The sequence below is a fragment of the Salinisphaera sp. G21_0 genome (assembly GCF_017744115.1).
Classification (GTDB): domain Bacteria; phylum Pseudomonadota; class Gammaproteobacteria; order Pseudomonadales; family Endozoicomonadaceae; genus Endozoicomonas.
The window spans coordinates 57,672-115,342 of the sequence record NZ_JAGHQW010000006.1 but is presented as its reverse complement, the minus strand read 5'-3'; the positions used below and the strand labels follow the sequence as shown (position 1 = coordinate 115,342).

Sequence of the window (57,671 nt, the reverse complement as noted above, 5' to 3'; positions counted from 1 at the left end):
ATTTCACGGGCCAGACGGATGATGGTGTCTGCCGGGACACCGGTTATTTTTGCCGCCCATTGCGGGGTCTTTTCAACACCATCATCGCCTTTGCCCAGAATATAGGATTTCCAGGAAGCGCCTTTCGGTGCGCTGGCAGGCAGTGAGTTTTCATCGTAGCCGATGGTGTACTTGCCCAGGAATTCATTATCCACCAGGTTTTCGGTAATCATCACCCACGCCATACCGGCTACCAGTGCGGCATCGGTACCCGGTCGCAGAGGAACCCACTCATCATTGGCACCCAGGACCGTATCGGTCATGCGCGGATCAAAGGTGATCATACGTGCGTTACTGCGTTGTCGGGCTTCGGACAGCTGATAAACAATACCGGCACCACTCATACGGGTTTCAGCCGGGTTGTTGCCAAAGTTGACCACCAGCCTGGTATTAACAACATCTGACGTGCAGTTATTATCCACCCAGCTGCCGCCGTACAAATACGGTAAACTCACGGCAATCTGAGCCGTACTGTAATCACCATAGTGGTTAAGATAACCGCCCCAGCAGTTCATCAAACGGGCGATCGGTGTGGCGGCTGGCGGCCAGGATTTGGACACCGTGCCTCCCAGCGTACCAGTACAATAGTTGAGATAGATGGCTTCATTGCCATACTCTTTTTTGATGCGCTTCAGGTTATCAGCGATGGTGTCAAACGCTTCATCCCAGCTGATGCGCTCAAATCGACCTTCACCACGCTTACCCACACGCTTCATCGGATATTTCAGACGGTCAGGGTTGTAGACGCGCTTGCGGAAGGAACGGCCACGGAGACAGGCGCGAACCTGGTGGTCACCATAGGTATCGTCACCGGTGTTATCGGTTTCGGTATGAATGATCACACCGTCTTTTACCTGATGGCGCAGTGCACAGCGGGAGCCGCAGTTGACCGTACATGCAGACCAGACTGACTTGATCTCTTCATCAGCACGTTTGGCCTCTGTCGCAGAAGCTTTCACCGGCAGTGTGTGCGCAGTAACCACTGCCGCACTGCCCGCAGCGGTTCCCCACTTCATAAACGTTCTTCGCTTCACCCTGGAAGCAAGCACTTTATCCACAATTTCTTTCATTGATATCGCCAACCCATGATAAATACCGGTCGTGATCACAGACTGCTCAGACAATTATCAGATTCTGCTTTCCCTGCAGACATAAAGGTGTGAACAAAAAGTGCCGCCAACCAAATGGTGGGCATGATAATTGGACAGTAATTAACCGGCAGATGACCTGAATCAAGACCTTGTGATTTATAGGACAACTACGTATCAGCACAGGAAAACTACATATTTCAGACAGCAATAAAAAAGCCCCATGGCCAAAACCAGGGGCTGTCAGCAAGATGATCGTCTGCGATCAGGCAGTCAAACGTCTTACGTCTTCTACTGAATCCAGAGTCAGCGCTTCACGGGCCAGGCTCTGGCACTGCTTATAGTTCAGACTGCGAACGCGAGCCTTAACCACCGGGATTGCAGGGACACTGATGGACAGTTCCTGAACACCCAGGCCGACCAGAATAGGCACTGCATTCGGGTCACTGGCCAGGCTGCCACAGATCCCCGTCCACTTGCCTTCTTTGTTGGCTGCTTTCACCGTCATATCGATCAGGCGCAATACCGCAGGGTGAAGACCATCGACCCGTGCCGCCAGTTTTGGATGACCACGGTCAACGGCCAGGGTGTACTGGGTCAGGTCATTGGTACCGATAGAGAAGAAGTCCACTTCTTTGGCGAAATGATCGGCCAGCAGTGCAGCGGACGGCACCTCAATCATAATACCCACTTCAACGGTGACACCCGCCGTCTCCTGCTCTTCCAGCACCAGCTTTTTCACGGCACGGAATTCATCCAGGGAGCTGATCATCGGGAACATGATACGGGCATGACCGGCATGAGCCGCCTTCAGGATCGCACGAACCTGCTTGCGCAGCATGGCCGGACGGTTAATACCGATACGCACGCCACGTTCACCCAGGAATGGGTTCTCCTCTTTTGGCAGGGGCAGATAAGCCAGAGGCTTGTCACCACCGACGTCCAGAGTACGGATAATGACCGGACGATCTTTACCCATAGCATCCAGAATACCTTCGTAGGCTTTTATCTGCTCATCCATGGTGGGTTCGGTAGCACGCTCCATATAGAGGAACTCGGAACGCAGCAGACCTACCGCTTCAGCACCCATTTTGACCGCTTTTTCCGCATCGTCCTGGTTGGCGATATTGGCAGCGATCTCAACATGGTGGCCATCCAGAGTCACTGCAGGCTGGTCAGCCACTTGCAGCGCCGCTGCATGCTCAGCCGCCGCACGCTCCTGGCGGGCAACGGTTCTGTCGATCTCTTCCTGAGTAGGATTAACCAGCATGTAACCCTTGTTGGTGTTCAGGATAACATCGGTACCGTTCTCGTACTGACGAACACTGCCCGGTACGTTGACCAGGTAAGGAATACCCAGGGAACCGGCCAGAATCGCCGCATGGGAAGTCGCACCACCATGCAGGGTCACGATACCAATCACGCGCTTGCGATCCAGAGTCACCACTTCGGAAGGGGTAATATCTTCCAGACAGAGAATGGTGTTTTCCGGCAGCTGATCGGTGCCACCTTCAACGCCCATCAGGTAGCGCAGAACCCGAAGACCAACGTCTTCTACATCGATGGCCCGGGCCGCCAGCAGCGGGTTATCCAGCTTGCGCATTTCATCCGCTTCCGCCAGAAAACTTCTGTGCCACGACCACATGGCGCTCTTGCCTGCTTCAATCAGTTCACGGGCACGGTCACTGATTGCCGGGTCTTCCAGTAACTGCTGATGGGCAACAAAAACTTCCGCATGACCACCCACGTGATCCGCTTCCATTTTGGCAACCAGCTGCTGCAGGGACTCCCGGGCTTTCTGGATACCGTAGCCAAGCTGACCCAGCTCATCGCTGACACCAACACCCTCTTCCGGGTAGCTGGGCAGTTCATGAACCAGATGGTGCAGCTTACCAATGGCCATGCCCGGTGCCGCTTTCACGCCGGGTAAACGACCATCGGAGCCTTCTACCGGTCCAAGCAGTGGCGCTTCCTCTTCCATGGCTTCATCTGCAACCGGCAGCACGTCGGCAACGGCTTCACCCAGGCCGCTGCGAAAACCATCGAGGATGGCTTCCATCGCCTCTTTGGCATCAGGGCCGGTGACGGTGATTTGCAGGTTAGAACCCAGCACCGTTTGAAGCCCCATCAGAGCAGTCAGACTGTTGGCCTTGCTTTCTTTGCCATTATCTTTATTCAGAATCATCACGTCAGAATTGAAGCGTTTGATAATCTGAATCAGAGTGGCAGAAGGACGGGCATGAAGACCCAGTGGGTTCTTCAGCACAAAATCTTCTGTCAGGGTAATGCTGTCCTGACGGCTGTATTTGCTCTCGGTGGACATCTCCTTTTCAGGCTCAGCCCCAATGGCAAATACGGTATCCTGCCCCGCTTTTACTTCGGTGCGGGGATTAACAACCACACCGGTTTCACCGGTAGTGATCATAATCGCGGTCTGCAGGCTGGCCGCCCTGGCTCCGACAAACTCAGGATCAAACGACAGCAGCTGCTGACCAACAGTCACTTTGTCGCCTATTTTGACGTTGGTCTCAAAGCCTTCACCACGCAGAACAACAGTATCGATGCCCACATGGATCAACACTTCTACACCGGAATCTGTCTTGATGGCCACGGCATGTCTGGCGTCATGCAGCTGGCTGATGGTACCGGCGCACGGTGCCAGCACCACAGAATCCGTCGGGTTGATCGCAATACCGTCACCGATCAGCCGACCAGCAAATACCGGGTCAGTGGATTCCTCGATGGATAACAGCATTCCGGACAAAGGCGCAACCAGTGACAGTTGGCAAGGTTTGCCCTCTTTTTTGTCATCTTGCTTTTTGTCATCTCGATCACAGAGCGTCATGCAGAAACCTCAACATTGGCAAGATCATCCGTCACCGGGATCTTTTTCATTTCATCAGCAATCATTTCAGCCTGGGGACCGACGACGATTTGCAGGTTCTTGTCACCCACACGAACCACCGCCGCTGCCCCCAGCGCCTTAATACGATCATCACTGACGCTGGCAGTATCTTTCAGCGTCAGACGCAGGCGAGAGACACAGGCATCAATCTGAGTCACGTTTTGATGGCCACCCAGCACTTTCAGGCACTGACGGGCGAACAGAGTAGTATCTTTTACTTCCACTTCTTTTTTCACTGTCTTCTGAGAAATAGCCGCCGCTACTTGCTGAGCCTGACCTGGCAACTGGATAGCACTCAGATCTTCAGTAGCTGCAATTTTTTTCATCTTACCGGCAATGATTTCCGCCTTTGGACCAAGAATAATCTGCAGGTTCTTATCACCGACACGAATCATACCGCTGGCACCCAGTGCCTTGATGACACGCTCATCAGCCACAGAAGGGTCTTTCAGGGTCAGGCGCAGACGGGTAATGCAGGCGTCGATATTGGTGATGTTATCCAGACCACCTATCGCTTTGGTGAACTGGCGAGCCAGATAACCATTGTCGCCCATCCCCTGCTTGTTTATATCTACCGCCGCCACACTCTCAATTGAAGAATCGTCTTCATCTTCACGACCCGGTGTTTTCAGGTTAAACATCTTGATGGCGAAGTAGAAAACGCAGAAGTAGATGACAGCGAATGCCAGACCAATAACCACCAGAGTCCATGGCTTCGTTGCCAGACCCCAGTTTAGCACCATGTCAAACAAACCGGCGGAAAAGCCAAAGCCCGTCAGAACGCCCATGGCATTGGTTACCACAAGGGAAGCACCGGTCAGCACAGCGTGAGCAGCATACAGCCCGGGTGCCAGGAACATAAACATGAATTCCAGAGGCTCGGTAATACCGGTCAGGAATGCCGTCAGGGCAACCGAGAAAAGCACACCACCAACCTGTGCACGACGGCTCTTATCAGCCGTCAGGTACATGGCCAGGGCCGCTGCCGGCAGACCAAACATCATCACCGGGAAGAAACCGGTCATAAACACCCCGGCCGTCGGATCACCGGCAAAGAAGCGATGCAGATCACCGTAGACCACGTCACCGGCAGCGTTGGTAAAGTCACCCAGACCAAACCAGAAATAAGAGTTCATAACATGATGCAGACCGAAAGGAATCAGGCCACGGTTCAGGGTACCGTATACAAACTGGCCAACCGCACCAGAGCCGGCAACACCGTGACCAAAAGCATCAATACCATTTTGAATACCAGGCCAGATATGACCACAGGCCCAGCCGATCACCAGCATAAACAGACCGGTCATGATCGGTACCAGACGCTTGCCGCTGAAGAAGCCAAGATAAGCTGGCAGCGACACCGCATGAAATCGGTTGTAGGAATGACCGGCAACGATACCGCTGATGATACCGCCGAAGAAGGACATATCGATATCTGGATTAATGGTTGCCGTCGTGGCTTTCAAAATAAAAAAGCCAACAGCACCCGCGATCACTGCAGCACCAGCGCCGTCTACCGCCAGGCCTAAGGCGATGCCCATGGCGAACAGCAACGCCAGATTACTGAAAATCGCGTTACCCGCCTGCGCCATAAAGGGAATATCCAGCAAATCAGGCTGGCCCAGACGCAGCAGCAAAGCTGCGACAGGAAGAACGGCAATAGGCAGCATCAGCGCCTTACCGAGTTTCTGCAAGTAACCCAAGATGTTCATGACTGATCAACCATTTAATTCTTTATAGTGAGAGTGTGTCTCGTTCTGTGTGGCGCGGAATTTTACTGATTTATTTTTCAAAGAAAAATAAAAAAGCGAATACATTGACCCAGATCATCACTTAAAGACATTTTCTACCCGTTGAGCACATTGCCAACCGCCTTTATTTTCCATCAAAAAATAAATAAGCTATGATGCATAACATCATCCCCTGAGCAGATTAGAGAAACCTGGAGTTTACGACATGCGCTTTATACCTCTGAAAGACAAGGCAGCCGTTGGTCGTTGGGCTGCTCGATACATTGTCAGCCGGATCAAGGCATTTAATCCGACTCCTGAACGCCCCTTTGTTCTCGGCCTGCCAACCGGCGGCACACCCATCCCGACATATCAGGAACTGGTTCGCCTGCACAGGGAAGGGGAGGTAAGCTTTGCCCATGTTGTTACCTTCAACATGGACGAATACGTTGGCCTGCCTGCCGATCACCCGGAATGCTACCGAATGTTCATGCACCGCCACTTCTTTGATCATGTGGATATCCCGGCAGCGAACATTAACTTTCTGGACGGTAACGCAGAAAATCTGGAAGCCGAGTGCCTGCGCTACGAAACAGCGATTAAAGGTTATGGCGGCATTGAGCTGTTTATGGGTGGTGTCGGACACGATGGGCACATCGCATTTAATGAACCCGGTTCTTCACTATCCTCCCGTACCCGCCTGAAGACGCTGACCACTGAAACCCGTGAAGCCAACGCACGCTTCTTTGATCAGGACATCAGCCAGGTACCAAAACTGGCGCTTACCGTGGGTGTCGGAACGGTTCTGGACTCCCGTGAGCTGATGATTCTGGCCACTGGCTCTGATAAATCCCGTGCGGTTCAGGCCACGGTTGAAGGATCAGTAAACCATATGTGGACAATCTCAGCCCTGCAGCTTCATCCAAAAGCGATGATGATCTGTGATGACCCTGCAACCCTGGATCTGAAAGTTCGCACTCTGCGCTACTTCCAGGATATTGAGTCTGAAAACATCAAGGACTTTTGAAATGTCTGCGGATCTGGCCATCAGCCCGGAAAAGAGTTACGCACTGGTTAATTTCAAACCGTTAACCGGTGACCCAGAGCAGTCGTCGTTTGATACCATCATTATAGAGAATGGCCGAATTTCGGCCATTGGCAAGGCAGAGGATATTGCCGGTGATCATCAGGGTACCGATAGCCTGAAAAAAGTAGACATCGGCGGTCTTACGTTAAGCCCTGGTTTTATCGACCTGCAATTAAACGGCTGTGGTGGTGTTCTTTTTAACAGTGATATCTCCACCAATACGCTGGACATCATGCACGAGACCAACCTCCGCTCAGGTTGTACGGCATTTCTGCCTACGCTGATTACCAGCAGTGATGAGGATATACGACAAGCGGTTAAGGTCACCCGTGAATACATGGCCAGGCATCCGGATCGCGTACCCGGCATTCATCTGGAAGGCCCTTACCTGAACCCTCAGCGCAAAGGCATTCATGATCAGGACTTCATCCGTACGCCCTCTTGCGCAATGATCGACTTTTTCTGTGACAATGCCGACGTCATTGCCATGGTGACACTGGCACCGGAAGTCTGCCCGGAAGGAACCATTGAAAAGCTGAGTAAAGCGGGCATTATCGTGTCCATCGGCCATACCAATGCCACCTGTGAGCAGGCTAAAGCGGCAGAACAAGCGGGTGCCACCTTTGCCACTCATCTCCATAACGCCATGAGCCCCCTGGGCAGCCGCGAGCCTGGTGTGGTAGGTGCCGTTTTTGACAGTCATGCTCTGGGTGCCGGTATCATTGCTGACGGTCTTCACCTGTCCTGGGAAAACCTGCGTATCGCCCATCGTCTGATGCAGGACCGTCTGGTGCTGGTGACCGATGCAACCACTCCCGCTGGCACCGATATGGAAACCTTTGTCTTTGCCGGACAAACTATCTACCACAAAGATGGCAAGTGCTCCAACGCGGATGGAACCCTTGCCGGCTCCGTACTCACTATGATTGCAGCGGTTGCCAATAGCGTACGGGCGGGGATTGAGCCTCAGGCGGTGATTCGCATGGCTACCGTCAATGCAGCAAAAGCCATTCATGTTGAAAGTCAGATGGGCAGCATTGCGGTTGGGCAGTTTGCCAACCTTGCCATTTTCGATGACAACTTTACCCTGCTGGGTACGGTGAGCGGTGGTGAGCTGAAACTACAAAAATGACGACAGTAATTGCCAATCTGGACTTCGTAAAAGAGCGGAACATTTCTGCGGTTTACAAAGCGATTGTTGATCATGGCTCCATCTCGAGAATCCAGATAGCCAGACAATGTCGTCTGGCTGCCGGTAGCGTGACCCGTATCACCCGACAGCTGATGGAAGTCGGCCTGATTGTTGAACAGGAACAGCAGACCTCTGAACGGGGGCGTCGGGCCATATCGCTGGCTCCAAGGCAGGGCCAGATCCAGATTCTTGCAGCAAGGGCAGGCAGAACCAAACTCCACCTGGGGTTGTGTGACCTGTCAGGCAAGCTGCTGGCAGAATACTCAGAGCCTATTCAGCCTTTGAATCAGGTGGAATTTTCCAGGCAGCTGATTGCCACACTGAGAAAATTCCTCAAAACCCATAAGAAGCATATTCGTTGTCTGGCCGGTGTTGGCATAACAACACCCGGCCTGATCAATTCCGCCAAAGGGATTATTACTTTCATGCCCCACCTTTCTGTCAGCAATCTCCCCCTGGCAGAGCAGGTGTCTGACGCATTGGGGCTTCCCTGTTTTATCAACAACTTTATTTCGTCCATGGCGCTGGCTGAGTACCACTTTGGCGTCAGCCGTGGATTTAAAAATAGCCTCTTTGTCAGCGTCCATAACGGGGTGGGGGCTGGCATGATTCTGGACGACAAGCTCTATGAAGGCAGTACCCTGACCGTTGGCGAGATTGGCCATATTCAGATCGACCCGCTTGGAGAACGGTGTTACTGCGGTAACTATGGCTGCCTGGAAACTTTGGTCTGTAATCCGGCCATAGAAAAGCGCTGTCATAAACTGCTGGCGTCTGGTGTTCCCAGTCTGTTAAATATCAGCCAGACAAAAAAGGCGGATATCCTGGCAATCTGTCATGCCGCGAACGAGGGCGATCAGCTGGCAAATGATCTACTGAAAGAAGCCGCCGGTAACCTTGGCAGAGCAATAGCCATGAGTGTCAACTTGCTGCGACCGGACACGGTGGTGCTTGCCGGTGAAATCTGTGCCGCTGCCACGATTATCCACCCGGTGATCAAACATTGTCTGAAAACGCAGACGGTTTCAATCAATGAAAACCTTGAAACCAGCGTCGTTTACTCAACACTTTACGACAGCCCATGGTATGGCGGGTTTACCCTGGTAAGGAGGGCGCTTCTGGAAGAGGGGCTACTGTTGAAACTTATCCAGTAAGAAAGCGGGGAAGGGAGATATTGTTACTGTGAGCCAGGCTCGATTTTGCGATGCTACCAGGAAAAAAGCTGGCTGTTAAAGCCAGCAGTCAGTGCATCGAAGGGACCCGTCGTTGGCCATGAGGGCCCCAGCGAAGCCGTGAGGGCTTAGGGCTTCCATAATTAAACACCTGTCGTTAATTTGGATCATCAGGCTATTCCATTTTCAAATAATCGAACTTATTTAGTAGGTTGTTGTCTGTTGTTGTCGATAAACAATGGAGGATATTAATGCAATGCAACCTATACAAGGCACTTCATCAGCGGCAGTTACATCGCCACAGGAACAAACCAACTCTTCAACATCGAATTCAGGTGCCTCACTTGGCCCTCACAAAGTCTCCATTTCAGGACTCGATAAAGCAATTGTATTAATGGCTTTATTCAATAATTCAAAGCCTCAAGGTAATGGGGCTTATGCTCCCAGAGTTCTGAAAAATATGAGTATAGAAAGAGCCCAACAGCATACTGAAAGAAACTTACGCTTGAGTTTTGGCTATGTTGATGGACGGATAATTAAAACCAATATCAGTGGTGATGTTGCTGATACCAGGCTATACGATCGAGATAATGGGGATAATGCTGGTTTGATAGCAATCGAAATGGCTAAAAGAATCATGAATTCCGTTAAGTAGCAATATTGTGCCTGGTTTTTCAAGACAAACAGATTTAGTAAACAGTAGGGCTTGATCTGTCGATCGCTCAGGAAAAATCATGCAGGGATGATGCAGAATTTTTGTCAGCCAATTTGCCAAGAGAAAAGCACCGGTATGCTGAACTTAAGATTCTGGAGTCTTTAGAGCGCTTTCTTGAGCGATTTGGTAAAAAATCCAATAACCAATAAACCAGTTACAAACCATACTATGAGTTCCAAACGTTCTTCATCCATGCCACCAGGTTAATAGTCATGAATACGATCCAGAGTGAAAGTGTCCCTTCCAGCTCCCATCCACAGCCTGTCGAGGAGGTCCCTTTGCAGGATCTGGCGGCACCGGATACCGGGATCAGCGATGGTGATGACCGCTCAAATCCGTTGAACGAGGCACCAGTACTGGCCGCCTGCCGCAATAATAACCTGATCTGGCTCCGGGAGTTACTGGCCGAAGACTCCGGCCTCGCGCAACGGACAGCCCCGTCCGGCGTGACTGACCAACCGGTTTCTCCACTCCATATCACTGCCCAGGACGGTCATAAGGAGGCCACAGAATGCCTGTTGAATACCGCCTTGCAGGATGTATCGGAGGCAGAAAAGGCAAATGTCACCATCATGCTCATGACACCCCGCCATAAAAAAAATGGCGTGACCCCGTTTTATCTTGCCACTCAGAATGCCCATGAGTGGGTCGTGGCAACTTTCCTGAACTACCTGCTGCCACTGCCTGAGGCAGATATTCCCCGGGCCCTGGTGGCAGTCATGAATGCTGCCCACAACAATGGCCAAACCCCACTGTGTGAAGCAATCATAAGAGGCGATGACCGAATGGTATCCTGCTTCCTGCAGGTCCTGGAATCCTCGCCGGAGACCAAAAGAGCCGATACCATGATTGAGGTGCTGGCCCCTGAAAAGCAGGGCAAGGGCAAGGGCGAGAGGCAGCCGCTCCATCTGGCTGCCCGCATGGGCAATAGCAGGATCATAAAATTACTGCTGGAGTCTGTTTCAGCGGTACCGGAATCAGAGCGGAGCAAGGTTGTCAGGCAGGTAGTGAATGCCACTGACGTCTATGGTGCTACTCCGCTATTGATTGCTGCACATGGTGGGTTTGTCAGGATTGTCCAGGACATAATGGCGGTCATCAGTAAAGTGCCGGATTCAGAAAGAGCCGAGCTTGGCAATGCCCTGGTGAATACCGCCAACAAAGACGGGGTAACCCCGCTCTACGCTGCAGCTTCGGCCCTATACAGGCCTATTGTGTTGATGCTGCTGGAGCACGGTGCTGACCCGGAACAAGCAAAGGTTGGCTGCGTCCTGGGAACATGCCGGAGATCGAATACCCCCCGCCAGGTAGCAGGCCAACGTGGCAACAAGGGTATTGTTGCCTTGATCAATAAAGCGATTCAGTCACGTAAGGCGGCAAGTCTGCAGTCAGGAAAGGAAAAGGAACAGGCTGCTGCTCAATAGGGAAAAATACTTTACGACGATTTTGCTAAAATCCGGGCAGCACAAGACGTGTTCAATTGATTAAAAACCATGCTTTTCATTGGGACTCATGTTAAAAACAAGCCTACAACAATAATAACCAGGCTCGCCCCATGAATCCGATTGTGTACGCCATACCAATCTTCCTGCTGATGATCCTTATTGAAGTGATCGCCACCATCATTCGCAAGAAGGATTACTATCGAGTTAACGATGCCATAAACAGCCTGAGCACGGGGATGCTTAACGTCACCACGGGTGTTATTTTCAAACTTGGTATCTATACCCTTATTTATAATCATGCAGCGCTCTTGTCACTGGATAGCAACGCCCTCTGGGTATGGGTCCTTGGGTTTGTATTGCAGGATTTCTTCTATTACTGGAATCATCGCAAAGGCCATGAAATCAACCTGCTCTGGGCTGCCCACTCGGTGCATCACCAGAGTGAGGAATACAATCTGACAACGGCTCTGCGCCAGACCAGCACCGGCTTTCTGTTCTCATGGGTGTTCTACGTGCCCATGGCCATTGTTGGCATCCCACCTTATGTCTTTTTGACGGTAAGCCTGATGAATCTGCTTTATCAATATTGGGTGCATACCCGCCATATTCCAAAGCTTGGCTGGTTTGAACGGCTGTTTGTTACCCCCTCAAACCATCGGGTTCACCATGCCAAAAACCGGAAGTATCTGGATAAAAATTATGGTGGGGTATTTATTATCTGGGATCGACTGTTTGGCACATTTATCGAAGAAGATGAAAACTATGAGCCCATCCGCTACGGCACGCTAACGCCTCTGAGAAGCTGGAACCCGGTGTGGGCAAACCTGCATCTTTATACCGGGATGTGCAGGGATGCCTTTAATACCAAAAGCTGGAAAGACAAACTCACACTCTGGTTCAGACGCACAGGCTATCGACCTGCGGACATCGCCTCACCGATGAAGATGCCGGATATTCACGGCTACAAGAACTATAACCCTGACGTCAGCATGGGCTTGAAAGTCTATGCACTGATCCACTTTGCCATGCTTGTGCTGGCAACCACGGTATTTTTAGCCATCAGCCACAACACTCCTTACGGCTTCAATGCACTCTGGACATTTGTTCTTGCACTGAACCTGATCGGTATTGGCTGGTTGCTGGAAAAATTCACCGGATTGATCGTTATGGAAGCCATACGCTTTGTATTTACCGGGGCAACCATCGTTGTATCCAATGGGATATGGATTGATCTGATGCCAGACTGGACCTGGCAGTTTGTTTTAGTTAGCGGAGTTATGTCACTGCTGGTGCTGAAAACCAGTGGTATTGCCAGCCCTTCTGCCTATTCTATGATCCCGGACCCGACTGAAGCCCAGCCTTAATCTTTACTACCCACAGAACACTTATGCCTCCCGGCCTGTCCTGGCAGAGGGGCATATTGAACTTACTTGGCCGTAAACAGTCTAATTGAGAAATGGCGTTCTCGTAATAAATCTCCCCCTGACAAAGTCATTTGATATTAGAGGGCAAATTATTGGAATTTATAGGAATTTAAATAGTGATTGACAGCACAATTGAAAATATTATTCATTATGTTAAGGCGGCAATAAAACTGCCAATTAACATTGTGCGTTGGTTTTGTGGAAGGGTGGTGGCCATTGCCCACAATATTTCCAACTTCCTGTCAAAACGATCAGACCAAAATGACAGTTCTGACGTGCAACAAAAGGATATTTCGGATCGTACTGTTTCATCAGCCGACTCTCAGCCTGGTTACCATGAAAGGGAGACAGTAACTACTGCAGTCTTTCCTTTTGGCAACCTGGAAAAAATACTGGAATGTCATAGGGGTGACTTTGAATCTGCCGAAGCATTTGCCCAGGAAAAAACGAGGCTTCTGCAGGAAGCGAAGTGGCTTCACATAAGGTGGAATGAGACTGACATGTTATGCCTGAAAATAACCACTAAAACGAATGCTGAAGGGAAACAGGTTACTTGTAGTTTGACCAAAGAAGTTGATCGAACTAGCAGCAGAAACCCGTCATGACCGTTGATTCTGCCCATACAACCGATAGGCTTCCAGGGCTGATGCCTCATCCACCAGCATTTTCTCAAATTGCCTCAGCTCCCCGGCCAGGGCATAAGACGCTTTGGGTGCCTGCAGCTCAATTTTCAGATCATTTTCATGAATGATGGATAGCTTGAGATCGTGAACAGCCTCAACGTAAGCTTCATCCGCCTGCCTGATAAAATTTCAGACAACCGTAATTGTCCTACCGGTCAACTGCCAGCAAGAGGCTAATTCCGGTTCCAATCTAAAATCCGGGCAGCATCAGTAGTTAACCAAATGAATTCATACGCTTTGTACTCACCGGGGCAACCATCTGGAACTTAACTGGCCGCACACAGTCTAAGTTAACGAACGGTGTTCCCTTAATAAATCTCCCACTGACAAAGTCTTTCGATATTAGAGGGCAAATTATTGGAATTTAAATAATGATTAACAACACAATTGAAAATATTACTTATTATGTTAAAGCGGCAATAAAACTGCCGCTTAACATTGTGCGTTGGTTTTGTGGAAGGGTGGTGGCCATTGCTACCAATATCTCCAATTTCCTGTCGAATCGATCAGAGCAAGGTAACAATTCCGCCGTGCAACAAAAGAGCATTTCGGATCATACTTTTTCATCGGCCGACTCGCAGACTTATGTTTCATCAGCCGACTCGCAGACATACTATGAAAGGGAGAAAAGGGAGACAGAATTTTCAGTTGTTTTTCCCTTTGGCAGGCTGAAAAAAGCACTGGATATTATCCATAGAGATGAATTTGCCTCTGACGAAAAATTTACCCAAGAGAAAACCAGGCTTCTGAAGGAAGCGGAGCGTCATCACTTAGAGAATAAGATTGACGAGTTCGAGCTGATAATAACAACCAAAACGATTGCTGAAGGGAAAAAAGTTTTTAAATGTAAAATGATCCCGAAGAATCCGTCATGACCGTTGATTCTGCCCATACAGCCGATATGCTTCCAGGGCTGATGCCTCATCCACCAGCATTTTCTCAAATTGCCTCAGCTCCCCGGCCAGGGGAGAAGACGCTTTAGGTGCCTGCAGCTCAATTTTCAGATCATTTTCATGAATGATGGATAACTTGAGATCGTGAACGGCCTCAACGTAAGCCTCATCAGCCTGCCTGAAGTCACTGGCAACGTCTGCGGCAACACAGTCCTTGAGACAGTCAACCACCCGTGCCCGCTCTTCAGTAACCTTTGACTGCCCACGGCCTTCCAGCAGGTCCAGCCAGAGCTGCGACTGCTCACAATCCAGCTGTAGCTTGCGCAACGCCTGATCACAGACACCCTCAGCCTTGCCTTCTCCCAGGCGCTGCCAGGCCATTTGATTTTTTTGCTGGACCAGCGCAATCATCGTTCCAATCTTTTTCTGTTTATCAATGGGTTTGAGACGGGAGACCATCTTATAGATAGAAGTTGGCAGAAAGTTTTTTATTCTTGCCAGAAGACTTTTGTTATTGGTTTTGAGACTTTTCCGGGAAGAAGGCTCAGCCAGCATAACACTTCGGTTCTTGAGGATTTTTTTCAGCTCTTGGAAGATTTTCTTATCTTCGCTGATGGCAGCCGACGCTAACCTTGGGCTGTTATTTACAGAATCCTTTGAGGGATCCTCTGTCGGGCCACCATCAGACGGGTCCGGGTCACTCATTAAACATCCTTATGTTTATAATGACCCCTTAATGATAGTCAATGGCGCATCCATGCGTGGTATTTTTCCACCAGCGACAATACCCCCTGGGGTGCATGGGCTTTTTTCCACTCACCCGCAGCATATTTGTTGGCTTCGCTCAGTGTCGGGTAGATATGGATGGTGCCCAGAATTTTATTCAGACCCAGACCGTGTTTCATGGCACTGATATACTCCGTAATCAGCTCACCGGCATGATAACCAACAATGGTGACTCCGAGGATCTTATCCTTGCCCGGCACGGTCAGCACTTTCACAAAGCCCCGTGCCTCTTCATCCGCTATGGCCCGGTCCAGATCATCAATACCGTATTTGGTCACTTCATAGGCAATGCCCTGTTCCTGAGCCTCCTGTTCATTCAAACCCACTCTGGCCACTTCCGGATCGGTAAAGGTACACCAGGGAATTACTGAATAATCCACTTTGAACTTTTTGAAACGGCCAAACAGTGCATTCACCGCACAATACCAGGCCTGATGTGCCGCCGTGTGGGTAAACTGGTAAGGTCCCGCGACATCGCCACAGGCATAGATATTGGGGTAACGGGTCTGCATATAGTCATTAACCTCGATGGTTCCCCGCTCAGTTAACTCGATACCCAGCACTTCAAGGCCAAGATTTGCCGTATTGGCTTTGCGACCCGTGGCAAACAAGGCGATATCAAAGTCAATTTCTACTGTCTGACCGGCAAATTCCGCTGCCAGAAATTGACGCTCGACTCCGGTGTCCGGATCCTGCAACTTATGGAAAGCACGGGCTTCGTGTTTCAGCCTCAGGTCGACGCCATCCTGAATAAACTGATCCATCACCAGTTTTGAAACATCTTCATCTTCACGATGCAACAGCCGGGCTCCGTGGTCCACCTGAATAACCTGAACACCCAGCCTGGTGAAGGCCTGAGTCAGTTCACAGCCAATAGGGCCACCGCCAATCACCAGCATCCGGCCGGGCTTCTTGCGCAAGTCCCAAATGGTGTCCGAAGTGTAGTATTCAATTTGCTCAAGGCCCGGCAGAGGTGGCACATAGGGACGACCACCACTGGCAATGACAATATTTCGGGACGTGATTCTTTTACCATCCACTTCTACTTCCCAGGGGCTGATCAGCTGGGCAGAACCACTGATGCAGTTAACCCCCAGGCCGGAATAACGCTCCACAGAGTCGTGGGGCTCAACCTTGCCAACAACCCCCTGAACCCTCTCCATCACTTTGGAGAAATTGACCTGCCCGGACGCATGTTCAATACCGAACTCATCGGCCCGCTTCAGGTAATGGGCCATTTTGGCGGAGCGAATCAGGGCTTTGCTGGGTACACACCCGGTATTCAGGCAATCGCCCCCCATTTTATGCTTTTCAATCAGTGATACTTTGGCCTTAACCGCCGCAGCAATATAGCTGCTGACCAGTCCGGCAGAACCGGCACCAATCACGGTCAGGTTATTATCAAACTGTGCAGGCTGCTGGTAGCTGCGATATAAACGACGACGTCTCAACCACTCCATCACCATTCTGGCAATCCAGGGAAAAATACCCAAAAGCACGAATGAAGCGATCAATGGTGGCGTTAAAATCCCTTCAAGAGACAGCTCCTCCACCAGGCCAAGCTGGGCACCGGCATTGACGAACACCGCCGTGCCCGGGAGCATTCCCAGCTGACTGACCAGACTGAAGGTCAGGACCCGCATGGAGGTCAGCCCCATCACCAGGTTGATCACAAAGAAAGGCACGGCCGGAATCAGTCGTAGCGTTGCCAGATAAAAGGCTCCATCCTTGTTCACGCCGTTGTTAATGGTCTCCAGATAACCGGAAAACTTTTGCGCTACCCAGTCTCTTAATAAGGTTCTGGAAAACAGAAAAGCCAGGGTGGCTCCCATGGTGCTGGCAAAAGAGACCAGCAACACGCCCTGAAACAGGCCAAAAATGGCCCCCGCCACCACCGTAAGCACTGCCGCTCCGGGCAGGGAAAGGCCGGTAACCGCCACGTAGATGATAAAGAAAGCAGCAGCCGTCAGTACCGGATCATCACGATAAAGGCCCTGAAAGAAATCACGGGTCAGGTATTGCTGGCCGTCCAGAGTGTAAAACGCACCAATTGCTACAACCAGCGCTGTCAGCAAAAGCCATTTCTTGTTATTCATAACATCTTCCAGTAGCTACAAACATCTGTTTGATACAACAATCCCTGCAAAATCATACGTTTTTTCCCGTATAATGCCAGCCATTATTGTCAAATTAGAAACTGCGGCTGTTTGGCCTGTTGACGCTTCGTTGCGAGGCTTCCGCCCCTTACAACCTCAAAAGGATAAAGAAGTATGATTCACCGCCCTTTTCCTGCTGCCCGCCCAAGACGAATGCGCTACAACGACTTCTCCCGCCGCCTGATGCGCGAAAGTCAGCTTTCCGTGGACAACCTTATTTATCCACTGTTTATTGTGGACGGTCATCAGCAGCGCCAGGCCGTTGCGTCCATGCCCGGTGTTGAGCGCCTCAGCATTGATTTACTCCTTGAGGAAGCCGCTGAGCTGGTGGAGCTGGGCATTCCGGCCATTGCCCTGTTTCCAGTGACACCCGCTGACAGGAAGTCCGAACTGGCGGAAGAAGCCTGGAACCCGGAAGGCCTTGCCCAGCGCGCGGTCCGGGCGCTGAAAAACCAGTTCCCGGAGCTGGGTGTGATTACCGATGTAGCGTTGGATCCCTTTACCTCCCACGGTCTTGATGGCCTGACCAATCAAGATGGTTATGTGGTCAATGATGAAACGGTTGAGGCCCTTGTCCGTCAGGCCCTGTCCCACGCAGAAGCCGGCGCAGACATTGTTGCCCCGTCAGACATGATGGATGGCCGGATTGGTGCCATCCGCCAGCGTCTGGAAGAGGAAGGCCATATCAATACCCGCATTCTGGCCTACTCGGCCAAATATGCCTCCAATTACTACGGCCCGTTCCGGGATGCGGTGGACTCAGCCGGTAACCTCGGCAAAAGCAATAAGTTCAGCTTTCAGATGGACTTTGCCAACAGTGATGAGGCAATCCACGAGGTGGCTGCCGACCTGGCAGAAGGTGCCGATATGGTGATGGTAAAACCTGGCATGCCCTACCTGGATATTGTTCGCCGGGTTAAGGATGAATTCAAGGTACCGGTCTTTGCCTACCAGGTCAGTGGTGAATACGCCATGCACAAGGCGGCGGCGGCCAATGGCTGGCTTAATGGCGATGCCGTGATGCTGGAATCCCTGATGTGTTTTCGCCGGGCCGGTGCGGATGCCATTCTGACGTATTTTGCTAAAGACGCTGCAAGAGCGCTCCGTAAAATGAACGCTTGATAAAACAGGTAAACGTTCATGCCGGGAGTAGTCTTTATTATTTCTGTTAGAATAAAATAAATAATGCGACATTCTCCCTGCCCTATTACTTCCGCTCCGAGAGTCGCCTGTTTACCGGGCCATTGGTTGAATCTCTGACAAACGTCACTGACAGGATCCATGACAAAAGCCACTGAAACCGGTCATCATAAGCCAGTGCTATTTTGCTGAGAAAGAGGTCGTATGGATAACCCCCAACAGTCGGATGTTCAGGAAACCCGGGCCCAATCATCTGAGTTTGCCGAGCCAATGGTCAGCAAGCCCCCAAAGGTCAGTGATTATCAGAACCCTGACTATTACATTAATCGTGAACTCAGCCATCTGGCGTTTAATTTCCGGGTGCTGCAGCAGGCGTTAAACGAAGAGTACCCGCTGCTGGAGCGCTTCCGGTTTCTGCTGATTTTCAGCTCCAACCTCGATGAATATTTTGAAATCCGGGTCGCGGGCCTGATGCAGCAGATCGACTTCTCCCGTGAGCAGGTGGGTCTCGATGGCATGGGACCACAGCAGGTCCTGAAAGAGATCAGCCAGAAGGCCAAAGAATACGTTGAGCTGCAATACCAGATATTGAATGAAAGCCTGTTACCTTCTCTGAGAAGAGAGGGTATTCGCTTTCTGCGTCGCAATGAGCTGACGGAAAAGCAGCAGGCATGGATCAAGCGCTTCTTCTACCATGAAGTGATGCCCATTATCAGCCCTATCGGGCTGGACCCTGCCCACCCGTTCCCAAGGCTGGCAAACAAGCTGCTCTGCTTTATTGTCTCCCTGGAAGGCAAAGATGCTTTTGGTCGTGATACCGGTATGGCCATTATCCCGGCACCCCGGTCGTTACCACGTATTGTCAAAATGCCTGAAGATATCTGTGATGGCCGGGAGAATGATTATGTATTTCTCTCTTCGATTATCCATCGCCATGTCAGCGACCTGTTCCCCGGCATGGATATCAAAGGCTGTTATCAGTTCCGGCTGACCCGTAACAGCGACCTGGATCTTGAAGATGAGGTTGAAGACCTGGCCAAGGCACTGCAGGGCGAACTGCTCTCCCGTCGTTATGGTAAAGCGGTACGGCTGGAGGTAGCCGACAACTGCCCACAACCGCTGGTGGATTTTCTACTCAATGAATTTGGTTTGACCAATGAAGACGTTTACCAGGTCAGTGGACCGGTCAACCTGACGCGCATGATGTCCATCTGCGACACCAATGACAAACCGGACCTGGTCTTCCCGCCGTTTACCCCAGGCTACCCGAAAGGTCTGCACAGTAAACGGAAGCACAGTAACAACGTGCTGGATCTGGTGGCCAAACAGGACATCCTGCTCCATCACCCCTTTGAGTCATTCACCCCGGTGGTGGATATGCTCCGTCAGGCCGCCAAAGACCCTGATGTGCTGGCCATTCGACAGACGCTGTACCGCACCGGTGCTCACTCAGAAATGGTGGATGCCCTGGTAGAAGCCGCCAGACAGGGCAAAGAGGTGACGGTTGTGGTGGAGATCCGTGCCCGGTTTGATGAAGAGGAAAACCTGGCCCTGGCCCGTCGCCTGCAGGAAGCAGGAGCCGTCGTCGTATACGGTGTCGTCGGCTATAAAACCCATGCCAAAATGATGTTGATTGTTCGTCGTGAAGGACGGCATATTCAGCGTTATGCTCACCTTGGCACCGGTAACTATCACGCTGGCAATGCCCGTCTCTATACCGATTACAGCCTGCTGACCTGTGACAAGATACTGACCAACGACGTTCATAAAATTTTCCAGCAGCTGACTGGGATGGGACGTGCGGTTCGTGTCCGTAAGCTGTTCCATGCGCCTTTCACGCTGAAGAAGAGCCTGATTGATCTGATCAACCAGGAAACCAGTAACGCCAAAGAAGGAAAACAGGCCCGGATCATCATCAAAATCAACTCACTCACCGAGTCTCATATCATTAAGGCGTTGTTCAAAGCGTCTCAGGCCGGTGTTGAGGTGGATCTGATCGTTCGGGGCATCTGCTGCCTTAGGCCCGGCATTGAAGGGCTGTCGGAAAATATCCGCGTACGCTCCATTGTCGGACGGTTTCTTGAGCACACCCGTATCTACTACTTTGAAAATGGTGATAATGACGCACTGGTCTACTGTTCCAGTGCGGATGCCATGATCCGAAATCTGGACATGCGTATTGAGACCTGTTTCCCCATTGAAGACCCGAAACTTGCCGCTCGCATCAAAAAAGAATTGGACTACTACCTCACCGATAACACCCGCAGCTGGCAGCTGCAAAGTGACGGTGAGTATGAGAAAAACCGGCCGGTTCGGAGTCAGCGTCGACGTAATGCCCAGGAACGGTTGATGGATGCGTTGGCGATTATTGCTAACAAGCCGTCTACTGATTAAGGGGCTGTCATTTGATAACTTTGACATTTTAGTAAGCGCTGCCCGCTTCCCGCCACCCGAGGCCCGAAAAAGACAGGCTGCTTGTGCTTTTGCGGGAAGCGAGCCTGGAATTTTTTTATGTAATTGCCCTCTCTCTGGTCGTAGTTCAGGACTTACCTCTACTTTATAGCCAATCTTCTCTACATATTCTTTTATCACTGACAATTTTTAAGAAGTGTTTGAATTATTTCCTGAGAATTGACTCTATTTCTAAGCCACTGCGCTACACGACCGAGATATATCAATATTTTATGAGACTCCTGAAATGCACAACATAAATTATCGAGCCGATGTCAATCAGAGTCGACCATCAAGGCTAGCTGACCTCGAGCAAAAGTTTGATAGGAATGACTCCTCACAAAATAAAACCAGAGCGTTTTCCAGCCGCGCATGTGTTGTTGCACTAGCTGTCGGTTCAGCAATAGGCACTATGGGAGCACTGTATTATTTGGCTAGCAGCCAAAGCAGTGTTCAACCGTCGTCATTAAGTGAACGATTAATTACTCCAGGATGCCTTAATGCCGACCAATTCACCTCTTTTACTGGTATACATCCCTCCAATGACAATGATATTTATTGCACTTACACTGATAAAACCCTGCCCGAACAGATGGCCGAATTAGTCAATCACGGAATCATTAGCGTAATTGAGCACGCAGGAAACATAATTTACCATGGTGCAAAGAACACCTTTGAATGTATCAATCAAGGGCTTACCTGGCGACAGTATATTGATGAATCTGTCTGCGTTCGTATGGATGCAGGTACTTGCAGCTCTCTTGGTGGATATACTTCTACAGGTGGCAGTATATGTTCGCCGACAATTGACCTTGAAAGTTCTGCTAGTAAATTATGCAGTAGAGATTTTGTGGAGCTGTGTAAATGGCAGAACTCTTAGGGTGGACATTAAGCTTACCCCTCCATTTTCAATGGCTTTTGAATGGAACCACGAAGGACACCAAGAGCACGAAGGAAAAGAAAATCTCTTCTTTGTGCTCTTGGTGTCCTTCGTGGTTCCATCTTTAACTTCCCGAAGAGGGGAGTAGATGCTTAATGTCTACCCTAAGTAGCAGAATCAGGAGGCTTATTATGCTCCGAGAATAGACTGCCCCTTTTTTGCCACAGAGTCACAGAGGAAAAGATTTTTTCTTTCATCCATGCCTCGGTGACTCCGAGGCAAGTTTTTTTCTATCCCGGATGAGTCTGCGGTGGTTTAAGCAAGGCATTCGCTGACGAACTCTCGCCAGTTCATCCAGATCCAGTTCTGCCGTAATCACCGAAGCCCCTTCCGCAGGGGCTTGTGCCAGAATATCTCCCCAGGGTGAAATGATCATACTGTGCCCATAGGTCTGTCGGCCATCAGGATGGGTACCCGCCTGATTGGCTGCCAACACATAACATTGGTTTTCAATAGCCCTGGCTTTCAACAGCACTTCCCAATGGGCTGCACCGGTTACTTTGGTGAAGGCAGAAGGTACGGTTAATATCGTTGCTCCCTGCGCCACCAGAGTACGATATAGCTCTGGAAAGCGAAGGTCATAACAAATTGACAGGCCAATCTTTGCCTCACCAATATCCACCAGCCCCGGCACTGCTCCGGGGATAAAATCATCGGATTCTCTATAGTGCCCTTTACTGTCAGATACCTCTACATCAAACAGGTGCATTTTGTTGTAGCAGGTGACTTCATCCCCTGTCGGGCTATAAACCAGGCATGAGGCATGGTTACGCCCGTCACCAATATCCCGGACAGGCACTGAACCGCCGACAAGCCAGCTACCCAATGTTCTGGCTGTTGATGCCATCCATTCCCTTATTTCATCAGCCTGCAGAGCCGCTTCAGCCTGGGGGCCTCCAAGCATGGCAAAGCATTCGGGTAACACAATAATGTCTATTTGCTGTTGTTGATAAGCCATTAGCTGACTTTCAATATCAGCAAGATTTTTTGCAACAACCCGGTCCGAGCAAACCTGAACCACCGCTGCCTTGAGTCTACTCATTATTATTTGCCTGTGCTTTTTCGCTGGATGGATGATAATTTATTTCTCGCGTGACTTCATAACACCACAAGATCGTCAACAACATGTGCCTTATTGTTTTTTCATGGCAGCCTGATAGCCAGTATCCCCTGATTCTGGCAGCCAATCGAGATGAATTTTATCAACGCCCGACACAGGCAACCGACTTCTGGAACGATTCGCCGAATGTATTTGGAGGCCGGGACCTGGAAGCTGGCGGCAGCTGGTTGGCCATTAACAAAAATGGCCGCTTGGCTGCCGTTACCAACTACAGGGAAGTTCCCAGCCCTGCTGGCTTATACTCCAGGGGGGCGCTGGTGGCCAACTTTGTCACAGGTGCCCAGTCAGCATCTGACTATTTACAGGCGGTTCAGCAACAGAGCGACAAATGGTCAGGGTTCAATCTCCTGACTATGGATTCAACGGGCCTTTATTACTTTAGCAACCGCACAAAAGACCACGGCATTGCTCCTCTTCCCCCCGGGATCTATGGTTTGAGCAACCATCTGCTGGACACACCATGGCCAAAGCTTATAAGAGCACGTAATGGCTTTACCAGAGCAATCAAAGAGTCCATCCCCCCCAATAGCAAACAACTTATTGAGCTGATGCACGATAATTATCAACCACCGGAGGAACAATTACCGAATACCGGGGTCAGTAAAGAAGTAGAAAAACTGATTTCCAGCTGCTTTATTGCCAGCAAAGAGTACGGTACCCGGAATACCAGCGTATTGATGATTGATCGCCACCATCAACTGCAATGGGTGGAACAGGAATACCTGCCGGAAGGAGCTGTCGGTGAACAGCGTCAGTTCAAATTCACACTGGAGCAGAATCAGCTAAGCTAGTACATCAATTGCAAGTTGCCAGATTGAACCAAGGATTTCCTATGCTTAACCGCTTTTGCCAGTTAATACTTCTCTCTTTGTTGGCACTACCGATCAGCACCTTGGCTATCGATAACTGGATAGCCGTTGGTTCAGCGAAAGCCAGGGTCAGTGAAAATACCTTAACCATTTTTCCCCAGATGGAAGAGTCCTACAGCAAGCTTCGTTTCCATATATCCAATGGCGATATCATCTTGCGTCAGGCTCGTATCTATTTGGCTAAAGGCGAGGTATTTCATATCAACCTGCAGAAAACCATCCGAGGTAAAAGAAACGGTGATGAGGTACAGGATTACTCAAGGACAGTGCCACTGAGCAGTTCACAGCAGAGCCCCCTGGCGAAGATCAAAGTATTCTATAAATTCAAACAGCAGCAATTGGCAACCCAGCCGGTCATTGTTGAGCTGCTTGGTGTGCCTGTAACCTGACATGGGAATAAGTGCTGCCCGTAAAAGACAGATTACTTGTACCTTTGCGGGAAGCGACCTTAACAAGCCTCAGTCAAATGCGGAACTTATTGCGAGACAATGTCTTAATGACTCATAAGGTGTTCATTCTGAGGGTCATTCAGCCAGGCTTCCAGGATAATCTGGGCGGCCATGGCATCCACCGGGTTTGATCCGTAATGCCCTTTATGGCCAAGCTTGCTGGCCCATTCTTTGGCCTCAAAAGACGTCAGTCGTTCATCCGCTGGATAAAATGGCAGGTTGAAGCGTCCATGAATCCGGTTACCAAACTTTCTGGCGCGGCGCGACATGTCCGATTCTGAGCCATCCATATTTAATGGAATACCGACGACAATGGCATCGGGTTTCCACTCCATGATCAGGGCCTCAACCTGACTCCAGTCCGGGATTCCATCTTTTGCTTTTAACGATGGCAGGGCGGAGGCGGTTCGGGTAATAACCTGCCCGGACGCAACACCAATGTTACGGGTTCCGTAGTCAAAACCCAGTACGGTACTTAATTTCTTATCGGTCATTGCTTTTTCAAAAGAAACTTATGCATGGCCAACCTGATCAGAAATCAGGTTGATATTGACACCCAGTGTACTGGCAGCTGCACTCAGTCTCAGGTGGTAAGGCGTATCGAAAACAATGGATGGATGGGCCTCACAGGTCAGCCAGACATTCTCGGAAATTTCCTTTTCCAGCTGACCCGCGCCCCAGCCTGCATATCCAAGAGCCACCAGTGCCTGCCTCGGGCCTTTGCCTTTTGCCATTGCCACCAGTACATCGGTTGATGTAGCCAGTTGCAGCCCGGGGCATATCTGCAAGCTGGCATCCCAGCTGGATTCCCCTGAATTCAGCACAAAACCTCTCTCCTGGGATACCGGGCCTCCAGAGTATACCGCGTGCTGACTCACGCCTGACTGCTCATGGTGATCAATGCCAATCTGTCGGAATATCTCGCTCATCGGCAGAGTGCTTGGTCGATTCACCACAATACCCAGGGCACCTTCCGGGCTGTGCTCACAGATAATGGTCAGCGTTTCAGCAAAGGAAGGGTCTGCCATGCCGGGCATGGCAATCAGGAAGTGGCTTTTGAAATTCTGGAAAGGGACGCTGCTCATAGCGGCAGTATCAGGGTAAAGGGCATTTATGGCAAGTCTTGAACCTATATTCCCGCAATACAACAGGCCTTTACTGACTGAACAGTCGATCCCCCGGCTCAAAGCGCCAGGTACGGATGATCTCGACGATATCATAGCTCTTAAGCGTGTCGTCAAAAGGGGCAAAGGGCGAAGCCATTCTGACAATACGCACCGCAGCATCGTCCAGAACCCGATAACCCGATGAGTCCAGTATCTCAACATTTGACAATGTGCCATCCCGGTTGATGGCAACCATTAAGCGCAACTCGCCATAGAGCTTCTGCCTACGTGCCTTTTCCGGGTAGTTGATGTTGCCCACCTTCTCAACCTTCCGCCGCCAGGACTCTTTGTAAAATGCCCCGGCCTCCTGCAAGGTTGAGGCCGCTGTCAGCCTTTTGATACGAGGGCGTTTGGCAAACTCCTGGCGCTGCTGATGGAACTGGGCTTCAAGGCTGGCAATTTCATTTTTCAGGTCAATGTGCTTGCGTGGCTTGTCTTTTTCAACGGCAATGGGTTCCTGCTTTTCACGGTCGTCGGTTGCCGAAACTTGCTGCTGGCTCTTTGCCCTGGTGGTAATACGGGTCTGTTCTGTTACGGCTTGCTCTGGTTGAGCCGCGGTTTGTGACTGTGGCTGGACTTCCTTGATGGTGTCTTCCTGAAACTGTGCCTGCTGATCACTGGAGGGCAATGCTTTTTCATCCAGAGTACCGCTGCCCTGTTGATTGATCTGGGCCAGGTAGTCGGCTTCTTTGGGTTTCTCTTTGCTTTGATAGCTGGCCAGAGTCACTTCCAGGGTTGGCGGAGGGGCAGGCTTGTCATTAAAGCTAAACGTTACGCCCAGCACGATCAGAACGTGCAGAACCCCCGCCATAAAAAGGGTAAAACCCAGACGGTCTGCCGTCGATACTGCTGCTGATGAAATGGTCGCTGGCTGAGTCATAGCTTTCTGATTACTGCTTTCCCTGGTGAAGCCCGATAGCAGAGCCGTCCTGATTACTACAATATGAGCCCTTTTATCAAGGGCTCCCGGGAGGCTAACCAACTTAAGACTATAGGCAAGATTCTGCTGGAAAAAAACAGTCTATAGAATAATCGTCTGGTCAGGGCCTGGCCTTGAGCTTTTCCTCAATCTTATCCATCAACTGACCGGCGATATTGAGTGTAAACTGGTTGTCCAGCTCACGGATACAGGTCGGTGAGGTAACATTGATTTCTGTGAGGTAGTCGCCAATAACATCCAGCCCGACAAAGATCAGGCCTTTCTTGCGCAGCTGTGGCCCTACCTGACGGGCAATCCACAGATCCCGCTCGCTCAGGGGCCGTCCTTCACCGGTCCCGCCTGCGGCCAGGTTGCCCCGGAGTTCCCCGGCAGCCGGAATGCGCGCCAGGCAGTAGGGAACGGGTTCCCCATCGATCATCAGGATGCGCTTGTCACCGGATTTAATATCCGGGATAAACTTTTGAATCATGGCCTGACGCTGGCCCATTTCCGTCAGGGTTTCCAGGATCACGCTTAAGTTCGGATCATCTGTCCGGGTCCGGAAAATAGAGCTGCCGCCCATGCCATCCAACGGCTTCAGCACCACATCACCATGTTCTGCTGCAAACTCTTTCAGCAGCCTTGGACTGCGGGAAACCATCACCGGAGGCGTGCACTGTGGAAACAGTGTGGCAAACATTTTTTCGTTGCAGTCACGGATACTGCGGGGGTTATTCACAATCAGAGTACCTGCCGCCTGAGCCTGTTCCAGCAGGTAAGTGCTGTAAATGAATTCCATATCAAAGGGCGGGTCCTTGCGCATCAGGATGACATCCAGCGCATCCAGCGGCATCTCCCGGCGCTCATCCAGTGCAAACCAGTTTTCAGGGTCAGCATTGACGGTTAACGGCTTAACGCTGCCCATGGCAATACCTTCTTTCTGATAAAGATCGGCCTGTTCCATGTAAAACAGCTGCCAGCCTTTCTGACTGGCCGCCAGCAGCATGGCAAGGGAGCTGTCTTTTTTGTAATTGATGGAGGCAATAGGATCCATCACAATGCCGAGTTTCAACGCTTTCACAATATATACCTTTTATACTATCCAGCAGGATTCAGGTTAACTTCTCTATTTCCAAACGTCATGAACATAAAGACATTGCGTTTCAGTGTCTGCTGAGCGTTATTGCTATGAACTTTTTGGCGAGTTGTACTGTCAGACAAGCAACAAAAAATAATCGAGTGGTACTGGCCGCTGATGGATTCACATATTGCTCAAAATATGCTGAACAGTCAATCACTGCGGTTGACAGCTCCTTATTTACAGCATGAGTCAGGCGTTCTGCAAAATCTTATTATTAGCGATACAAAAATAAATAATATGGTGGTTGTCGGGTCTGGCCCACTTACCTTTCGAAATCTAGCTATTTCACATGACATAGGATATTACGCTGTAGATCCATTTTATCGTGTCAATAGTGATGCGAATGTAATCAACTTCATAAATTTACACTTTGAATCTATTACCAGAAGCCAGATCACTAAAGAAAATGTAATTTTTGTGTTTTGGTTTAATGTTGCATTTTATATTAAGGATTTTTCTGAATCAGTCAGACGTATTGTTAGAAAAGGGGATATCCTATTTATTTCATCATGGGGGAATGGAATACAATCAAAGGCACTGTTAAAAAAATACCTGAAAAGTGTCTACCAAACCCGGGATGAAGGTACGATTGAAATCATGGTTGACAACATCCTGAAATTCCGCCCTGTTGAATCCTTGGCAGATTGGTTGTGTGAAAAGAAATGCAAAATTGATCAATACTCAAATGCCTTCAATGATATAAATATTATTTTTACCGATTATGTGTCACAGTTTGAATCAACAGGTGTTAATGCTAAATGAATGGAAAACCGCAAAGCTTACTTCACACACCCATATTAATGGCTATTGATCAGTACACTGATCATATTGCCGTCATTGAAGAGTCAGGCTTAAAGGTTACCTATCGGCAATTGAATCAATTGCTAACTGGGTTTACCAGGCTAATCTGTGCGCTTCAACCTGAAAATGTAAACGTAGCACTTATTGGTGTTCTGTCTCCAGTCAATCATCTGAGTATTTCAGCGATATTGGGTATTCTCAATGCCAGATGTGCTTACGTACCACTGGATGATCAATCCCCTTCAGAAAGGCTGAACAAAATAATAGATAATACCCAAATGAAACTATTGCTGGCTGATGGAACCCTGCTCAGCAAATTCCCTGAATTGGTAGACAATGACAACATAGAAAGAATAATTACCTTTGGTGACTCAGCATTGAATCCGGGTAATTCTGGAAATCATGAAAAGCCCTCTGAGAAAATCATCTGCTTTTCAGATTTCATCCAATCACCATCCACTGACATAGACGAACAACCCCATCATTTGTCAGAGTCACTTTGTGGTCATAGTGACGATTTAGCCTATATCCTGCACAGTTCAGGATCAACCGGCGTGCCGAAGGGAATCATGTTGTCCCATGGCAACGCCAGGGCATTTACGGATTGGATGCAAAAGGAGTTTTGTTTGTTTGACCTGTGGTGATGTTGTGATATCCAGAGCTCCGCTGAAGTTTGACCTGTCCGTATTTGATATTTTCAATACCTTATCCGCTGGTGCAGCGCTGGTCTGTTTTGACTGGCAAAAACAACGTTCTTCTATTGAAAAACACAGGGACTATGTCTCATTACTCAGGCGGGAACGTGTATCCATATTATATACAACACCCTCCACATTAATAACGCTTGCGTATCGAGGAGGGCTTGGCCAAAACAGCACCAGTCTTCGTCAGATTATTTATGCAGGTGAGCCATTTCCGGTGGCTAAACTACGTCACCTGATGGAATCATTACCGGATACCCGGTTCAGTAATATTTATGGCCCGACAGAAACCAATATTATTACCAGTTTTCATATTGCCCCCGGAGATTTGGATAAACACCAGAACGCTATACCTTTGGGTGCCGGGGCAGATCACAGTGAAATCCTCGTGGTCGATGAGGCCAGGGTGTGCCGAGCTGGCGAGGTTGGTGAAATATGGTGCCAGGGTCCTACGGTATGTCATGGCTATCTGAATATGCCGGACCTGACCAGAAAATATCTGGTAACCAGTCCTTTTGCCCAATATCCGGGCAAGTTCTGGAGAACCGGTGATTATGGTTTCCGGGATAAACAGGGAGTGCTGCACTATCGTGGTCGACGGGACCTGATGATCAAGCTGCAAAGGATATCGTATTGAGTTAGGAGAAATTGAATCGACGCTTGCCAGTATCAGTGGAATATATGAATGCTGTGCCGTTTTTATAAAAGACCAATGCCGGATACATTGCTTTTACTCAACCATCAATAACCTGCCGATGGCGGAAAAAACAGTTATTCGACAATTAAAAGAACAACTTCCAATCTATATGATTCCCTCACATTTTCATTACCAATCGGATTTACCCAAAACATCTTCTGGAAAAATTGACCGGGTAACTCAGTGTAGAGGCATCATTAGTGTGATGAACAATAGCAAAATTAAAGAGGTTATTTTTACTGCTAACCAGGCATGGAAATTACTCTGCTTTGATGAGCTTCATAGTTACGACAATTATCAGATCTCCTGGCTGCAAGATGCTGACCGGCCATATTACAACTGTATACATATTCATGACGCACTGGCATACAGTGAGTTGCAGACAGCTGAAGCCTATTTCACAGAACGATCAAGCCTTCCGAGAGTTTATACTCATACTGGCACTGACAGTGAATATATCAAATTTTTAAAGAGTGAAGGTTACATCGAATTACCTGAAGAAGAAGAGCTTTGGTATGAGTTCCCCATAGAAAACATGCATGCACCGTTGGAATTGGGTAATCTTTATAAAAAGTCATTGTCTGAAATTGATATCAGGAAGATTGATACTGAAAAAGATGAGCTGAAATACTTTATGAAACTAAATCAGGAGCGGAACAACATTCCGTCATCATTGGCAGAACAGTTCACCGAAAAAATCAGGAAAAATAGCAGGGATAAGAACAACTCCCTGGAATGTTTTTCTGCCTGTTTCGGGGATCTTACAATTTCCATTGGGACAATGAGCTGCATCAACGGGCTGGCTTTTCTATCAGAAGGCGCAACTGATATCCGCTTTAGCCGACTGGGTTTGTACTCAACTATGTTAGCGTTTCGAATTAATCTTGCTTATCAACGGAAGTGTCGGTTTGCATACGTTCGCTGCGATAAAGAGGCATGGTCCAATCAGGGGTGTATGAAACTCGGTTTTTCTCGATTTCTCAATCGTCAATTGTGGGAAAAAAGGAAATAAGATTATGAACCTCGAAGATGAAATTATTGAAATTAATCAATCAGAGAATCGTCGGGCTCACATATATGCCATGCTGGGTAAAATGAAACAGTATGATTTAACGGCGGTGAAAATTGAGGGACGAAGAATCTGGGTTGATGAAGATCACTCGGTGATTGATTTTGCCTCATGTAACTATCTGGGATTGGACCTTGATGAAGAGATGCAGAACGATATCCGCGGTGAAATCGTGAAATGGGGGGTGCATCCAAGCTGGTGTCGTCTGGTGGCCAGCCCGGCAATTTATCAACAAATTGAAAACCAGCTGGCTACGTTGATTGGTGTGGAGTCTACCTTGATTTTTCCTACCGTGACACTGATCTCCATCGGCGTGCTGCTCGCACTGGTGGGTAGGGGAGGAGTGCTTATTCTGGATAAATCCGGTCATGAAACCATGTACGAAGCGGCGAAAATAGCCAGAGACAGCGGGGCAACATTACTCTCCTTCCCACAAAATGACCTTGAAACATTAGAGTTACACCTCCAGAAGCACCAGAACAATAAGCGAAAAGTCATTATGATTGATGGCGTTTACAGCATGAGTGGTGATTTTGCCAGGGTACCGGCTATTGTTGCGCTTGCTAAAAAGTACGACGCCATTGTGTATATAGATGATGCCCATGGATTCGGTGTCGTGGGAGAAAACCCCACATCAGCAATGCCCTACGGGCAGCGAGGCAATGGTATCGTCCGTTATTACGGGCTTGACTACGAAAACATTATCTATGTGGGGGGATGCTCAAAAGCTTACTCATCCCTGGCGGCGTTTGTTGGTTGCTCAAAAAAAATGCAGAGCTTTATCAAGGGTTTTTCAACGCCTTATGATCTTTCCGGCCCCTGCCCGACAGCTTCACTGGCCACCCTGGCGAAAGGTCTGGTGATCAACGAGCACCGGGGAAACCAATACAGGGAAAAACTGTTCGCTTTAACCCACAAGTGCATTAATGGTCTGAGGTCAATGGGTTTTGAGGTGATAAATCAATCCTGGTTTCCGATTATTTTTGTCAGGATAGGTGATAATCAGGACACCATAGAAACTGCAAATCTACTGTTTGAGAAGGGCATTCTCGTTACCGTTTCACCCTATCCGATGGTGGTTATTGGCCAGGAGGGGCATCGTATTACGTTAACGGCTGCCAATACGCCGGAAGAAGTTGAAGAACTGCTGGCCTGCTTTCAAAACATTCGGGATTACCTGATCAACAAACACAGTAATAATGCTATTTATGAAACCTGAAAGAGCAAAAGGCATCCTGCTATGTCTTGCAAGTGTTCTGTTTATGCATTTAACCGATGTTGTTATCAAGCTATCGGGTAATAGCCTGTATTTAAGTCAGGAGCTGTTCCTTCGTTTTGCCTCATCAGCACTGCTATTACTACCCTTCATTTTTTATAACAAGCAGTATCGTCAGTTAAAACCTGCAAATGCATTCCTGTTAATACTGAGAGCAATATTAATTTATTCCGGAACCTTTTTCTGGTTTCAGGGAGTGCAACGCAATCCTATTAATCTGGTAACTGCAGTATCTTTTTCAATTCCACTGATGACATTGCTGTTTTCTTACTTGATTTTAAGTGAACCATTAAGTGATGTGAAAGTCATCGCTAACTTAATCGGTTTTTTCGGGGTTTTAGTCGTGATTGATGGCGGTTTTGGCAGCCTTGGCCCGGGTTCTGTAGTTTATCTTCTGATAGTGGCTGTCAGTTACTCCCTGTTCGCTGTGGTTAGTAAACAATGTGCAAATAATGAAGATGTATTCAGCACTTTATTTTTCACCTCACTATTGGCTGCACTTCTTGCTGGCTCAATCACCCTTTTTCAGTGGCAGGAACTGACGACTATGGCTATTGGCAGAGGCGCATTACTGGGCTTGCTTGCCAATCTCACCTCCTTTTTTCTACTAAAAGCATACACTTTGGCAGAAGCGTCATATCTGGCACCTTTTATCTACAGCGAGATGATTTTGTCATTAATTTCCGGTTATTTTTTATTTCATGAGGAGATATTTATGCTCACTTTAGCCGGAACTGCGCTGATTATGCTAAGCAATCTACTGCTTTGCTGGAAAAGTGAACCATGAGATGAGGGAATAAACATGGGCTCGAAGGGGGACTGATACAGTCTTTATTCAGGGTATGGCGTTGATGCCCTTCTACTCCGCTCAGGACCAACGGAGTTTGGAGATCAATGATAGTTACCTTGAAACCCTCGCTGCCAATACTCTTTGTGCCGTGGTAGTCTGGTAATAACGGACAACAATAAAACTAACAAAGCAGGGAGCATTTCATGAAACTTAACAAAATAGCCGTTGCGACCACAGCCGTCTTTCTCTCCGGAGCTGCTCAGGCGTTTGATGCCAGGACAATAGCTCAAGGTGGAGCTGGAGTGGCTGTCGGGGATTACACACAGCACATTCTAAACCCTGCGCATTTGGCGTCCTTTGATCAAGATGATGATTTTGGTGTGAATCTTGGTATTGGTGTGCTTTTACAGGATAAAGATGATCTGGTCGACACAGCCGACAAAGCAGCTGATGCCGTGAATGCACTTGCTGACACGACGGGTAATTATCAGGCAAAGGCGCAACTGGCTCTGGACTCTTTAGATAACCTGGCCAATAAATACCTGAGCGTCGAAGCTGGAGGGAATGGATTTATTGCTATCCCGAACAGTGTTATGCCGACAAGCCTGTATGTTAGCAGCGCCCTGAAAATGTCGGCAGGAGTTGGTGAGATTAGCGCTGGCGACAGGGGTGAGATACAAGATGCCATAAACAACGGTAATAGTAGTGCTGTGACAATTGATGATCTGGAAACTCAGGTTGAAGCCAGCGCAGTAATGACTGTTGACGTTGGTATCGCTGTCGCCAATGAAGTAGACACCGCCTTGCCTGGCAAGTTAAATATTGGTGGGGTGCTCAAATACCAACAAGTAACGTTGATCGACTACAGTGAGGCAGTTGCGGCATTCGATGATGATGCTCTGCTGGATACAGAGTCCAGTCACAGTAACTTCAATATCGACCTTGGAGCAGCCTATCAACTTAATAACACACTGTCTTTTGGTCTTACGGCAAAAAACCTGATTGGCAAAACCTATAAGTCAAAAAACTCAACCTCTGAGTATAAGGTAAAGCCTGAGTTAACGGCTGGTGTGGGTGTAGAACACGGTATCGTGTCCGTAATGGGCGACCTGCAGCTCACCTCGACCGGTGGCTACGGTGCTGTTCAGGAGAGTCGCTATGCAAGTCTGGGCGTTACCCTGGACTTCTGGGAGCATGCACGCCTCTCGGCAGGCTATCGGACTGACCTTGAAGATAATTCAGCGGATGTGCTGACAGCCGGTGTCGGTTTGTCGCCATGGGATATATTTGGCCTGAATGCGGCGGTTATGGTGGGCGAGGATAAAACCTACGGCGCTGCGTTGCAATTCAGTGCAAAATTCTAAGCCAGGGCCGCAATTTACCTTCACAACATGTGAAAGGATGAACCCCGGGAAAATGCCACAGACGTACACTATCGTGTAACGTCTGTGCCATTTTTGACAACTAATGAAATATATCAAGGCATAATTACAGCGGACGTTTGTATGAAGCCACTCCTCCGTCGTTTAGGGGCAGGGCCGGTATTGTGGTGCCCGGCGTCATTATCAGGCTCGGCGCATTGCCTTTTGCTTCGTTTTGGCACCATTCTGTATAAGGTTCTCCCTTCATGGTCATCAGCCACCACCGCAAGCTCACGCTCATTAAGTATCTTAGCGCCGACACAGTCCGGTTGTTTGAGTATCTGCTCCAGCTCAGATTGTCGCGGCGTGCCAATGGCAGGCAGGATGCCCTTCTGTTGCAATCGCCTGATCTCTGCCTTAAGGGCCCTGTCGGTAGCTGACGATAGCCATTTTGTTTCCAGACTGGGCAGTTCCTCGGCAACGACAATAATCTTTTCCTTCAGGGTCATGGTGGGTAAACGAACTTGCCACAGCTCCTGCTCACTGTGCAGCTTTCGATAGGCACCGGCGAAGCCGATACCCGGGTCCCAACAATCCGGTGCTGGAGTACTATCCTTGTGCCTGGAATGCTCCGCAAAGCAGGGCTGGACCCCGGCTTTTTGCGCGATAACGAGCCGCACCAGGTCATCCAGACTTTCGCGCAGGCACACATAAGGCTCGGGTGCCCGTTCAATCCGTAACCGTCGTTTATCGTTATCAACCGACAGGCCGTATTTACGTGAGAACGGGTTGACCTCGCTGTGGTTATGCCAGCCCCCGGTGATGCTGGCCAGATTCCGGAACGTCAACAGTGCTGCCTGGATCAGCTGCGTGAACTCTGGATGATTGACCACGCCCAGCAGCTCAATGGCTTCCGGGTGAAAATAGCCGTCATTGAGTGTTGCAGCAGTCAATTTTGCTGAACCCGCTGTCTGTTTAATTGCGGGAAAGTCGGGCCTGGGCGGATAAACCCGCATGATGTCAACGGTATCACCAAAACGCAGCACCCGGCGCAGTAGTAATTCCTCTTCCGGGCACTGGTCATCGGCGGTGAAGGGTGCCGGCACCGGGTGCATTTTATTACTGTTTTTATTGCGCAGCGCATCGGCCACCAGGGCAATCAGCGGTTCGGGGTACTGCTGCAACTCCCTCATATCGCGCAGAAACAGTTCGGCGGCACGCAGCTCTTCATTTTCTTTGGCTTCAACTTCAGCGACAGCGTCGTGGTACAACTCGGCAATCGGGATTAACTCTTGCAGTGGCTGATGCAGCTTCAGTAATTTTTTGAAGGGCAGGTGAAAGTCGGTGAGTATCTCCAGCAGAAATTCAGTGGCCAGTTGCGTACGCAGGGCGTGGTCCAGTCCATGGAAATGACGATAACAGGAATTTAACCCCGCAGCGATGATGGCTTTTGCCTGACTTGGATGGGGACTCTGATAGTAGTGCTGGCCAGCCTCCAGGGTAAGCGCCCGATAGCGCCCCATGCGTTGAGACTCCCGTTGATCAAAGATCGGCGGTGTGGCCAGCAACGCCTCCAGCCAGTCGAATCTGAAATCCTTGCCCGGAAATCGGTTGATAGCCCTGTACTTGTCTATTAAGTACAGTTCATCCTGATAAAAGATAGTACCCTCATGCAACCGACTCATGGTAGATGATATACAGCGTACATAATCCCACAACGCTTTATCATTGTATCGCTGGGTAGACAAGCCCTTTTCCAGTACCTGCTTCAGGGCCAGACCGCTGGCTTTTATAGCCAGATAAAATGATGTGTAAAGTTCATCACTGAAGATTTGCCGACACTGTCGTTGAACCCGGCCGGCAGGGTACCGTTGTTCCAGTACTCTTGCCAGTGTATTCACCAACTTGCGAAATCGCTTCAGGATTTTATCAGGATCAGTAACAATAAACGTGGTGGAATTAGAAACGATTTGCCATAACGTTTCGTAACGTATGATCTTGAGTTCGGCCTCGGACAATAGGTTTTCCCGATAAAATTTCCTGGCGGCAATTATCGGAAAAAGGCTTAGACTCACCTTAAACCCCCAGCCAGCGAAATTAATTCGTGAGCCATTAGCAATCAGCAGACAACATACCAGCGGGTTATATAAGGAATCTTCGCCTTGCAATATTACCGGGACAAATACATTTTTTTTTAACAGTGCTCTGCAGATCTTGCCTTGCGCGGCAAAGGTGGTCCGCATTAACTTCCGGGAACGATTCTTGCCAATATGGTGCCGGAAAAAATCATCAATATCAGGATACTTGTAATCTTTACAATCTTGATAGGTAAATACGGGATTATAAGTCAATTGATCCATGAGTGTTGTCGGTAAGCCGATGCGGTTAATCAATTCATCATCTATTTCGGACAGCATGGTAACGGCTTTGTCGGCTTCCAGATTAACAATGGCCTGCTTGATACTTGCCATATTTATGGGTTGAGGTGTATTTGCTACAGCATTCACGCTATCAGGAATATTGTTCATCAATAGCTGCAAGAAGCGCTTATAGCCTGCGTGAGCCAGCAAATTAAAGAGCTTGCGTTCTTCGTCAAGGGATCGGGGGTAGCGGGTAAATACTCGGGCGTTGTCTGCTATTTTTTTGAGCAAAGTACCATTAAGTTCTACCGGTGGCAGCAGTCCCCCCCGAAAGCTGTCATACAGAAAAATAACTGCGGGCTTTGTCATTTGACCAGCATCGTCACCGGATTCAAGGAGTAAAATATTCTCCATAAACCTGGCGATATTAATAAAGCACTGCTCCCTTCTGAAATCCAGCAGATATCCGCAATGGGTCTGGTCAAAGTTATATGGGCAGATGATCTCCGGGTAGTCGTTAGCATTCTCAACCTTCTGCAATAATGGCTGATGCAGTAAATAACCATCACGACCAACATGACCTGAGGAGCGAGTCAGGAATAATGATTCATCCCGGCATTCCATTGTTTTATCTTTCAATATGGCAAAATCGGTAATTTTTTTTAAGCCTGCATGAGTCGTTTCCCCTTTTTTGTCAGTCGCGCCGTCCCGTTTATAAGCCCACTTCATAATGCCATCAGCTATCGGTTTATGAACGGTTACCACCCCATTGATCACGATATCTTTCCATTCATTCAAATCAGAAACCGGCTTTACAACCACACGTTTACTGCCGGGGAACAGGCAGCTGAATGGCCTGAATTTTGTTGACCTGGCATTAATTTTTGTTCTTTCAGCCAATATTTTTTTTACATCAACAACACGTATGGTCAAGCCAAGGTTACGATAAAATGAAGAAACCAGGGTGGATGCTTCAGATTCACCATGGCATAAATATTCCGTATATTTTCTGGATTTAATCCCGCTAGCATCTTCTGATGATGACAGAGAATTGCTATCCGTTGCGGTATTAACCAGTTGAAAGGTTGCCTTAACAGGTAGAGACATAACAACACATACATTCTCGACTAATAATATTTTCTACTTATCGGAATTTGAAAAAGCAGGCTAATTGATTGATACCTTGTCGGCAGGTTTGAGGTGGATAATAATTAGTTAAGTCTGAAAAGGCAATGAATGGAGCTGTTTTAAAGGTGTACGCTGGCAATGAATTAGAATTTGAAAATCATTCCAATTACCAGTTTTCATGAGGAAAGTAATGAACCTCCATACTACACTGTTTTTATTGTGCATTTGAAGCCATCTGTATTTAGCATTCCCTGATGTTTAATGGCGGTAAAATAGCAGAGGTGTTTCAATTACTTGTCAGTATAAGTCACCAATATTTTCATTTGGTTGCACTTTTTGGTCCAGAGCTGATTGGTCCAGAACTGACTAACAATCAAATAATTCATTTGGTGGAATTTTTGTGTATATTCGAGCAAACATACCCTCTCTGACAAAGAGTCATCAGGCCCCTGTTTCAGATAATAATTCTGTGGAGGAAAAAGGTTCAGAAAATATACCAAGCCCTTCATGCTTCTCAGGGAGAGACGTTAAAGTAACTGCTCAAAAAAGACTGGCAAATTCTACATGTGATCCCCTGCCACCCGGTAAAATCACTAAATTAACGACAGAAACTGAGGTTTTGCCGGGCAAAAATGAGCAGTTACACGTTAAACAACAAGCGGCTGTTTCTGTTCAATCCCCAATGTCATCTCCCGTTATGTCAGGGCAACCATCGGAAATCCCTGCCCGGAAAATGGCCAGCCCTCGCTCTTTATTGTTTTCACCAAAGGAGTTGGCCGATCAAATACGGATCAAGACCCATGAAGAGTTAAAGGCATGTAAAACCTTACCGGTATTTTATGTCAACCGTTCCTCTCAAGCGGTCCGTTTAACTGAGTCAGCAAAACAACGTATGTATGACGATGGTCTCTCTACTGACGACGTGAACAACGCTCTCCATCTCACCACTGGTAAATCTGCGCTCAATCAAATACCTCCACTGGGTTTTGACCGTTTTTATTACATCGCTAATCACAAGGTAATCGTTCATCTTATGAAATATGCCGAGGATAATATTTTTAAACCCACTGTATTTAAGCCCGGGATCGACGTGTTTGAATATTTCGATGAATATAAACAACAATGGTTACCTGCCAAGGCAGATAGGAGTGTTGAATATCCTGAACCGTTAATCGACCCAAGATACATTCAGATAGAGGAAATGGGAGGTTATGAACAAGATGATACTTTGGTTATAACGGATACCGAAAAGTATTTAGCCGATAAAGTGGCCGAGTGTTTAACCGGAACTCTTGGCGTTATTTGCCATACTCTGCTTAGTCCTATGCCTGACAGCGAAAAAGTTGCCTTCCTTAGCGATTTGATCAATCCGGAAACAACGACCCCTTCCCCGGAAGATGATTCGGTCGAATGTGGCGGGATGCAGAACAAACGTCTTTCAGCAACTGAGTTCCTTACACGGATTCGTTACGCTCCCGAATACCAGACTCTATGTGATAAAAATCTCCACTATAGAGAAGGCACTATTTGATGTCAGGAGCAATATTGACCCGGGCCAATGCCTCCCCCATCTTGATCGACAGGCCGGCTTGCCAGTTTTCCAGCCACTCAACCTGGTTTTTGCCAAAGAGCACAATCGCAGTGGAACCGAGTTTGAAGCGGCCCAGTTCCTCACCCCGGCTTAATTCAACCGTCTGGCTCGCCTCACCATAGGTGGTGGTAGCAACCTGCCCCCTTTGTGGTGTCACCAGACCGGCCCATACGGTCTCAATACTGGCAACATTGATTGCCCCAACCATGATGACTGCCATGGGACCATATTCTGTATCAAAAATACTGACCACCCGTTCGTTCCGGGCAAAGAGATTGGGGATATTCTCAACAGTCCCCTGGTTTACAGAGAAAAGGCGTCCGGGCACATGGACCATCTTATGCAGGGACCCGGCCGCTGGTATATGGACACGGTGGTAGTCTTTCGGGGAGAGGTAAATGGTGGCAAACTTTCCACCCATAAACTCCTGCCCAAGCTCCAGATCACCACCGAGCAGTTCGACCAGACTGTAGTCATGGCCTTTGGCCTGAAATATTCTGCCGTTCCTGATGTCCCCTATCTGACTGATGACACCATCGGCCGGGCTGACAATCATCTCCGGGTCTTCAGGTAAAGGACGGGCTCCATCCTTTAATGACCGGGTAAAGAAGTCGTTGAAGTGGAGGTACTCTTCAGCGCCTTCCCGTTTTGCTTCACTCATATTGACGTGGTAGTGATCAATAGCCCAGCGAATCAGGCCATTTTTGAACCATGGAATCTGGCATTCCACAAAATAGTACACAGCCCTGGAAATCAGGTGATGGGGTAGTACATACTGAACAGCAGCAAACAGTTTTTCTTTCACGGTGATGGAATATCCTGTAGTTAAAATAGGTATCTGATAAGAGCCTGTCGTCTATTTGTAAGGGATCATGCCAGGCTCTGAAAGTTGCTCAAATGAAACTGCTCAAATGAAACATTGTCTGGTCAGCATCAAGACAATGGTCCTCGAAAAACAGGAAAGTGGCAGCCATTGTAATTCATGGCATGACTGCCTGCACCTTCGGTGATTATATCGGTGCTTGCTGTGTTTGCTTATTGAGCAACGGGTGTATTAGGCAGGTTCCCCCATTCAGACCATGAGCCGTCGTAGGCTCTGACCGACTTGAATCCAAGCGCTTTGGCCACAAGGTAGGTAAACCCTGAACGGTGATGGGCCTGACAGTGGGTGATGATTTGTTGATCTCTTTTAATACCAAGGGCATCAAGCTCCGCCACCAGCCCTTCTTTAATTCGATAGTTCTTTTCCGGGTCCATGGCTCGAGTCCACTCAAAATTAATGGCTCCGGGAATATGGCCAGCTTTCTGTGCCATGACCTTTTCTCCGCAGTATTCTTCTGGAGAGCGTGCATCCCAGATAGTGAACTCCGGGCTCGCCAGTGTTTCAAGGATGAAGTCGCAGCTGGCAATAACACGGTCATCAATCGTCAGGGAAACGTCGGTGGAAGCTCTCACGTTGGCCCCGGACTCTCTTGGATGGCCTTCTTTCAACCAGGCATGGATTCCACCATTGAGATACGAATATTTCCGGTGACCAATAACATCCAGCGTCCAGATAAAGCGCCCTGCCCAGCCACCGCCTTCATCATCGTAAACAATAAAGTGCTCTTCGCCGGTAAAGCCCAGCTCACTGAACAACGATTCCAGTTGGCTGAGCGCTGGCAGTTTGCCACGGGCCGGTTGCGTTCCTGCAACCAGCTGATGGGGTTGCACATTGATGGCCCCGGGAACATGAGCCTGCTGATACAGCCGGGGATTACCAAGATCAATAATAATCAGGCACTCTTTTACTGACGCATGCTTTTCAGCAGTCAGTATGGATTCCAGAGCGTTGGGTTCAAGGATAAGTGGCAGCTTGTTATTGTCAGTCATATTAAGTCCAGGGCGTTAAATATCAGGGCCTGTTGTTTGTGGCTCTCTGCATTAGAGGTTCTTATGGTGGCCCGCATGTCAACCTGATAGATAGCTATGTCGGGCAATTCTGCCTGAACAGCACTATCCAGTACCAGTGTATTTTTTCCTGGCCCGGATATTTCATAAACTACCCCGAATCTCGCGCACGACCACATGGACCAGGGCGACGCAGGATGCTAAAGCCGAGGACTAGTGTTTATCCCGCATAAAATTGGGAAGTTTCTTTGCTTTCAGAAAACTGTCAATTTTATTTTTCTGTGACTGTTTTAATCCGTGGAAACGTTGCGGATTATCTGTCAGCAGTTTTTGCAGCAGGTCGACGTTGTCAGCATTAATGAGCTGTTTGCATTGTCTGGCAAATGTTATTGGCGAGCTGCTGTTGTCTGCCAATGCACTCAAACATTCCCCGGAATTTTTTTTGCCAGCCTCTGATGTCGTGGCTGTCGATGGCGCAGCAGGTTTGTTGCAGGAGAGGGGGGCGGTGGTCTTTTTGTCTTTTTTTTGCTTTCGCTGTGTTTTGGCTGGCGATGGTCTTTGTTTTGCTTTGGCCAGATCATCAGCGGCTTTTGAACTGGCAAGCGCCTTAATGGTTTGCTTCAGGCATTTTTTTTGCCGGGTAACACTGCCATCCAGTATGCCGATTGGGCCGCTGTCAAGCTGGACCTTGGCCAGGGCCTGCTGGAATGGGTGTTCTTTGGGGATAATTCGCTCCATGCTTTTGAAAATACTCATGGGGTGAATCTCTCCTTTAGCCGTTTTGACTTTCGGAACAATCAGTTTGTCGTTTTGTTGCTGCCAGTAGCCGAGCTGCTCGAATAACCGGATAATCACTGGCTCAGAGCCTTTAGGCGAAGGCCGTTGTTCCGGCTGATAGTATTCACACAGGGAAAAAAGCAGGGTGCTCACGAAGTTGCTGCTGGCCTCTACGCCCTTAAAAACAACACAATGGATAATAGCGAAAGTGTCACCACCATGGCTGAGAGGATAGGAGGCCTGTTTAAGAATCAGCGGGATGTTGTCCGGATAACTCACACCGATCCTGGTATATAAATCCCAGCTTTTCTGGTTCAGCTGCTCAAAGGTGAACGGATTCGGTTCTTCCGGACTCTGGCCATTCACCCGTACATCATCACTGCTTATCTGGGTAATACGTCGGCTTATTGCGTTCAGGTAACTTAGCCAGAAATGGTCCACCAGCTGATGATCCCTCTGGCTACTGTCATCAGGTGCGTTTTTCTGGTCAGCCGGTTTGGTGTGGTGCGTTGAAGACCACCCCGACGGCTGACAGCCCGGGGTGGATCTGGAAGGTTCTGATGCCAATCCCCTGAGTCGCTGAAGCAATATTTCCCTGAAGGCCTCGACCAGTTCGCCGGTTTGCTGGAAACTGAGGTCTTTAGGGAAGCGGTGGCTTAGCGCAAGCCATTGCTGGCAAATATCGTGCAGCTGTTCGGGAATCTGTTTTTTGACAACAGGCGAAGTTCCGGGCAAAGAGAGCCCAACACAGGAAGCAGCGTCTGGAGCTGCACCTGTCTCCTGAACAGCAACTGTCTCTTGAACAGCGATGACCTCAGGAACAGAAACTTGCTCAGGAGGAACTGTTTCAGGAACAGTAATTGATTCAGGAACAGCAACTGTGAGTCGCTCGGGGAGCCGCGTTGGCTCAACAGTGTTCGGGGGTTGACTCTCATCCGATACCACCAGGGGTTTGACCGAAGAGCCAATACTGAATCTTTCGTCATGTTCCACCGGCTCTCTTGCCGGAGACTTGAACCGGTAAGATCCACAGTCTGATATTAATGAGTTCATTGCAAATTGCCTGAAAAGCGAACCATCATGTTAGTTGTTATTAAAAGGTTGGATTCAATTTTATAAAATTTGACTGATTTTTATGCTTAGAGTTCAATTTTTGAAGACCAGCGTCCAAAGCGCAAACCAGTGGCGGTTCTTGATTCTTGAATTTGTTCAGAAAAATATCTGACTCTCGACTACTGTAACTGCGTTTATAAACAGCCATTGTACTAAAAATACAGCAGTAAAACTTTTCCACCAAGAAGCCAGAATTATCCATCATCATAAAACTTTCATTTGGATTAGTGGTCAGATCGATAGAGTGTAACCTTGTACCAGGGAATTATCATGAGCGTTGGAAACACTTTGAACATAACCACTTGTCATCAACTTAATTATTTAGAATAAGAGTAATTTTTATGACTTCACCCATATCAGCATCAACATACCCAAAAATGGCATGGCAAGAACAACAAGATCCTGAAAAAACCAAGGATGCCACGGAAAACACAGGTGTCAGAGCAAAGTTTAAGAATTTATCGGTTGAAGAAGTTGTGCCACAGGCTTCTAGCGAAATACCGACACCTGAATTACACCCATTCAAGTCACAGTACGAAAAAGATTGCATTGAAAAAAGCATGTGCATGCAATCAGTTACACCATCATCAGGTCCTCCTCCGCTTGAATTCAGGAATATGAGAAAAATTGAACGCCAGCACAATACCCTTATGCATCAGGACATGATGAAATACCAACTGTCACTCGATGGAACAGTGCAGAAAGAGAATTACTCGGAATGTGACAATACCGTGAAAGAGTTTACAGGTGTTTATGTTTTCAATGATATTGATTTGAATCATGGCCGCCAACTTCGTCCCCATAAAAATTTTGGTCCAAAAGATCCACATTCAATACATGCTGGTCAATTTGACGATGGCACATTTTTCCTCCTGGCGTTGAATCCGACCCAGTGTGAAAGGCTTTTTAAAGCCGATTCTCACAATAATGTCGGATACTGTGGTGAATCATATCTTGCCACGAGTGGCGGAGAAAACACTCATTCCCTCTATTGCGGAAAGACCTATAAAGAAGCATTAGTAACGTTTGAGTTGGCTTGTAGAGATACCATTGTAGCTAACAACATCAGGAAATCGCTGGGATTTGAGTCTGACTGAAAATGTAATCAGGCAATAGTGCAAAAAAGTGTTAATACCGCACAACCCGTTCATCCTGAAGCTTGTCGAAGGATGGTGCCACCGTAATTCGACAAGCTTCAGCACGGTATGGATAACAACGCTCAACCTCCCGGGGAGCAGTTGCCGCAGTAGGGCAGCCTATTCTCGGTCAGCCTCCTGGTGATTTTGACTGGCTACCTCCCTTGCCAGCTTTTCCAGCTCGTCACCATTGCGTAAATCCTTTAACAGCCGTTGCGGTATATTGCTGATGCCGTTTATGGCTCCGGCGATGGCTCCGGTCAATGCTGCCCTGGCCATATTATTGCCGCCGCCATTGCTGGCAGAGAGGGTAGCCATCTCAAAATCATTCGGGAACCGATACATCAGGTAGTAAGCAGCGGGCAGCAAGTGCATAACCTGACAGTCCATACCGAAGAGATGACTGACGTACTTCGGCTCTGGAATACTGACCAGATCCGGACGGCGGGCGATGCTGCCATTGACCGGGGTTATGAAGCGGTCGAAGCCACCAACAATAGGGGCAATGGCAGGATGGCGAGCCATCGGTCTCAGGTAATCTTCCAGCTCATCAACAGTGATGCCATTGATCAACGCCTGGATAACCAGGCCGTAGACGATATGGTTCCCCCTGACAAAGTCATCCCGGTAAAACACCCGCAGCAGCTGGTCCGCTTCACGGGCAAAAAGTTCAGGGTCGGAGATGGTGGCAGCAAGGGGAACGAGCAGCAATGCGCCGTCAGATGTATCATTGGTCGGGACGAACGAATGCATGTTGTCCCAGCCTATACCCCGGGCTCGATATTTCAGCAGGATTCTGTGAAGACTATCGGTGTAACGTCCTGAGAAGGGCTCCCCACTGAGTGTGGCGTATAAGGTATCCAGACGCTGGAAGAAGTCATCGTTCACAAGCTGTTTTTTTTCTTGCAGGCTCTCCAGCAACAACGTGTAAACCTGCCCTGTCTGGGAGATATCACCGGCGCGTAATCCCTGCTCGTAGCGAAACCGGCTGACGTTGGCGAACCGGTGATCGCCGTCGGGTTTGGGGTCAACGTAGTGGTTAACCCAGGTGCCGTGCTCCCTGTGAAGGGCGTCCATATCATAATACCACTGCGTCCCCAGCCCCAATGCATCACCAATCAGGACACCCATGATGGCACCAGCGGCCCGATTGATTCTGGCCAAATCCTCAGGATCTGCTGACGTGCTGATCGACTGGTTTTCAACAGCTTCAGCCATGTTGTTTTCTGGTGTCTGGGTTGCTGTGGCAACTGTAGCCAGGGGCAGAAGGATAAGTAACAGCCATCGTTTGATGAAAATATTTATGCTTCTGAAAGTCGTTATTTTTGCCAACATGAGTTACTCCCGTTACTGATACATGGTTGCAATAAATTCGTGTTTACGGCTTTGTTCGTACTTAGCTCAGAATGAAAAGTTTTAACATTAACTCCAGGCATTTAACCTAACCATCAAGTTAGTAGGCCTGACGGAACCAAACAGAGCATCTTGCAGGTGCTCGTCAAATTTGAGTATGGATTGCCCAATGCGGTTTTTGGACGGGAACTAATTATTGAGCGATTGGTCAAACCCAGTGTTTTATAAATTGTTATAAATTGCCGCGAATCTCGCTTACGACCACATGGATGTGGGAGCCAGGGTGACGCAGGATGCTAAAGCCGAGGACCTTGTCGCTCCCGGAGCGGCAAAGGACAAGCGAGATCAGAAGCACGTTTATGAGATATCCGGGCTAAAACTACAAAAATTTATTGCCGAGTAATTCAGAAACTTAAAATAGGACCGGGAACGATAAAGGTGGACTTAATGATTAATTCGGCCAGCGCCAGAAATATGAACGCCCCTGATAAACAAATCCGTGACAAAATTAATCTACCAGACGACAACGACAGACAATGCATGACGTTCACCAGAACGGTCCAGGTTAATGACAACATAATGCCCTCAGGTGACGTCCTTTCGAATAAGCCTGAAAATTTTATTTCCAGTGATCATTACACACCCGATCCCAAGATACCCAAGTTAGCGGTTAGCAACGCTCATCGGAAAATCAGCTTAACGGCTTATGAAAAGCCGACACCGACGACTGCTGAAAGCGCATCGGTCCGCCATAACACCAAAACGGAAACGTCCGGCTTACCAATAATCGACCTACCGTTTATCAAATCCATTGAGATTCCGGTAAAAACTGCCCTGCTTCAGGAATATCATCCATCCAGCTTTTTACCACCATCCCAGACCATTGCGCGTCCCATTCATGGCCTCCAGCACAGCTGCCGGACCGCAATCTGGGCGCTGGCGATACTGCAGCAACGCAAACAGCAGCAAGATCCCCGGGCCCTGAACTTTCCTGAGTACCTGGTACCGTTACTGGTCAAGGCCTGTCTGTTCCATGATTCGGGCCGTGAAGGAGATGGAAAAGACACCACTGAATGGGAAAAGGCCAGCAGTGACAATTTGCAAGAGCACCTGCGTAACTGTGGCATGGAGCAGTCCCTGGCCTGGCAGTGCGGTGAAGCAATTCGCCACAAGGATCGACCGGATGCCTGCAAGCACTTGCCCTGGGAGATACAGACACTGCGCAGTCTGCTACATGATGCCGATACGCTGGAGGTTATGCGGGTCAGATCTTACTTTTATATTGACAAGCTGGAGTGTTTTGCCGCCTGCCATGATGACCAAAGTCGTGAAGCGTGGCGCTTACTGGCCAGAGAGGTCTGCCAGGTGATTGCCGGTCAGGGCGACCTCTGGTCTACCATCGACTTGCAAGACAACGCCAAAACAGTCAGAAATTTTTTCAGCCAAACCGCTACCGGGTGTGTAAACACGAAAAAGCAGTGGGAACACCATCCTTCGCCATTGGAATATCAGTTATTTACTATAAGCACGCAATCCGATTTCATCAGCAAGCTGATCACTCCTTTTACCGGTCTCCCGGTGGCACCAGAACCCGCCTTTTCCCTGGCCAGGCTGAACCGGCAGAGTGAGAGCCTGGGAGGGAGCAAGATTGGGCAGCTGTATAATGATCCCGTTCAGCAACAGTGCTACTACATCAAAACAGCGGTCTCTGTGGAAAGCGCCTGCAATCAGGCACTGATGGCCAATCTCGCCCGACTGCTGGGCGTTAATGCCCCCGTCACCTTTGCCCATCAGGAACAGGGTTGCAGTTATGTGGTCAGCGAAGTTCCCGCTGACTGGCCAGGTAACCTGAAAAGTGGGAAAGCCCCCCTGCAATCCCTGCCTGCAAATCAGTGGGCCAGATTGCTACTGGTCAATACCATCGTTGGTAATGAAGCCATGGTCAACGAAGCCTGGGAGAACATTGAACTGACCCCACAAGGGGAGCCGGTGATGTTAAACTGGGAATTCGCCGGGATGGCCACGCGCTATCCCTGTCCGGATAAACCAGAACCCACCTCCAAAGAGGATGATTTTTCCTCCATGCCGGTGCTGCTGATAAAACTGCGGGATCCCCGGGCACCAGCAATGAACTCCCACGTTATCCACAACCCTTGCGTGGCTATTCTGTCACAATTGGACGATGAGCTGCTGGGGCAGACCCTGAAAACGATGCTGCGCGAAGTTGACTGGCAAGCTCTGGACCAACAGATCGAACACAGCGGTTTCCTGCCCGGTGACCGTAGCTGGTTACGGCAGACGATTCATGATCGAATCGCCTGGCTCACCACCCGATTTGCCAACAGCGTCGAGGCCGGTGAGCGGGTATCCATGGCAGAGTATCAGGCCATCGCGGCGGCGGGTATCCGCGGGGGCTGGCTGCAGGTTAAGGGCCAGGATATCCGCGGCGGACAGATCTGCCTTACCCAGCGACTGGATCAGGACGGCAAGCCGATAACCCGGATGTCTCTCCAGCTGGCCCGGAATGCCAGCAACCGACTGGCGTACAACCTCGCCCTGGAACAGGGATTGCACCATCTGAACACATGGATCAATTACCTTCAGTGCCACCACCAGAGCGACAGTTACCGGGACTGGCGCAGTGACCTGGCCAGCCTGGCCGATGAGTGTGACCAATTGGCGCAGCAGTTGATCCGGGATAAAGAGCGATGGAACCCATCTGATCACGCCGCCATCGACAAGGCCATAAAGAACCTGCAAGCCAATGTCGCCACATGCAGGGAGTCTTTAGAGGCAGACAGGCTGTCTATTGGCGAGAACTCCCTGAACTTAATCCAACTGCCTGAACCCGCCTTTCCCGCGCGGGTCTGTTCGCGGGCTGCTGAAAATATTGAAGCAAAAGTACAATTAGCTGAATTCAGTCACGGCTTTGCCAGGCAAACAGGCCAGAGCGCCAGTTATTTTAACAAGACTCAGCTTAATTATGCCGGCCTGCATGCCTCACCTGTCCGGGTGGCTGAACTGAAACCAGTCAGTCAGGAGGGGCACATTGAGTTTATACCCGAGTGGTTGCCTGAGGCCCGAGCCTTGCAAAATAGCCTGGCGCTGACCTTGCCCGGACACGATAAATCAGTGGTTGAAGCGCTGTTCAGTGAGTTGGCAGGGCTGGGCATTCATTGTCAGCGGCCGGATGCCAGCGACCTGGAGGAACGGTGGCTTGACGCCCTGGCCAACTATCATGGCTGCCTTGGTGATATGAACCGTGCCGTGGCAGCAGATACTAACGCGGATGCTTCGGTAATCGCCCGAAAAAAAGCGTTTCTTGAAGAGCTGCTTGGAGAGACGCTTAGATATGAGGAACAGCTTCGTTTTCGTGCAGGACGACTGGTATATTTCCGTCCAGGGCTGCCACATGACATTGCCGAAAACCCTGCCCGGTCATTCTGTCCCGGGCACAATGTCAGTTTTCTTGGCAACACCGACAGTAAAGAGACTGTCATGGCTAGCCTGGCAAATGATGGTACTCTGTGTTCCTTTGAGCGACGGATGGACATTGGCCTGGAGCCCGTTACCAAGGATATGAAGCGTCAGGCTAATGTTGACGCCCGTGATGTGTTTGCCCGTATCCAGCCTGTCGAGCATAAAATCGGGCATAGTCTTTATGGGGGGCAATTGTCCGCGCTGTTCAAATCTGAGACGCTCGGCCGTCTGGATCTCTGTGCGATTAAAGATCATTGTATTTATCACGATTTCCACCCCGGTTTGGAGACCTTTCGACGTAATATTAAAACCATTCTGCAGTCGCATGGTGACTATCAGGAAGTCATGAAAGCCCCATATCATGAGATCTTCTTTACCGACTCTTTGTCATTGTTTGATGAACTGAAAACGCTGCACGTCAGCTCTTCAGAAGACCGGCTAAATCTGTTGCATGCCCTCAAGCGACGCTACAGTCACTGGCCCGACGGACGCCCGCTGGAAGCGCTTTTTCAGTATTCCCGGTCAACCCGTTACTATGAGTTGATCTCTGTATACAGCCGGATTCCCGGAAACATCAAAATGCTCATCAAGGCCTTTGGCGAAGAAGGTTTTGAGTTGCTGCTTCAACAAAATCCGGGACTACTGGAAGGAAAATTGCAGTCGTTGGATGGTTTGAAAATAACGACTGATACACCAAGAAAGCTTATAGGCTTGGATTTCAGAGGCTGCTCAATGAATGATACCGAATTTGAAAGAACTAAATTCAAGCGATGCAAATTCACTATGGAGCATTTAAACAACGCAAGTCTTGAAAGTACTTTTTTTAAAGGCTGCTCTTTTGAAGGTGAATGTTTTTCATTATCAGTGTTAAAAAACGCAAAATTTGAACCTGAAAGAATAATTAATGATAAGAAAGTAACAGACAATATACCAAAGCTCTCCCAAGCTATATCGAAATCATGTATCAACAGTCAGGGTCAGTTCAATCTGGAACTATGGCTGGACGTGATGGAAAAAAATAATTACTTGCTGCGTCGCGTGGTGAAGAAAGATCTTTTTTGGACTCACATCATTGGCAGGTCACCTGCGGATGAAACAACCAAAAAAATCCTCGAAGAACAGATTGACAATATAATCAGAATGCATCCGGAAAGACTTCAATTTATTGTTGAAAGCTTCTTTAGAATAAAAATGAACAATGTTGAAAATATATCAAATTTTGTCAAAAATAACCCGAAATTCTATGAACGTAAAATTGTAAATGTCAGGGATTTTTACTTTGACTTCAAAACCTCCATCCTTAGAGAAGAAGGCGAAGAAAACCAAGAGTATAAAAAGCGTTGTGTCAGTAATAAATGGCATTTTCTGACCGATGTATTATGGTTAATTGACCCTTCAAAAGATGTGTGTAGCCATGCACCCAGAGAAGAGGTTCTGGCTTTAATTGTAAATATTATAGAATTTGTCATGTTTGCTCTTGAACACGAATACATAGAATTTGGCATCAACGCAAACGATGGGGGGAATCAGAAATCCGGAAAAAATTTCAGGATCACGGAAAACAATACAATGTCGTGTTTTGAATTAGATCATGAATATCAAAACATGATGGATAAATTTAAAGCTGAAATTTGTTATCAACATATTCTGGAAAAATGCAGAAATCACTTTACAAAAATATGGGAGAGTTGCTCAGATGAGACTCGATTAGAAATAGCTAAATGCTGCCTGAAGAACAGGATAATAGCTGTTAGCCATCTTACAACTGTGGAATTCATGAAACTATTGATCATTAATCAACAAGGAAAACATTGGCTGGATGACTTTACAGCGAATATGGACAAACATAAAAAGAATGAATACGAGTGCAATTTATCAATGAAGAAATGGTTATGGGGTATCAAGGATTATGACAGCACAAAAATAGATGAATCATTAAAGGCTTTTGAGCAATGGATAAAGGCAGAGGCACCCGATTTCACCAGAAGGCTGTCCGGGAACGATCTACCCTACTATGGATCTGAAAATTCGCTTTTGTTCAGTGAATAGTAACGCTATTCAACTCACATTTGGATTAGTGGTCAGAACTGACAAAGTTCCACCTTGCGCCGGGGAATTCTCACAAGCGTTGCAAACGCTTTGAACATTCCCCCTTGCCATCAACTTGATTATTTAGAATAAGAGTAATTTTTATGACTTCACCCATATCAGCATCAACTTACCCAAAAATGGCGTGGCAAGAACAACAAAAGCCTGAAACAACCAGGGATACCACGGAAAACACAAGTGCCACAGAAAACACAAGTGCCACAGCAAACACAAATGCCACAGCAACGTTTAATAATTTATCGGCTAAAGAAGTTGTTCCACAGGCTACCAAAATACCACAACCTGATTTTTACCGATTCAAGTCACTGTCGGAAAATGATTATTTTATGAAAAGCCACTGCATGCAATCAGTCACATCATCATCAGGCCCACCTCCGATTGAATTCAGGAATATGATAAAAATTGAACGTCCGGAAAATACCCTTATGTATCAGGACTTGTTGAAATACAACCTGGCACTCGATGGATTATTGAAGAAAGATAATTACTCAGAATGTGACAATACCGTGAAAGAGTTTACAGGTGTTTATATTTTCAATCCTATAGATTTGATTCATAGCCGCCGATTGTGCCCACATAAATATATTCAACCAAGCGATCCACATTCAATATATGCAGGTCAATTTGATGACGGCACGCTTTTCCTTCTGGCGTTGAATCCAATCCGGTGTAAACATTTTTTTGAATACGATTCTCACAATAATGTCGTGTACCGTGGTGAAATACTTCCCACCAAGAGTGGTGGGGAAAACACTCATTCCCTCTATTGCGGTAATACCTATAAAGAAGCATTAGAAACGTTTGAGCAGGCTTGTATAGGTACCATTGTGGCTGACAACATCAGGAAAGTGCTGGGATTTGAGTCTGACTAAAAAATGTAGTCAGGCTTTGTTAAGCCTTTTTATTAGGGTAGACATTAAGCATTTATCTATTAATTCCAGAAGCAAAAGCTTTGAACCACGAAGCACACGAAGAGCACAAAGGAAAAGCAAAGCTCTTCTTTGTGCTCTTCGTGTGCTTCGTGGTTCCAATTCAAGACCCGCAACACGTACAAACCAACCCGCCTGCACTCGTTCTCAGAAGCTAAAGAAAGACTGTACAATAGTATTGGTATTGAAACTTTGATGCCAAAAAACAAAGATCTGATTCCCCAACCCTCAACAGATCATCTTTGACCAACCGAGCAGGTTTTACAAAAGTATCTGATTAAAGTTGATAAATTACGTCAAAAAAGAGTAATTTTAATAAGATTAATTTTATGCACTAAAGTCCCAAAATTAGCAGACCCGTTGTCACGTAAAAACAAATATCAGTTCTTGAATGTGTTCAAAATGAAAGACTTGCCTCCAACTCCTTGAGGGTAATTAATTCCATGGAACCAAATTGGATTAATTATGTCTGATTAATAAAACATATCCAATTATTACATAACGTTCTTTTAATAATAATTATGAACAATACCGAAAACACATTTACTTGTCCCCGGCCTGCCCCTGAGGCATACACCACTGGCTCAGAAGAATTGGCGGACACATCAACAACTGCCAGGGCTTCTGCAATCAAACCAGAACTTCATTCCCCGGGGAGTGATATCATCAATGACCCGGAAAACTCTCAGCCCAGTGATTTATCACTGAGTGAAAGAAAGACGGAGACCAGTCCTGTCGATAAAACGTATCATGCACCTGAACTGACCTCAGCTGCCGGGCAGAGCCAGCCGGAACAGTCATCAGCCTTCTGTCCTGTCTCTGACGTGTTCATGAAGCCTCTGACTGATGATGATGACACCATTATGGGCACTCTTCCCTATTTCGACATGACACTGCCCAATCCCCTGGAAATTACCACCGGGGATATCCAAAACTTCAAGGACGAATTATCCATCTTTAAAATGGAACTTGATCAGGAATTTCTCAATGGAAAGTTTCTGGACACAGACAGTTACCAGTTCCATAGCTTAATCTGCAATAGACTGGCTTCGCTCAAGCATCTTGCTGATAAATATCAAGCATTCAAAGACAGTTCTTACAAACTTGTTGAATGGTATAACAAAACAGAAATGGCTTACAAAAGTCTCTATGGCATATTGTCCAGACAGCTGTTTTTGAGTGATGATATGTGTAAGGAAATACTGAGGCTGGGCGAGCTCTATCGTGATCTCAACAAAATGTTATGTCGATGGCCCTCTGGGGTTGAATACCCGCACCAGCAATCAATCAGCTTTCTCAGTGAATCTCTTGTTTGCCATTTGTCATATATCTGTTGTCTTGTGGAGGGCCTGATAAGATACGCTGATTTCAAGAAATATATCGCCGTGCGGGCACCAGAAAAACCACTTAACTTCCACGAAGTTTCGCGTGCGCCCCTCCGGGAACACCCTGACATAAAGCCACACGGAACTGGCACCCTGAATGAAGGGATCAGCAATATGCTCACTGCCATTACCACAGGAACATGGGAAAACCTGAACAGGGAAGCTCCTCACGATATCCTGAAAACCACCTCTAAATACCTTTTCAGTTCAATTGATCGATACAGGAAAGAAGGGTGTGATCAAAAAAAATTCCAACCAGTCTGCATTAATCAAAAGACGATTGGGCAACATCTATTTTGTGCAGAGTTATTCCATGCTGCTTTAATGGCAGGACGATGGGACGAAGCCGATAAGGCTTTTGAAGCAACCACTCGAATAGTTTTCCATGGCAAGTATTCACTGGAGCCGGTTATTCAGGCCCTTAAACATAATAACAATACACCAGGAATCAACATTGAGAAGTGGCATAATGACTTTAATGAATACACACAATCCCGCCCCTACCCCATTTACATGTATTTTACCCTTGGACTTGAAGCTGCTTCTACTTACCTGAGTACCCTTCTTGCTCACAAGGAGAGTGATTCTGAGAAACAATCACCGTTAATAAAAGTAATGAAGACGGAAGAGCTGATACAAATACTGAATGTTCTGGATACATGGGCAGACCAGTTGCAGAAGCTTGGATTTTTGGCCAGTGAAGCAAGGGAAACCTTTAAATACCGCCGCCGTTTATCTCTCGCCTGGCTGAGAGTTCTGACTCTGACCAACAATCACGAGATGGCCATCAAGAAGAGCTTTCATGAGGCCCAAAAAGTCATCATGCCACATACCGCCTCGGATGGGATAACCAATGACAATCCGCAACAGCTTCCTGAATACCTGGAATCCCGGCTGACACAAATACTTCTCCAGAATAATGATATTTTAAAGCTTATTAATAAAGCGTGGGGTGCATTCAATCCAAACATTAACATCTCAGCACTGGACAGAGAATCCTGTCTACGCCTGATTAAAATTTTTGTAGACGATGTACCAACACCGCACACCGAATTATTGCTAACGTTCTTCCGCTGCTGTTATCACTGTGCAATGATCGTTGAGCATATTTGTGAATGCGCTTCAATATTCAGTGATCTGGAGACCTGCCTTACCTGCATTCATACAAGTAAAGCTTCACACTCACTTAAGATGGCCAAAGAGAAATGGAAAGATGAAATCAGAGCAAATGCTTCCGGGATTAAAGAGAAAATTGATCAATTTGACAAGTTCAACCAAAATTTCAAAACCTTTTTCAACCATGCTTTCAGCCACTTAAAAGAAATCAGAGAACACAGCAATAATGGGGAAGACAAATGCCTGAAAATTGTGCTTTCAGAGTCAATTCAGACTACTTTATACCACAGTTTGTTACAACTTCAGCATTTGAACTCTGCCCTGATTAACGTTAGCAGTAAACGGATCGACATTCTCAGGAATGAGTTTCCAACTATTGCCAACCTTGAACAGGCTACTGCTGGTTTTGGGAAAAGATTGAACAAAAATATTGCTTTCATAGCAAGGTGCTTAAAAGAACTGAATGACTCTAAAGAGCTATCATTAGCCAACACCACTGGCAGGCATAAACCGAATTCAGGCCAGATTAAAAAAGGTCAACGCAACAATCAAGTCATCAATCACAGTGATACTCTGGCAGGTTTTGCCAAAGCAATAACTATCTGGCCAGATACTCAGGAGACTCTCAGTAAAAGAGCTGAATTTCAAGAGCAAATAGCCAGCGAAGTGCAGACGTTGCAACATCAAGGTTTGCCAGTGGTCTATCTGGGGAGCCGTGCTTATCAGACGCAGATTCAGTCACTTTGGGGGAATAATGCATTTGAGCTGGCAACCGGCAGCCATCTGTTACCAGCCGAAATATCTGATACAGTTATTACACGCTCAGTCACGCCAAGAGATACCGATCTTTTGGTACTTGACCAGGAGAAATTCAGTGAAATCAAAACGCAACTCTGTATCCGTCTCAAGAAAGCCGCCGGCATAGACGACAACATGCCGGGGAAATATCAACTGATTACTCCCAACGATGACAACAAGTTTTACTACGGCAAAAACTGTTGCTGCTGCAACCTCATTGTTTCTTTAAGTGGAAGTTATTTCAGGAAAGACTGGGCTTATGTGGTTGACTTGATCTCCCCGATGGACTCAGGCCCGTCACCACTGCTGACTTACGACTCCCCCGTGCTGCCTTCTGGTGACTCGACCCAAGCAAGGCCACTTACCAGCATTATGATGGATGAACTCAACCTGGCAATCAATCAGGCTGTTAGCGTTAGCCCGGCCCGTTCACTGATGGCAATGACGCGCATTAATGTCCTGGCAGTCCTTGAATATCTAGAGCCAAAGCTAGATCCCGTATCACGCATTGTGCTTATGCATGTTCTGGAGCGTCTTCAGAACAGTTACCCCGATCCAGCCCAGGAAAAACTGGCCAGCACTCTGCGTTCCAGGGCATTTAATATATCAGTCCTTTGACAACAGGTTTCAGGAAAAAATCAATATAGATAGGACCGGTGCAATCAACTCCTTGAGCATAATTAATTATGTGGAACCAAATCAGAGTAATTATGTCTGAATAATAAAGATATCCAGTTGTTACATGCCGTTCTTTAAAAATAATTATGCAAAATATCGAAAACACATGTACTCCGTTTGCTTTTCCCCGTCCTGCCCCTGACGAATACACCACTGAGCGCCGCTCAGAAGGATTGGTAAACACAGACCCAACGACAGCCGGAGCTTCTGTAATCAAACCAGAACTTCATTTCGTGAGTAGTGATAAAACCAATGGCCCGGAATACTCCCAGCCCAGTGATTTTTCACTGACCAAAAGGCAAACTGCGACCATTAAAGTAGATGAAACGTACCATACACCTGAATTGACCTCGGCTTCTGACCAGAGCCTTCCGGAACCCTCATCAGCCTCCTGCCCTGTTTCCGACGTGTTCATGAAGCCTCTGCCTGATGATAACAGCGTTGAGCGTACTCTTCCCGATTTCTGCATACCGTCGTCCCCTCAGAGAATTACGATAGGGAGTGTCCGAAACTTCAAGGAGGTATTATCCAACCATAGTGCGGAACTTGAGCAAGAATTCCTCAATAGAAAGTTTCTTGATACCGATCATCACCAGTTCCATAGCTTAATCTACAATAGACTGGTTTCGCTCAGGTGTCTCGCCGATAAATATCTGGTATTCAGAGACAATGCATACCAACTTGTTGATTGGTATAACAAAAAAAAGTTCCCTTTCAAAAGTCAATATATCGAATTCTCCGAACAGCTGTTTTTGAGCGATGACATGTGTGAAGTAACGCTGCGGCTGGCCATGCAGTATCGTGTTCTCATCAAAATGCTATGCCAATGGTATCCCGGGGATGACTCCCCGGACCAGCAAGCAATCAGCTTTCTGAGTGAATATATTGCCTGCCATTTATCCTTTGTTCGTTGTGTTGTGGAGAAATTGATAAGAGGCGCTGACATCAGAGACAATATTGCCCTTCGGGCACCAGTAAAACCGCAAATCAGGAATTACCACTCAATTTTGCATGTGCCACCCCGGAAACGCCCTGGCTTTAATCCGAAAGAGTCTGACATGCTAAAAGAAGGGATCAGCGATATGCTCACTGCCATTGCTACAGGAGCATGGGAAGACTTTAAGAGTAAAGAGCCTATCCTGCATATCGTCTCTGATTATCTTTTCCAATCAATTGATCGATACAGGCAAGAATCTGGTGATCACGAATTTCAACCAGTCTGCGTGACCAATCAGACGATTGGGCAGCATCTATTCTGTGCAGATTTAATACATGCCGCTTCAATAGCAGGGCGATGGGATGAAACCAAAAAGGCTTGTGAAGCAACCACTCGAATAGTTTTCCACAACCAGTATTCACTGGAGCCGGTTATTCAAGCACTTAAACATAACAATACGGCAGGAATTAACATCGAAAGCTGGCATAGTGAACTTAATGAGCATAGACAATCCAGATATTACCCCCTTAGCTATTATTTCATCAAAGGGCTTGTAGCTGCTTCTATTTACTTGAGTAACCTTATTGATCACAAGGAGGATGAAACTGAAAACCAGTCACTCTTAATACCGGTAGAGAAAACCGAGTATTTGCAAAAAACACTGGATGTTCTGAACCGATGGGGAG

Annotated in this window: 41 protein-coding genes and 1 pseudogene (2 of these 42 cut by a window edge); 27 read left to right on the top strand and 15 right to left on the bottom strand. The window is 48.0% G+C overall.

From position 1 onward, the window contains the following. From J7439_RS04730 to nagE, 3 genes are all read right to left on the bottom strand, one after another. A protein-coding gene (locus J7439_RS04730; protein ID WP_353622999.1) for a DMSO/selenate family reductase complex A subunit crosses the window boundary here: on the bottom strand, positions 1-1,109 show its 5' end (the start). The gene continues 1,330 nt to the left of window position 1, outside the view; 1,109 of the gene's 2,439 nt are visible here — the first part of the coding sequence; its start codon is at positions 1,107-1,109; its stop codon lies beyond the left edge, outside the window. 283 nt (positions 1,110-1,392) lie between these two features. After that, positions 1,393-3,972, bottom strand: coding sequence for a phosphoenolpyruvate--protein phosphotransferase (gene ptsP, locus J7439_RS04725; RefSeq protein WP_209200677.1), 2,580 nt, complete (start codon positions 3,970-3,972; stop codon positions 1,393-1,395). After that, positions 3,969-5,744, bottom strand: a complete 1,776-nt coding sequence (gene nagE / locus J7439_RS04720) for an N-acetylglucosamine-specific PTS transporter subunit IIBC (RefSeq protein WP_209200676.1) — start codon at positions 5,742-5,744, stop codon at positions 3,969-3,971. The genes ptsP and nagE overlap by 4 nt, the downstream gene beginning before the upstream one ends. 244 nt (positions 5,745-5,988) lie before the next feature. On the opposite strand from nagE, the gene nagB reads away from it, so the two are divergent. The 8 genes from nagB to J7439_RS04680 all read left to right on the top strand — a co-directional run bounded on the left by nagB (position 5,989) and on the right by J7439_RS04680 (position 14,355). Continuing rightward, positions 5,989-6,789, top strand: a complete 801-nt coding sequence (gene nagB, locus J7439_RS04715; RefSeq protein ID WP_209200675.1) for a glucosamine-6-phosphate deaminase — start codon at positions 5,989-5,991, stop codon at positions 6,787-6,789. 1 nt (position 6,790) lies between these two features. Then, complete coding sequence (gene nagA, locus J7439_RS04710; RefSeq protein ID WP_209200674.1) at positions 6,791-7,981, top strand: N-acetylglucosamine-6-phosphate deacetylase; 1,191 nt, start codon at positions 6,791-6,793, stop codon at positions 7,979-7,981. Beyond that, a complete protein-coding gene (locus J7439_RS04705; protein ID WP_209200673.1) occupies positions 7,978-9,195 on the top strand; it encodes an ROK family protein in 1,218 nt (405 codons plus the stop codon). Before nagA ends, J7439_RS04705 begins: the two co-directional genes overlap by 4 nt. 256 nt (positions 9,196-9,451) lie before the next feature. Beyond that, positions 9,452-9,868 (top strand): hypothetical protein, encoded by a 417-nt coding sequence (locus J7439_RS04700; protein ID WP_209200672.1) that lies wholly within the window; start codon positions 9,452-9,454, stop codon positions 9,866-9,868. A gap of 272 nt (positions 9,869-10,140) precedes the next feature. Then, a complete protein-coding gene (locus tag J7439_RS04695) occupies positions 10,141-11,352 on the top strand; it encodes an ankyrin repeat domain-containing protein (RefSeq protein WP_209200671.1) in 1,212 nt (403 codons plus the stop codon). Between the two features lie 131 nt (positions 11,353-11,483). Further along, entirely contained in the window at positions 11,484-12,737 is a 1,254-nt protein-coding gene (locus J7439_RS04690) for a sterol desaturase family protein (protein ID WP_209200670.1), read from the top strand. 269 nt (positions 12,738-13,006) lie between these two features. Continuing rightward, entirely contained in the window at positions 13,007-13,402 is a 396-nt protein-coding gene (locus J7439_RS04685) for a hypothetical protein (RefSeq protein WP_209200669.1), read from the top strand. A gap of 449 nt (positions 13,403-13,851) precedes the next feature. Further along, entirely contained in the window at positions 13,852-14,355 is a 504-nt protein-coding gene (locus J7439_RS04680; RefSeq protein WP_209200668.1) for a hypothetical protein, read from the top strand. Here J7439_RS04680 and J7439_RS04675 read toward each other — a convergent pair. Together J7439_RS04675 and J7439_RS04670 are read right to left on the bottom strand one after the other, a co-directional pair. After that, positions 14,350-15,078 (bottom strand): hypothetical protein, encoded by a 729-nt coding sequence (locus J7439_RS04675; RefSeq protein WP_209200667.1) that lies wholly within the window; start codon positions 15,076-15,078, stop codon positions 14,350-14,352. The genes J7439_RS04680 and J7439_RS04675 overlap by 6 nt on opposite strands. Positions 15,079-15,116: 38 nt before the next feature. After that, positions 15,117-17,255, bottom strand: coding sequence for a dihydrolipoyl dehydrogenase family protein (locus tag J7439_RS04670; protein ID WP_209200666.1), 2,139 nt, complete (start codon positions 17,253-17,255; stop codon positions 15,117-15,119). A 174-nt stretch (positions 17,256-17,429) separates the two neighbouring features. On the opposite strand from J7439_RS04670, the gene hemB reads away from it, so the two are divergent. The 3 genes from hemB (at position 17,430) to J7439_RS04655 (ending at position 21,786) form a co-directional block, all read left to right on the top strand. Next, positions 17,430-18,437 carry a porphobilinogen synthase gene (gene hemB, locus J7439_RS04665; RefSeq protein WP_209200665.1) on the top strand — a complete coding sequence of 336 codons (1,008 nt, stop codon included), beginning with the start codon at positions 17,430-17,432 and terminating at the stop codon, positions 18,435-18,437. Between the two features lie 222 nt (positions 18,438-18,659). After that, positions 18,660-20,849: a polyphosphate kinase 1 gene (gene ppk1 / locus J7439_RS04660; protein ID WP_286196469.1), complete on the top strand. Its 2,190-nt coding sequence runs from the start codon at positions 18,660-18,662 to the stop codon at positions 20,847-20,849. 304 nt (positions 20,850-21,153) lie between these two features. Continuing rightward, positions 21,154-21,786 carry a hypothetical protein gene (locus tag J7439_RS04655; protein ID WP_209200664.1) on the top strand — a complete coding sequence of 211 codons (633 nt, stop codon included), beginning with the start codon at positions 21,154-21,156 and terminating at the stop codon, positions 21,784-21,786. Between the two features lie 253 nt (positions 21,787-22,039). Here J7439_RS04655 and J7439_RS04650 read toward each other — a convergent pair whose 3' ends face one another. Beyond that, complete coding sequence (locus J7439_RS04650; protein WP_209200663.1) at positions 22,040-22,888, bottom strand: carbon-nitrogen hydrolase family protein; 849 nt, start codon at positions 22,886-22,888, stop codon at positions 22,040-22,042. Positions 22,889-22,971: 83 nt separating this feature from the next. On the opposite strand from J7439_RS04650, the gene J7439_RS04645 reads away from it, so the two are divergent. Together J7439_RS04645 and J7439_RS04640 are read left to right on the top strand one after the other, a co-directional pair. Beyond that, a complete protein-coding gene (locus J7439_RS04645; RefSeq protein ID WP_209200662.1) occupies positions 22,972-23,757 on the top strand; it encodes an NRDE family protein in 786 nt (261 codons plus the stop codon). Positions 23,758-23,798: 41 nt separating this feature from the next. Beyond that, a complete protein-coding gene (locus J7439_RS04640) occupies positions 23,799-24,224 on the top strand; it encodes a DUF2541 family protein (protein WP_209200661.1) in 426 nt (141 codons plus the stop codon). A 104-nt stretch (positions 24,225-24,328) separates the two neighbouring features. Here the strand turns inward: J7439_RS04640 and ruvX are convergent, their stop codons facing one another. The 4 genes from ruvX to gshB all read right to left on the bottom strand — a co-directional run bounded on the left by ruvX (position 24,329) and on the right by gshB (position 27,450). Next, the gene (ruvX, locus tag J7439_RS04635; protein WP_209200660.1) at positions 24,329-24,778 is read right to left on the bottom strand and encodes a Holliday junction resolvase RuvX; all 450 of its coding nucleotides are present in this window, start codon (positions 24,776-24,778) and stop codon (positions 24,329-24,331) included. Positions 24,779-24,796: 18 nt separating this feature from the next. Continuing rightward, the gene (locus J7439_RS04630) at positions 24,797-25,369 is read right to left on the bottom strand and encodes a YqgE/AlgH family protein (protein ID WP_209200659.1); all 573 of its coding nucleotides are present in this window, start codon (positions 25,367-25,369) and stop codon (positions 24,797-24,799) included. A 70-nt stretch (positions 25,370-25,439) separates the two neighbouring features. Then, positions 25,440-26,330 (bottom strand): energy transducer TonB, encoded by an 891-nt coding sequence (locus J7439_RS04625; RefSeq protein ID WP_209200658.1) that lies wholly within the window; start codon positions 26,328-26,330, stop codon positions 25,440-25,442. Positions 26,331-26,490: 160 nt separating this feature from the next. Further along, positions 26,491-27,450 (bottom strand): glutathione synthase, encoded by a 960-nt coding sequence (gene gshB / locus J7439_RS04620; protein ID WP_353622996.1) that lies wholly within the window; start codon positions 27,448-27,450, stop codon positions 26,491-26,493. 174 nt (positions 27,451-27,624) lie between these two features. On the opposite strand from gshB, the gene J7439_RS04615 reads away from it, so the two are divergent. The 8 genes and pseudogenes from J7439_RS04615 to traF all read left to right on the top strand — a co-directional run bounded on the left by J7439_RS04615 (position 27,625) and on the right by traF (position 34,208). Beyond that, positions 27,625-28,272 carry a hypothetical protein gene (locus J7439_RS04615; protein ID WP_209200657.1) on the top strand — a complete coding sequence of 216 codons (648 nt, stop codon included), beginning with the start codon at positions 27,625-27,627 and terminating at the stop codon, positions 28,270-28,272. Then, positions 28,269-28,955 carry an AMP-binding protein gene (locus tag J7439_RS04610; RefSeq protein WP_209200656.1) on the top strand — a complete coding sequence of 229 codons (687 nt, stop codon included), beginning with the start codon at positions 28,269-28,271 and terminating at the stop codon, positions 28,953-28,955. The genes J7439_RS04615 and J7439_RS04610 overlap by 4 nt, the downstream gene beginning before the upstream one ends. Before the next feature lie 4 nt (positions 28,956-28,959). After that, positions 28,960-29,649: an AMP-binding protein gene (locus J7439_RS04605; protein WP_209200655.1), complete on the top strand. Its 690-nt coding sequence runs from the start codon at positions 28,960-28,962 to the stop codon at positions 29,647-29,649. After that, positions 29,645-29,863, top strand: a pseudogene (locus J7439_RS26900) (AMP-binding enzyme); the annotation flags it as partial. The gene J7439_RS04605 and the pseudogene J7439_RS26900, both read left to right, overlap by 5 nt. Before the next feature lie 51 nt (positions 29,864-29,914). Next, on the top strand, positions 29,915-30,721 hold the full coding sequence (locus J7439_RS04600; protein WP_286198196.1) for a hypothetical protein: 807 nt from the start codon (positions 29,915-29,917) through the stop codon (positions 30,719-30,721). Between the two features lie 4 nt (positions 30,722-30,725). Then, entirely contained in the window at positions 30,726-31,997 is a 1,272-nt protein-coding gene (locus J7439_RS04595; RefSeq protein WP_209200654.1) for an aminotransferase class I/II-fold pyridoxal phosphate-dependent enzyme, read from the top strand. Beyond that, positions 31,987-32,841 carry a DMT family transporter gene (locus J7439_RS04590; protein ID WP_209200653.1) on the top strand — a complete coding sequence of 285 codons (855 nt, stop codon included), beginning with the start codon at positions 31,987-31,989 and terminating at the stop codon, positions 32,839-32,841. Before J7439_RS04595 ends, J7439_RS04590 begins: the two co-directional genes overlap by 11 nt. 206 nt (positions 32,842-33,047) lie before the next feature. Next, positions 33,048-34,208: a conjugal transfer protein TraF gene (traF, locus tag J7439_RS04585; protein ID WP_209200652.1), complete on the top strand. Its 1,161-nt coding sequence runs from the start codon at positions 33,048-33,050 to the stop codon at positions 34,206-34,208. A 113-nt stretch (positions 34,209-34,321) separates the two neighbouring features. Here traF and J7439_RS04580 read toward each other — a convergent pair whose 3' ends face one another. Continuing rightward, positions 34,322-37,672 carry a SidE phosphodiesterase domain-containing protein gene (locus tag J7439_RS04580; RefSeq protein ID WP_209200651.1) on the bottom strand — a complete coding sequence of 1,117 codons (3,351 nt, stop codon included), beginning with the start codon at positions 37,670-37,672 and terminating at the stop codon, positions 34,322-34,324. Positions 37,673-38,093: 421 nt separating this feature from the next. Here J7439_RS04580 and J7439_RS04575 point away from each other — a divergent pair, with 421 nt between their 5' ends. After that, complete coding sequence (locus tag J7439_RS04575) at positions 38,094-39,224, top strand: hypothetical protein (RefSeq protein ID WP_209200650.1); 1,131 nt, start codon at positions 38,094-38,096, stop codon at positions 39,222-39,224. On the opposite strand, the gene asd is transcribed toward J7439_RS04575, so the two are convergent. From asd to J7439_RS04560, 3 genes are all read right to left on the bottom strand, one after another. Beyond that, positions 39,217-40,089 carry an archaetidylserine decarboxylase gene (gene asd / locus J7439_RS04570; protein ID WP_209200649.1) on the bottom strand — a complete coding sequence of 291 codons (873 nt, stop codon included), beginning with the start codon at positions 40,087-40,089 and terminating at the stop codon, positions 39,217-39,219. The two genes, J7439_RS04575 and asd, sit on opposite strands and share 8 nt — an antisense overlap. A 230-nt stretch (positions 40,090-40,319) precedes the next feature. Beyond that, positions 40,320-41,156 carry a sulfurtransferase gene (locus tag J7439_RS04565; protein WP_209200648.1) on the bottom strand — a complete coding sequence of 279 codons (837 nt, stop codon included), beginning with the start codon at positions 41,154-41,156 and terminating at the stop codon, positions 40,320-40,322. Between the two features lie 231 nt (positions 41,157-41,387). Then, complete coding sequence (locus J7439_RS04560) at positions 41,388-43,004, bottom strand: hypothetical protein (protein ID WP_209200647.1); 1,617 nt, start codon at positions 43,002-43,004, stop codon at positions 41,388-41,390. Between the two features lie 401 nt (positions 43,005-43,405). On the opposite strand from J7439_RS04560, the gene J7439_RS04555 reads away from it, so the two are divergent. After that, complete coding sequence (locus J7439_RS04555; protein WP_209200646.1) at positions 43,406-44,161, top strand: hypothetical protein; 756 nt, start codon at positions 43,406-43,408, stop codon at positions 44,159-44,161. A gap of 159 nt (positions 44,162-44,320) precedes the next feature. Here the strand turns inward: J7439_RS04555 and J7439_RS04550 are convergent, their stop codons facing one another. After that, positions 44,321-45,535 carry an ADP-ribosylglycohydrolase family protein gene (locus tag J7439_RS04550; RefSeq protein WP_209200645.1) on the bottom strand — a complete coding sequence of 405 codons (1,215 nt, stop codon included), beginning with the start codon at positions 45,533-45,535 and terminating at the stop codon, positions 44,321-44,323. A 465-nt stretch (positions 45,536-46,000) separates the two neighbouring features. Here J7439_RS04550 and J7439_RS04545 point away from each other — a divergent pair, with 465 nt between their 5' ends. From J7439_RS04545 to J7439_RS04530, 4 genes are all read left to right on the top strand, one after another. Next, positions 46,001-51,082: a SidE phosphodiesterase domain-containing protein gene (locus tag J7439_RS04545; RefSeq protein ID WP_209200644.1), complete on the top strand. Its 5,082-nt coding sequence runs from the start codon at positions 46,001-46,003 to the stop codon at positions 51,080-51,082. Between the two features lie 143 nt (positions 51,083-51,225). After that, positions 51,226-52,014, top strand: coding sequence for a hypothetical protein (locus tag J7439_RS04540; RefSeq protein WP_209200643.1), 789 nt, complete (start codon positions 51,226-51,228; stop codon positions 52,012-52,014). 650 nt (positions 52,015-52,664) lie between these two features. Then, positions 52,665-55,988, top strand: a complete 3,324-nt coding sequence (locus J7439_RS04535) for a hypothetical protein (RefSeq protein ID WP_209200642.1) — start codon at positions 52,665-52,667, stop codon at positions 55,986-55,988. Positions 55,989-56,281: 293 nt separating this feature from the next. After that, positions 56,282-57,671: the 5' portion of a hypothetical protein gene (locus tag J7439_RS04530; protein ID WP_209200641.1), read on the top strand. It continues 1,889 nt past the right edge of the window; the window shows 1,390 of its 3,279 coding nt (coding positions 1-1,390); the start codon lies at positions 56,282-56,284; its stop codon lies off the right edge, out of view.

Excerpts from the sequence above, each read along its gene's own strand:
- ptsP (WP_209200677.1), bottom strand. The coding sequence starts at position 3,972 with ATGACGCTCTGTGATCGAGATGACAAAAAGCAAGATGACAAAAAAGAG.
- nagE (WP_209200676.1), bottom strand. The coding sequence starts at position 5,744 with ATGAACATCTTGGGTTACTTGCAGAAACTCGGTAAGGCGCTGATGCTG.
- nagB (WP_209200675.1), top strand. The coding sequence starts at position 5,989 with ATGCGCTTTATACCTCTGAAAGACAAGGCAGCCGTTGGTCGTTGGGCT.
- nagA (WP_209200674.1), top strand. The coding sequence starts at position 6,791 with ATGTCTGCGGATCTGGCCATCAGCCCGGAAAAGAGTTACGCACTGGTT.
- J7439_RS04705 (WP_209200673.1), top strand. The coding sequence starts at position 7,978 with ATGACGACAGTAATTGCCAATCTGGACTTCGTAAAAGAGCGGAACATT.
- J7439_RS04700 (WP_209200672.1), top strand. The coding sequence starts at position 9,452 with ATGGAGGATATTAATGCAATGCAACCTATACAAGGCACTTCATCAGCG.
- J7439_RS04695 (WP_209200671.1), top strand. The coding sequence starts at position 10,141 with ATGAATACGATCCAGAGTGAAAGTGTCCCTTCCAGCTCCCATCCACAG.
- J7439_RS04690 (WP_209200670.1), top strand. The coding sequence starts at position 11,484 with ATGAATCCGATTGTGTACGCCATACCAATCTTCCTGCTGATGATCCTT.
- J7439_RS04680 (WP_209200668.1), top strand. The coding sequence starts at position 13,852 with ATGATTAACAACACAATTGAAAATATTACTTATTATGTTAAAGCGGCA.
- J7439_RS04675 (WP_209200667.1), bottom strand. The coding sequence starts at position 15,078 with ATGAGTGACCCGGACCCGTCTGATGGTGGCCCGACAGAGGATCCCTCA.
- J7439_RS04670 (WP_209200666.1), bottom strand. The coding sequence starts at position 17,255 with ATGAATAACAAGAAATGGCTTTTGCTGACAGCGCTGGTTGTAGCAATT.
- hemB (WP_209200665.1), top strand. The coding sequence starts at position 17,430 with ATGATTCACCGCCCTTTTCCTGCTGCCCGCCCAAGACGAATGCGCTAC.
- ppk1 (WP_286196469.1), top strand. The coding sequence starts at position 18,660 with ATGGATAACCCCCAACAGTCGGATGTTCAGGAAACCCGGGCCCAATCA.
- J7439_RS04655 (WP_209200664.1), top strand. The coding sequence starts at position 21,154 with ATGCACAACATAAATTATCGAGCCGATGTCAATCAGAGTCGACCATCA.
- J7439_RS04650 (WP_209200663.1), bottom strand. The coding sequence starts at position 22,888 with ATGAGTAGACTCAAGGCAGCGGTGGTTCAGGTTTGCTCGGACCGGGTT.
- J7439_RS04645 (WP_209200662.1), top strand. The coding sequence starts at position 22,972 with ATGTGCCTTATTGTTTTTTCATGGCAGCCTGATAGCCAGTATCCCCTG.
- J7439_RS04640 (WP_209200661.1), top strand. The coding sequence starts at position 23,799 with ATGCTTAACCGCTTTTGCCAGTTAATACTTCTCTCTTTGTTGGCACTA.
- ruvX (WP_209200660.1), bottom strand. The coding sequence starts at position 24,778 with ATGACCGATAAGAAATTAAGTACCGTACTGGGTTTTGACTACGGAACC.
- J7439_RS04630 (WP_209200659.1), bottom strand. The coding sequence starts at position 25,369 with ATGAGCAGCGTCCCTTTCCAGAATTTCAAAAGCCACTTCCTGATTGCC.
- J7439_RS04625 (WP_209200658.1), bottom strand. The coding sequence starts at position 26,330 with ATGACTCAGCCAGCGACCATTTCATCAGCAGCAGTATCGACGGCAGAC.
- J7439_RS04615 (WP_209200657.1), top strand. The coding sequence starts at position 27,625 with ATGGATTCACATATTGCTCAAAATATGCTGAACAGTCAATCACTGCGG.
- J7439_RS04610 (WP_209200656.1), top strand. The coding sequence starts at position 28,269 with ATGAATGGAAAACCGCAAAGCTTACTTCACACACCCATATTAATGGCT.
- J7439_RS04600 (WP_286198196.1), top strand. The coding sequence starts at position 29,915 with ATGAACAATAGCAAAATTAAAGAGGTTATTTTTACTGCTAACCAGGCA.
- J7439_RS04595 (WP_209200654.1), top strand. The coding sequence starts at position 30,726 with ATGAACCTCGAAGATGAAATTATTGAAATTAATCAATCAGAGAATCGT.
- J7439_RS04590 (WP_209200653.1), top strand. The coding sequence starts at position 31,987 with ATGAAACCTGAAAGAGCAAAAGGCATCCTGCTATGTCTTGCAAGTGTT.
- traF (WP_209200652.1), top strand. The coding sequence starts at position 33,048 with ATGAAACTTAACAAAATAGCCGTTGCGACCACAGCCGTCTTTCTCTCC.
- J7439_RS04580 (WP_209200651.1), bottom strand. The coding sequence starts at position 37,672 with ATGTCTCTACCTGTTAAGGCAACCTTTCAACTGGTTAATACCGCAACG.
- J7439_RS04565 (WP_209200648.1), bottom strand. The coding sequence starts at position 41,156 with ATGACTGACAATAACAAGCTGCCACTTATCCTTGAACCCAACGCTCTG.
- J7439_RS04560 (WP_209200647.1), bottom strand. The coding sequence starts at position 43,004 with ATGAACTCATTAATATCAGACTGTGGATCTTACCGGTTCAAGTCTCCG.
- J7439_RS04555 (WP_209200646.1), top strand. The coding sequence starts at position 43,406 with ATGACTTCACCCATATCAGCATCAACATACCCAAAAATGGCATGGCAA.
- J7439_RS04550 (WP_209200645.1), bottom strand. The coding sequence starts at position 45,535 with ATGTTGGCAAAAATAACGACTTTCAGAAGCATAAATATTTTCATCAAA.
- J7439_RS04545 (WP_209200644.1), top strand. The coding sequence starts at position 46,001 with ATGATTAATTCGGCCAGCGCCAGAAATATGAACGCCCCTGATAAACAA.
- J7439_RS04540 (WP_209200643.1), top strand. The coding sequence starts at position 51,226 with ATGACTTCACCCATATCAGCATCAACTTACCCAAAAATGGCGTGGCAA.